Origin of the sequence: Pseudomonas putida, from assembly GCF_028682175.1 — a bacterium.
Classification (GTDB): domain Bacteria; phylum Pseudomonadota; class Gammaproteobacteria; order Pseudomonadales; family Pseudomonadaceae; genus Aquipseudomonas; species Aquipseudomonas putida_AD.
The window spans coordinates 1-44,570 of record NZ_JANHKS010000045.1 but is presented as its reverse complement, the minus strand read 5'-3'; the positions used below and the strand labels follow the sequence as shown (position 1 = coordinate 44,570).

The window sequence follows — 44,570 nt, the reverse complement described above, 5'->3', positions numbered from 1 at the left end:
CACCAAAGGCCAACTGCAGGCGACCGACGTCGACGCAGGCGATGTACTGACCTACAGCGTCGCCGATGCCAGCAAACCAGCCGGCTTCAGCGTCAACGCCGCTGGCCAGTGGACTCTGGACGCCGGCAACGCGGCGTACCAGCACCTGGCCGCAGGCCAGACCACCACCCTGTCCGTGCCGTTCACCGTCACCGACAAGGCCGGTGCGAGCAGCACTTCGGTACTGACCATCACCGTTACCGGCACCAACGATGCGCCTGTGGCCAAGCTCAGTTCCGGTACCGGCGTGGAAGACACCACCACCACAGGCCAGCTGCAAGCCACCGATGTCGACGACAACGATGTACTGCACTACTCGGTCGCCAACGCCAACAAGCCAGCCGGCTTCAGCGTCAACGACGCAGGCGTGTGGACACTGGATGCCAGCAACCAGGCGTATCAACACCTGGCCGCCGGTGAAAAACTGACACTGACCGTGCCGTTCACCGTTACCGACAAGGCCGGCCTGAGCAGCAGTTCGGTTCTGACCATCGTCGTCACCGGCACCAACGACGCGCCTGTGGCCAACGCCACCAGCGCAACGGGCCTGGAAGATGCCGGTCAAACCACGCCTGCAATCGCCATCACCCTGAGCGGCAACGATGTCGACGGCACCGTGAGCAAGTTCAGCCTGTCCGACCTGGACGACCTGAGCAGTCACGGCAAGTTCTACAGCGATGCCAATGCCACGATCGAGCTGACCAACCTCAGCAACATCGCAGCCACGAACAATTCGGCGACGATCTACTTCAAGCCGACTGCAGACTGGAGCGGCAGCACCAGCTTCAACTACACCGCTGTGGATAACCTGGGCCTGGCAAGCAGCAAGGCGACTGGCACCATCAACGTCACTCCGGTCGTCGATCAGCCGTACGTGACCGTCGGCAGCGACGTGATCACCAGCACCGGTCTGGTCAAGGACGTCTGGGTCAAGACCCTGCAAAACATGGGTAACAACGGCAACGGTGCAAGCGAAGACACCATCAAGGCGGGCTTCGCCAGCGCGCCGGCCCCGACCAGCGAGACCACCGCAACCAACGCCAGCGAGAGCAACGTTGTCGAGGGGACCGGCACCAAGCTGTCCGGCCTGATCTACCTGGAAGCCGGCAAGACCTACACCTTCGGTGGCTCGGCGGACGACAGCCTGCTGATCACCATCGGCGGCAAGACCGTTGCCAACGCGGCGTGGGGCACTGCCGGCGGCGCGATCAGCGCGACGGGTTACACGCCCACCGCGACTGGCTATTACACCCTGGACATCTACCACTACAACCAGGCGGGTGCGGGCAACTACAACATCAACCTGACCACCACCGTCGGCAACACCAGCCAGACTGTGGCGCTGACCAGTGCCAACGTGCCGCTGTACGCTTCGTTGACCGACCTGACCAATTCGGGCCTGACCGTTTCGGACCTCAATGAAGTCAGCGGCGTCAAAGGCGAGGGTTACTACGCCGGTTACGAGCTCAACCACGGTCTGGAAAATGGCGTGGTCAAGCTGGCTCCGGTTGCCGCAACCTTCACCGACAGCCAAGACGGCTCCGAGACGCATACTCTGGTCCTGAAGCTCACCAGCTCCACCGGCGACGCCAAGGCCCTGGCCAACGGCATCATTACCGATGGTGAAGGACACAGCGCAACCCTGGCCGATGCGGCCAAAGGGCTGGATGTCAGCACCTGGAATCTGGCAAGCCTCACCGTCAAGACGGCCTACTACAGCGGCCAGTTCACCCTGAACGTCACTGCGACCGCCACGGAGAAAGCGCTGGTGGGCGTGCCTGGCGCCACGGCGACCGCGACCGACAGCAAGAACATCGTCGTCACTGTCGATGCAGGCACCTACAAGGCCACCGAAGGCACGGCCGGCGACAGCACTGTCACAGGTACCGCGACCAACGACATCGTCGTGGCGGACGTCAGCGCGATGAAGCTGGTCAAGGGTCAGAACTACGACATCGCGTTCATGGTCGACACCTCGAGCAGCATGTCCGGCAACCTGAAAACCATGGTTGATCAGATGAAGCAGGTGTTCTCGACTCTGGCTGCTGCGGCAACCAGCGAGCAGGCCGGCACCGTCAAGATCTACCTGACCAACTTCGCCAGCAGTGCGGCCAACGGCATCACGGTCGATCTGTCGAAAGCCGGCGCCCTGACCACGCTGAACAACTACCTGGACGGCCTGAAAGCCAGCGGCAACACCAACTATGAGGCGGTTTTCAACAAGACCACTTCCTGGTTCGGCAGCAGCGATGCGGTGAACGCCGGTGCGCAGAAGTTGACCTTCTTCATCACCGACGGTCAGCCGAACGTGTTCGACTCCAGCATCAAAGGCGTCGGCAGCACGCTCGATTCGCACACCACTGCCGCCTACAACAAACTGGCAGCAGCAAGTAACGGTATCGAAGCGATTGGCCTGAACACCAGCGCGCTGGACAAGTACGACACCAACAACCACTCGCAGAATGTCATTGACGTTTCCAAGCTCAAGGACGCGATCCTGAGCAACGAAACCCTGATCGGTCCTGGCAAGGACACCGTCACCGGCGGCGACGGCAACGACATCCTGTTCGGTGACGCCATCCACTACGGCACGCTGGAAGGGACTGCGGCGCTCAAGGCATTCGCGGCCGATGCGTTGAAAGTCAACGTATCGACCATCGATGACAAGGCACTGCATCAATTCATCTCCAGCCACGTGGACGATGTCTCGAAACTGGCCAACGGGTCCAATACCTACGACACCAGCAAGTTCCCGCTGCTGGCAGACGGCAACGACACCCTGCTGGGCGGCAACGGCGATGACATCCTGTTCGGCCAGGGCGGCACCAACACCCTGATCGGCGGCAAGGGCAACGACATCCTGGTCGGTGGCAGCGGCAAGGACACCTTTGTCTGGCAGGCTGGCGACACCAACAGCGGTGGCTTCGACGTGATCAAGGGCTTCAGCGAGAAGGTCGACAAGATCGATCTGCATGACCTGTTGCAAGGCGAGGACAGCAACGACCTCAACAACCTGAGCAAGTACCTGCAGATCACCAACGATGGCAAGGACACCACCATCGAAGTCAGCAGTGCAGGCAAGTTCACCACCGCGACCACGGCGGCGAACGCTGGCAGCACGGCCGATGTGCATATCAAGGTCGAAGGCGTGACCTGGAACAACGACATGCTCAAATCTCTGGTTCAAGGTACTGATCCGACCATCAAGGTCGATCATCACTGATAGATCAGTCGCGTGAGCTGATGTACTGTGCTGGCAGCCGTTACCGACGGCTGCCAGCCGTTGCATTCAATGAGGAATGAGCCATGTTTTACGTTCAGCGCGATGCAGAGGGTGTGCTTGTTCGTGTGGAGGCGGCAGCCTTTGCCGAGGCGACAGACCAGCTACCGGCCGACGATCACGAGATCCAGGCGTGGTACGCCAACGAGATCGTTGAAAAGAGCCTGAACAAGTTGAAGTTGAGCGACACGGACATGATCCGGGTACTCGACGACTTGATTCAGGTATTGACCAGCAAAGGAATCCTCAACATCACCGACCTGCCCCCGGCAGCCCAGGCGAAGTTGATGGACCGTACCCAGGCCCGTGAAACCCTGGGCGGCCTGAGCGATTTGATCAATGATGATGAAACGCGGTTGATTTGAAGAAGCAAGAATCCGAAACGTAGCAGCACGGCTTGCCGGCGGGGGCGCCCTCAGGAACGCCCGCGGGCAAGCCCGGCTGCTATGAATGGGCTTTGTACGCAAATGTTGTGAACATCGCTGATCCTGTGGGAGCGGGCTTGCCCGCGAAGGTGTCGGATCAGACGCATCGAAGCTGACTGATCTATCGCCTTCGCGGGCAAGCCCGCTCCCACAGAACTGCGTTTACCGGTCTTGTCTATTACCCCGCCATCACTTCCACGGCGCAGGGTCACCGACCAACTGGCCCTGCACCCCTTCCATGCCCATCTCGACGATCACCTTGCGCTCGCCCTCGGTCTCGACCCGTTCGGCGATCAATGGCAAATCGATGCTATGCGCAGCACGCTGAACCGCTTCGATGAACAGCCGCTTGTGGCTTTCTTCGTCGATGGCGCGAATGTAACTGCCGTCGATCTTCAGGTACGCCAGGCCAAGATGCGCCAGGTTGCCGATCATGCTGAAGCGCCCGCCAAAACGCTGCAGGGCCAGGGAGAACCCGGCCGACTTCAACCGACGCGCCAACTTCTCCAGCACCGCCTGTTCCGGCAACTGTTCCTCGCCGATCTCGAACGTCAGGCGCGAGCCCACCTTCGGATGCTGACGCAGCAATTCGAACACCTGATCCAGCGCATCGGCGTCAGCCAGCGTCGGCGCCGAGAGGTTCAGCGCCAGGCTTTGATCGTGGGTTTCAAGATGCGCCAGCACCTGCTTGAGCATCATCAGGTCCAGCCGGCTCGACCAGCCAAAGCGCTCGATCCACGGCAGGAACCGTCCTGCCGCGATGGCGTAGCCCTGCTCGTTGATCAGCCGCGACAGCACTTTGTAATGCAGCACCCGGTCAGGGCTGGCCGACTCGACCACAGGCTGGAAAAACAGCTCGAAGCGGCCATGGGTCAGCGCATGATCCAGCGTGCGATACCAGGTGTGCTGATCGTCACCCACGCTCGCCACAAGGCCATTCTCGGCGTAGCTCCAGGTCTGCTCGCCCTGGGTTTCGGCTACCGACAGCGCCTGGTCGGCCAGCCCCAGCAAGGTCAACGGCGCCTCACCCGGCGTATAAGCGGCCAGGCCCATGTGCGCGACCGGTGACAGGTCGGAAGCACCGGTAGCACCCAGTACCTGCAGCGCCTGCTCAAGGTCCTTGACCAGCTCCAGCGCCTCATCGCGTTCCATGCCCGGCGCCAGAACGGCAAACTCACCACCGCGGGAGCGGCTGATAAGGTTGCGGATCTTCGGATATTTTTCGCAGTGATTGCTCAGCACCTGCGCCACCGCGATCAACAATGCGTCAGTACGCTTGCCGCCCAGCCGCTGGTTCAGGCCCGTCAGATCCTGTACTCGCAGCAGCAACAGATGGCCTGCGCGGTGCTCCTCCTGACTGCTGACATGAGCCTTGAGCTGCATGTCGAAATAGCGCCGGTTCGACAGCCCCGTCAGGCTGTCCTGATAAGACTCCACCCGCAGTTTCTCGCTGCGCTCGGTGCTCTCCTTGAACAGCGCCTTTAGCTTCTCGACCATCTGGTTCATCGCCTGAACCACCCGCCGCAATTCCGGCGTGCGAGGCAACTCAGGCAAGGTCAGAAACTCGCGACGGCCGATAGCCTGGGACTGCTCGACCATGTAATCGAGCGGCTTCAACTGCCGACGCAGCAGCATCGCACCGAGAATCGCGCTGACGATGCCACACACTACCAGCCAGCCCAGGCTACCCAGCGCGCTCTGCCACAACTTGGCCAGGGCGAACATCGGATGGCTGACCACCTCGACCCGCGCCGCCTGCTCCCAACCCCGGCTGACGATGGCCTCGCCGCCCGCCGGCTCAAGGCCGATGGCATTGATGAACCACTGCGGCACACCCTGGTTGTCAGGGGTTGCACTGCGCTCGACGATTACCGCGTTGGTCGCCAGGTCCACCACACGAATGCTCGCGTAGTAGCCGCTGTCGAAGATCGAGGTGGTCATCAGTTCGACCATCGCCGGGTCGTCGATGTTGGCCGTCAGCGACAGCGCCAGCGACGTCGCCGCATCCTGGGCATGTGAGCGCAACTGGTTGACGTACTGGGCCCGCGAGCTTTCCAGGCTGACGACAAAGCTGCCCGCGAACGCGACCACCAGAAACAGACAGATAGCGATCAACAGCTGTTTGAACAGAGACATCAGAGCTCCTAATTCTCAGGCTCGGCCGGGAAGCCTTCGGCGGCCATTTTCTTCAAAACGTCCTGCCAACGGGACAGACGCTTGGTATCGCTGACTTTCTTGTTGCCCTGCGCGCCCGGCAGCCACAACCCCTCGGCATTGAAGGAGTAGACCGGCAGGAGATCCTGCCGCTGGTTGGCGGGTTTGATTTCGTCGATCAGACTGTCGAGCACCAGCGGCATTGCATTGGGGCTCGAATAGTAAGTCAGCACCATGTGCGCACGGTTCAGACGCAATGCCTTGACGTAGGTGATGAGCAGCTTCTCGCTGGGCACACCCAGGCGGCGCAGGCTGAAATACTTGGCGATGGCGTAGTCTTCACAGTCACCTGCGCCCTTGATCAAGGACTCCACAGGCGTTGCCCAGTAATCGACCTCATGCCACAGGTCGATGTCTTCTTCGTAGCGCATCTGCTTGTTGAAGAACTGGTTCACCACTTTGAGCTTGTCCATCTCGCCGATCTGCTTTTCGGTCGACAGCAGATTCTGCCAGGCATCGATGCGCTGCTTGCCGGCCCCCAGAGGCCCATACAGCGATTCGGCCCGACGGCTGATGAGGGAAAAGTCCCAATCGGCACTCAGATAGCTCGCACACGCCGTGCACGTCAGTGCAAGCGCCAGAAGCAACCAGAATCCGGGGCGCTTGTGGGCGGAACGTACTGCCAATTCGTCTAGTCCATCGGGCGAGCGGAGAACCGGAGCAGATGGTGAGGGCTTGGGCGGGAAAAGACAATGGCGTAGTGAGATCATCGCTCCCTGTTACCTCACGTCGATTCCATTCACAACACCCCAACTGTAGCAGCCCGGCTTGCCGGCGGGCAGCGGTGTATCAGTGAATCCTCTATTGACTGACACACCGCTGCCCGCGGGCAAGCCCGGCTGCTACGAACGTAACGCGGCGCGGCGCGGTTACGGCTTACGCTTGCGCGGTCCGGTATTGAACACCGGCACCTTGCGCACAGGCTTGGCCGCCGGCGCTTCCGGCGCAGCGTCGCCACTGTCGACCCACTTGCCCAGATTGCGCTTGCCGCCGCCGCTGACTTTCGGCTTCTTCGGCTTTTTCGGTTTCTTCAGAATCTGCCCCGAGGAGTCGGTCACCGGGACCCGGTGCTCGGGCTCGAAATCCGGCTCTTCCTTGCGTTGCAGGGTCTGGCGGGTCAGGACTTCGATGGCGCTGAGCAGGTCGACTTCGTCGGCGCAAACCAGGGAGATCGCCTCGCCTGTCTGCCCGGCACGGCCGGTACGACCGATGCGGTGCACGTAGTCTTCGGCAACGGTAGGCAGGTCGAGGTTGACCACGGTCGGCAGGTCGTCGATGTCCAGGCCGCGGGCCGCGACGTCGGTCGCAACGAGGATCTGCACTCCGTTGGTCTTGAAGCGGTCCAGCGCGCGCTGGCGGGTCGCTTGCGGCTTGTCGCCGTGAATGCCGTCGGCATTGATGCCCAGACCCTGCAGACGGTCAACCAGTTGATCGACGCCGACGCGGGTCTTGGCGAACACCAGCACCTGGCCCCAACGCTGCTTTTTCAGCAGATGGATGAACAGCTCGCTCTTGCGCTTCTTGTCGACGGTGACCACCCATTGCTTGACCGAGGACGCCGCGACGTTACGCGGGCTGACTTCGATGCTCAGCGGGTTATCGAGCATTTGCCCGGCCAGTGCGCGGATCGGGTCGGAGAAGGTGGCCGAGAACAGCAACGTCTGCCGGCGTTTGGGCAAGGCTGCGTAGATATCACGCAGTTCCTGGGAGAAGCCCAGGTCCAGCATGCGGTCGGCTTCGTCGAGCACCAGGGTCTGAACCTGGGAAAACTTCACCGCGTTCTGACGATGCAGGTCCAGCAGCCGGCCCGGGGTCGCCACCAGCACATCGACTCCGCGCCGCAGTTTCATCATCTGCGGGTTGATGCTGACACCGCCGTACACCGCGTACGTGGCCAACGGCAGGTGTTCGGCGTACTGACGGATCGCCTCATGCACCTGTTCGGCCAGCTCGCGAGTCGGCACCAGCACCAGCGCGCGCACCGAGTTGGCGGCGACTTTCGGGCCTTCCATGGTCAGGCGTTGCAGCAGCGGCAGGGCGAAACCTGCGGTCTTGCCGGTGCCGGTCTGGGCAGCGGCCATCAGGTCGCGGCCTTCGAGCACAGGCGCGATGGATTTGGCCTGAATGGGAGTGGGCGTCTGGTAGCCAAGTGCCTCAAGGGCACGCAGCAGGGGTTCGATCAGGCCAAGGGAGGCGAATGTCATGGGGGTACCGTGAAAAAGGGTCAGCACATAGGGGCTGTAGATTAGCCAATACGTAAGTTTACCCTGTCTGCACTGCACTCTGCTTGCGCCACTGCGGCAAGCCGATCAACACGACGGCGCTGATGATGACGCACATGGCCGCCGCTTCCGCCGCACCAATGTGTTCATCGGCGAACAGGACACCCAGCATCACCGCCACAGCGGGGTTCACGTAGGCGTAGCTGGTGGCGGCCGCAGGGCGCACGTTTTTCAGCAGGTACATGTAGGAACTGAACGCGACGATGGAGCCGAACACCACCAGGTACGCCATCACCAGCCAGCCGGAGGTGCCGGGGGATTGAACCATGCGCTCGCCGCTGACGTAGCTGCCGATCAGCATCATGGCGCCAGCGGTGAGCATTTCGCAGCCACTGGCCATGGCGCCTGGGGGCAGCGGCAAGTAGCGGCTCCAGACCGAACCGAACGACCAGGTCGCGGCGGCGAAGATCACCAGCGCCGCGCCCAGCGGGCTTGCCTGCAGGTTGGAACCCAGGTTGAGCAGGCCGATGCCGATCAGGCCCAGCACGATCCCCGCCCACTCAAGCGAGGTGTTGCGGTGCCCCCAGAGCAGGCCGAACAGCAGTGTGAACAGCGGCACCACGGCCACCGCCAATGCCGCCACGCCTGACGCCACGCCGTTGTGCTCGGCCAGGGTCACCGCGCCGTTGCCGCAAGCCAGCAACAGGAAGCCGATCATGGCCGAGGCTTTCCACTCTTTCCAGGTCGGCATCGGCGCGCCGCGAAAGCGCATGAAGGCAAACAGGATGGAACCGGCGATGGTGAAACGCACACCGGCCATCATCAATGGTGGCCAGGTTTCGATACCGATGCGGATGGCAAGGTAGGTGGAGCCCCAGATCACATAGAGCGCGAAAAAGGCCCCGATCAGCAGCAGGGGAAAACGGCGAGTGGCAGGCATGAGCGGCTCAACTTTTTATTCGGTGAGTACCTCATCAGGATTCACCGGAGTGTTTTTTGAGGTGCCATTTTAAGGAGACAGCGTTTACATAATCAGTAACAACTGCAGATTATTCGACCCGTACACTTTCACACGCCCCACGAAGACCTACTGCATGACGCACTGCATCTGTAGGAGCGCGCTTGCCCGCGACAGCGGTGTGTCTCTCAACCTGTTTGTCACAGGCAGATCGCCGTCGCGGGCAAGCGCGCTCCTACAGCGTTCAGTGAACTCAAGCCCCGCGGTGTTTGCTGATGGCGTCGATCATTTTCTTCGCCGGCACTTTCTGCAACTTGCAGAGTAACTGGTGGGAAACAGCGGCGATCCCGTGGGTATTGCGCAATTCAAGGCTCAGGTGCGCGGTGAGGTTGGCAGCCATTTCGGCGTCGGCCATCGCCCGGTGTGCCTTGCCGGTATTGGGCAGGCCCGCCCAGGAGGTCAGGGTCCCGAGCTTGTGGTTGGGTGCGCTGGGCATCAGGCGTCGGGCGAGCAGCATCGAACAGGCGAAGCTCTGCTCGCGGGTGCGCTTGATGCGCGACAGTTCGTAATCCCAGAACTTCTGGTCGAACGCGGCGTTGTGCGCCACCAGCGGTGTCAGGCCGACGAATTCGGCGACTTCGTTCATGACCCGATCGGCCGGCGGTGCCGTGCGCAGCATGCTGTTGCTGATGCCGGTCAGGGATTCGATGAAGCCCGGGATGCGCACGCCGGCGTTCATCAGGCTCTGGTAGCGCTCGACGATGACGCCCTGCTCCATGATCACCACGGCAATCTCGGTCGCCCGGCAACCGCTGCCTGGGGAAATGCCGGTGGTTTCGAAGTCGATGACGGCGATGCGTTCTTGCATGGGTAAACCTTGATTCTGTGATTCGACGCAACCCACCTGTAGGAGTGAGCTTGCTCGCGATGACGGCGGATGATTCAACATCGTATTGGCAGTCGGACCGCAATCGCGAGCAAGCTCACTCCTACAGGTCCGTGGAGCCTGCTAATTCTTGAGCAGCAACCCGCCCTCGATCGGCACGTAGCGGCTGGCGGCGCGGATCAGCGAATTCGCGGTCAGCCCTGGCACACCGTAGGCCACTGCCTCGACGCCGTGCTTGCTGATGATACGGTCGAGCAGCAGGTCGAAATCACCGTCGCCGGAGGCCAGCACCACTTCGTCGACATTCGGCGCTACGTCCATGATGTCGATGGTGATGCCCACATCCCAGTCGCCCTTGGCCGAGCCATCGCTGCGCTGGATATAGGGCTTGAGCTTGACGGTGAATCCCAGGTTACGAAGGATCTGCTGGAATTGCTGCTGTTTGCTGTCGCCACGGTCGATGGCGTAAGCGTAGGCCTCGACGATCTGCCCGCGCTTGCTGATGTCCGCCCAGAGTGCGGCATAGTTGAAGTGGCAACCATGGGCCTGACGCACCGTGTAATACAGGTTCTGTACGTCGGCAAACACCGCGATTCTTCTCACCGGAACTCCTCGATGCGCTGACAGGCGACAACGGTCCGAAAACCGGACCGGCGCTCAGTATGCCAGTTTGGGGAGGGGATTGAAGAGAAGCGTTTGCTTTAAGGCCTGCAACGACATACCCCGTAGCAGCACGGCTTGCCGGCGGGAGCGGCGTGTCAGCCAATGCAGGGTTGCCTGACACACCGCCCCCGCCGGCAAGCCGTGCTGCTACGGGGGATATGCGGTTCAGCGATCATACGTACGAATCGTCATCATCGCCGCCGAAAAAGCCGCCATCGTCGCTGCCGTAGTCGGTATCGGCAAAACCGCCGGAGTCATTGCCCCAGCCATCGTTGCTGGTGACACGCTGCTGATCGTCGCCCCAACCGCTGCCATTGCCCAAATCGTTGTTACTGGCTGGCTGCGCAGGCTGTTCTTCGATGATCTCGACGATTTCCTGCGGCTGGCTGTTGTGGTGGAACAGGCTGCTGATGCCTTCAGCCAGCATCACACCGCCTGCCACGCCCGCTGCGGTTTTCAGCGCACCACCCAAAAAGCCACTACCAAACGGCGCAGCCGGCGCCTGTTGTTGCGGCGGTGGAGCGTAGTTGCCCTGCTGTGGCGCGTTGTAGGGCGGTGGGCTGGACGGGCCATTGTCGCGCCAGCCACCCGAGGACGGAGGAGGACTGGACGGGCGCGAAAAAGAAGAAGCCGGCTGCTGCGGCTGTTGCGGCTCGCGCGAGCCACCACCGAAGATGCTCGACAAGAAGCCACCGCCGCCCTGCGCGGGCGCCTGGGCCTTGGCGCGCTGCAGCTCGGCCTGCAATTGCTGGATCTGTTCGTCGCGTTGGCGGCTCTGGGCCTCCAGCTGCTTGATCGCGACCTCCTGCACCAGGATCGCCTGCGCCATGTAGTAAGGCGCGGCAGGTTGCCGGGTCAGGTGCTCCTTGATCAGCGCCTCGGCCTGGGCGTCTCGTGGGGCCGAATCGGTTTCCGCTTGCTTGAGTTTGGTAAACAAGCCATCGATCAGGGTTTGCTCTTCGCTGTGCATGGCGACCTCGTTAGATTGCCGTAGGAATTCTGTGACTGACGCAAGTGTCAGACACAAACAGTAATGGGGTGTTTCAAGGGGCTTTCAATAGGATGTAGAAAAAGTTAAGAAGCCTGCGACCGCCCATCCGATTGGCCCGCTCACCGGCTCTACGTTAAAGTGTCGGCCTGCTTTTTCCTGTGATCCTTTCATGAATCCGCTGACCATCATTCAAGACTCGCTTTACTTCTTCCGGCGTCATTTCGTCAGCATCCTGTCGTTGTGCCTGCCGCTGGTGATACTCGAAGCCCTGACCAAGCAAGTGCTGGGCAGCTCGGCACCAGACGGCTCGGCAAGCTGGCAACTGCTCATCGGCCTTGCGTTCTACCCGTTGTACACCGGTGGTCTAATCCTGTTCCTGGACGCCAAAACCCGGGGCGAAACGCCCGCCAAGCGCGATCTGTTCGCCGCCACGCTACGCCTGTGGCCGACGTTCGCCGTGCTGACCGCCCTGAGCACCCTGCTGATCATGGCGGGCCTGTCGCTGTTCATCGTTCCCGGTGTCTGGGTGATGATCAAACTGGTGTTCTCCGAGTACCTGCTGGTGCTGCGCGGCCTGGGCCCGCTGGATGCCATGCGCGAAAGCTTCAAGATGACCCGCGGCCATGTGGTGCGCATTCTGGTCTGCGTGCTGTTCGTCTACATCCCGCTGTCGGTGCTCGAAGGCCTGAGCTTCTACGTACTGCCTGAACAGCAAAGCCCGATGCTGTCGTTGGCGGTGGACTCCATTTCCAGCTTCCTGCAGTTGTTCATCAGCGTGGTGATGTTCCGTCTGTTCATGCTGATCGACGAGCCTTCACGACCGTCCTGAGGAGCGTCGATGCCCCGCCTGCTGCGTTATGGCGTGTTTCTGGCCCTGTTGCTCGCGCTGATCGCGGGGCTGATCTACAACCTGACCTGGCATCCGGCCAGGCACGAACGCATGCCAGTTTCCTGCAACGCCAGAGGCGCGGCGCCTCCGGTCCTGGTACCCGGTCAGGCGCTCAAGGTCATGACCTGGAACATCCAGTACCTGGCCGGCAAACGCTACGTGTTCTGGTACGACATGGCCGACGGCAGCGGCCCGGACAAGCGCCCTACCATTCAGGACATCGCCTACAACCTCGACGAAGTCGCCCGGGTAATCCGCGACGAACAGCCGGACATCGTGCTGTTGCAGGAGGTGAACGACGGCGCCAAGAACACCGATTACACCAACCAACTGGCCCTGTTGAAGGAGCGCGTCACTGACCTGTACCCGTGCAGCACCGAAGCCTTCTACTGGAAATCGGATTTCGTCCCCGATCCGCACATCTTCGGCAGCGTCGGCATGAAGCTCGCGACCCTGAGCCGCTTTCGCATTGAAAAGGCCGAGCGCCTGCAACTGCCCTCCCCAGAGGGCAACCTGATCGGCCGCCAATTCGAGCCCCGCCGCGCATTGCTGGTCAGTTACCTGCCGTTGGCCGATGACGGGCACCTGGCCGTGGTGAATACCCATCTGGGCGATTTCCACGAAGGCGACGACACCTTGCAACGCCAGGTCGCGGCCACCACGCAGTTGCTCGACGGGTTCGAGCAAAACGGCATCCCGTGGATCAGTGGTGGCGACTTCAACCTGCTGCCCCAAGGCCAATACCAACGCCTGCCCGCCGAGCAACGCGCGCAATATTCGCCAGAAAGCCAATTGCATGCGCTGTGGGAGAAATACCCGATGATCCCCAGCAATGACGACACCAACGGCGAGGATCGGCGCAAGTGGTACACCCGCTTCCCGAACGACCCACGCATCAGCGGGCCGGACCGCACCCTCGACTACCTCTTCTACAGCCCGACCCTGAAGCGTGTTGACGCACAGGTCCGCCAGGCCGACACCCTGCAGATCTCCGACCACCTGCCGGTGATTGGACGCTTTCTGTTGCCTGCTGCGCAGTAAATCACCTCCCACGCCCTCCGGGCAGAAACAAAAGCGGATGTCAGACAGACCCGCGATCCGCTTCTGCCCGAAGGGCGTAGCAGCCGGGCTTGCCCGCGGTCTGGCGCGCAGCGGCAGTAAAACCATCAACCTCGGTCGTACCAGACACACCGCATGCACCGGATTTACTGCCGGTTCCCGGCAGATCGCAGGCAAGCCAGCTCCCACGCCCTCCGGGCAGAATCAAACGCGGACGTCAGGCGCACATCCGATTCAGAAACAAAAGCGGACATCATGCGCACCTACGATCCGCTTAACCATCAATTGGCCGTCGCGGCCTTCTCGATCAAACGCGCCACAGCTTCAGGATGGGAAACCATGACCACGTGGGAGGCGCCCTGGATGACTTCGGCTTCCCTGGCATTTATCCGCTTGGCCATGAACGCCATAGCTTGTGGCGGGATGTTCTTGTCCTTGTCGCCGTAGATGTACCAGGACGCAATGTGTCTCCACGCAGGGTTGCCCGCCTTCTCGTTCAACGCAGCTTCGGTGACCGGTCGCTGGGTCGCGGCCATCAGCGCGGCCTGGGGAGCAGGAACATCCGCGGCGAACTGGTCGTGAAACTTGTCCTGCTGGATGTACAGGTCCTTGCCACCATCGGCCAGGGGGACCGCCGGTGCCAGTGTCGGGCCGAGCGTGCTGCCGGGGAATTTTCCTGCCAGCCCGGCGACGGTCTCTCCGGCTTCCGGCGCGAAAGCACTGACATACACCAGCGCCTTGACGTTGGGCCGGTCGTTGGCGGCTTCGCTGATGACGTTGCCGCCATAGGAGTGGCCCACCAGCACCACCGGGTGCGCAATGCTGGCGATCAGGTTGGAGATCGAGGTGGCGTCACTCTTGACCCCACGCAGCGGGTTGGCCGCAGCCACCACCGGGTAACCGTCCTTTTCCAGAATCTGCACCACGCCGTTCCAGCTCGATGCATCGGCAAAGGCGCCGTGCACCAGCACGACCGTGGGTTTCTCGGGCTGGGCAGACGCATTGGCGCCCACTACCAGGCTGGCCGCAAACGTCAGTGCGACGAAGAGCTTGTTCATGGATAACTCCTTGATGGACGCCGTCACGGCGCGAATCGGGTGAAGACGTAATCGTGGTTTTGCACGCGAGCCTGGTGGCAGGCGAAGCAGGTTTGGTGTTGAGCTTCATCGGCAGGCTTGCCGTCGATGAAGCGGCCAAATCCCCAGCCGCCGGTGGAGGCGTATTTCTTCGAGTCCTTGACCATCACCTGAACCGTGGTGGCGGCGCCGGGGATCGATGCGGGCTCGAATTCGGGCGACTGGACGTGCTTCCAAGCCAGCTTGACCAGCACCGTGCCGTCGGGAAACGGCAGCACACCGCCTTCATAGGCGTTGATCGCCACCTCGTTGCCGACCACCGCACGCAGTTCATTCAAGGGCGCGGCCTCCTGTGCGGGGGCGATCAACACCCATTTTCTGTAGCCCTCGGGCACCTTGACCCCGTAGATCGGCGACACCTGGGCATCACTGGAATCGCCCAGGGCGACTCCAGCAGTGGCCAGCGCGACCGTTCCCGCAATGACGCCAATGGCCGTCAGTCGCTTGAGTTTCATCGCTGCGTTCCTCACAACCGGCTCAAAGATGATCGGCGTCGACAATCGCCTGGGCGAACGCCTGCGGCGCTTCCTGGGGCAGGTTGTGGCCGATGCCGCCGCTGATCAGGCGGTACTCGTACTTGCCGGTGAAGCGCTTGGCGTAGGCCTCAGCAGGTGGGTGCGGGGCGCCGTTGGCGTCGCCTTCCATGGTGATGGTCGGCACGCTGATGGACGGAAAGGCTGCGAGTTTCTTCTCGATGGCGTCGTAGCGCGCCTCGCCCTTGACCAGCCCCAGGCGCCAGCGGTAGTTGAAGATCGAGACCGCCACATGGTCGGGGTTCTGCAAGGCGGCTGCGCTGCGGTCATAGGTGGCGTCGTCGAAATCCCACTTGGGCGAGGCCAGTTTCCAGATCAGCTTGGCGAAGTCATGGGTGTTTTTCTCATAGCCCAGGCGACCGCGCTCGGTGGCGAAGTAGAACTGATACCACCACTGCAATTCGGCCGCCGGCGGCAACGGCGCCTTGCCCGCTTCCTGGCTGCCGATCAGGTAACCGCTCACCGCGACCAGCGCCTTGACCCGCTCAGGCCACAGGGCTGCAACGATGTCGGCGGTGCGCGCACCCCAGTCGTAACCGCCGATCACTGCCTGCTTGATCTTCAGGGCGTCCATGAAGTCGATCAGGTCCACCGCCAGCGCCGCAGGCTGGCCGTTGCGAACGGTCTTGGCCGACAGAAACCGCGTGTCGCCATAGCCGCGCTCGTAGGGAATCAACACCCGATAACCCTTGGCCGCCAGCGCAGGCGCCACATCCACGTAGCTGTGGATATCATACGGCCAGCCGTGCATCAGGATGACCGGCGGCCCATCCGCCGGGCCGACTTCGGCGTAGGCCACATCCAGCAGCCCGGCCTTCACATGCTTGAGCGGACCGAATGAAGTGTTGCTGCCAACGGTTATCGGGCCAATCGTGGTCGCGGCCACCTCAGCGGCGCTGGCCTGGGAGCATGCCCCGCCCAAGGCGCCCAGTTGCAGCAGCGCAACGGCCAGGATCGAGGGAGCCAGCAGGCGCCGACGCAGGGGCGCGGCGCTCGGGTTGATTGCAGTCAGTTTCATGATGAACCTCCTTTGCGAGCCGCCACAGGCGGCACAGATAGTGGTCACAGACCGGTTATTGCCCGGCCTTGGCGCTGTCGGACTTGACCGAGGCACGCAGTGGACGGAACGCGCTGCGCAGTTCTTCGCTGAACAACTGGGGTTGTTCCCACGCCGCGAAATGCCCGCCCTTGTTCACTTCGCTGTAGTAGGAAAGCGAAGGATAGGCGCGCTGTGCCCAGCTTTTTGGCGCGCGGTAGATTTCATGAGGGAATACCGTGATCGCCACCGGCACCGTGATCGTGTCGGTCTTCTGCGCGGCGGCGCTGAAATTATTGTTGTTGTTCTCCCAATAGAACCGGGAGGAGGACGCACCGGTGTTGGTCAGCCAGTAGAGGCTGATGTCGTCGAGCATTTCGTCACGGCTGAGCACGCGCTCGGGCTGGCCGTCGCTGTCGGTCCAGGCGGCAAATTTCTCGTACATCCACGCGGCGGTGCCGGCAGGCGAATCGGCCAGCAGATAGCCGATCGTCTGCGGACGGGTCACCATCATCGCGCCGTAGGCGGCGTTGCGGCCGAAGAAGGTTTTCAGCGAGTCATAGGCACGCAGCTCTGCACCGCCCAGGCCGGTAGGCGCCGACTCGCCGCTGTTGATCGGCTTGACCAGCTCCGGCGGCACGGTGGCCGGCATGTTCAGGTGAATGCCCAGCAAGCCCGGAGGCGCCAGGCGCCCCAGTGCATCGGAAATCACCGAGCCATGGTCGCCTCCCTGGGACACATAGTGGCTGTAGCCCAGGCGCTTCATCAGCACATCCCAGGCCTTGGCCACGCGATCAGGCCCCCAGCCCAGCTCCGTGGGCTTGCCGGAAAAACCGTGGCCGGGGATCGATGGAATCACCACGTCGAACGAATCCTCGACTTTCCCGCCGTACGCCACAGGATCGGTCAGCGGGCCGATGGTCTTGAGGAATTCGAACTGCGAGCCCGGCCAGCCGTGGGTCAGGATCAGCGGCATGGCGTGGGGATTGCGCGAGCGCACGTGAATGAACTGGATGTCCACGCCGTCGATGGTGGTGATGAACTCCGGCAACGCATTGAGCCGGGCCTCGGCCTTGCGCCAGTCATAGCCATTGCCCCAATACTTGACCAGCGCCTGGACCTGCGCGAGCTGCACGCCCTGAGAGGTATCGGCCACCGTTTCCTTGTCCGGCCAGCGGGTGTGGGCGATGCGCTGCTTGAGATCGACCAGCTCGGCTTCGTCGACATGAATCTTGTAAGGGCGGACGGCGGCACTCGCAGGGTCGGCTGCAAGAACAGCGGGCGTCGAACCGGCAAACAACGCCAGGCCAAAGGCGCCCGCCAGGGCCGAACCGGCCAGACGACGCTGCCAGGTCATCGGGGGGATGGCTGCATGCATGATCAATCTCCTTGGGAAGTGGCCGGCCCGGATGGGTAGGCTTAGCCACGCTCCGACTCACGTGAGACTGATGACACCACCGCCTCTTGCCCCAAGCGATTACACCAAGGTGTCGGTGCATACCTATGTATAGGGCTGCGCATAACGGCGGCTATCAGGAGCTAACCGCGTGCCACGACGACACCCACGTATGATGGTCCGGCGCAGCTCCCCTGGCGCATCCTCAACAATCGGCGACAGCGAGAACACCACCGGCATGCACAACGAAATCGAGCGACCTCGTGCAACCGAAGACAGCCTGCGCAGCCTGATCGACGCCGTGCCGGGATTTGTCTGGAGCGCTGCGCCCGATGGCTACGTCACCTTTCTCAATCAGCGCTGGGCCGACTACACCGGCGTGCAACTGTGCGATGCCCAGGGCTTTGGCTGGACCCAGTCCCTGCACCCCGACGATGCCCCGGAGCTGGCGGTCTACTGGGGGCAGCTGTTGCAGTCAGGCGAAGCGGGTGAGTACGAGGCCCGGCTGCGGCGCTTCGACGGCACCTATCGCTGGTTCCTGATCCGCGCCGTGCCGCAGCGTGACGAGTCCGGCGCGATCCTGTGCTGGTACGGCGAAAACACCGACATCGAAGACCGCAAGCGCGCCGAGATGCTGCTGGCCGGCGAGAAACGCCTGCTGAGCATGATCGCCGGCGGCTCGGCCCTGACGCCGATCCTGGAGGCGCTGTGCGAGCTGGTCGAGGCCTCGTTCAACGGTGGGTTGTGCAGCATCGTGCTGGTCGATCTGAAACACCCCTACCCCGCATCCGAACCCGTGCCGCGCATCCAGCCCGGCGCCGCGCCTCATGTGCCAGTCGATCTGGTGCCGGGTGCCGACGGTCGGCCTGCCGATGCAGTGCTCTGCCCCGTCGCCATGGCCGCAGTCACCAACGAACAGGTGATCGTGGGCGACCTGAACCACGAAACCCGCTGGAACGGCTGGCGCACCCGTGCGCTGTCCCATGGCTTGCAGGCCAACTGGTCAACGCCTGTCACTTCGACCAACGGCACGGTGAGCGGGATCCTGTCGATCCTCCATCGCGAGCCACAAACCCCGTCCACGGCGCAGCGCAATCTCATCGCCCAGTGCACCCATCTGGCGAGCATCGCCATCGACCGCGCACGCAACGAGGCTGCATTGGGCAAGATACGTTCCGAGCTGACGCACCTGGCGAGGGTAGCAAGCCTGGGCGCTCTGACAGCGTCCATCGCCCACGAGGTCAACCAGCCGCTGGCGGGCATCATCACCAACGCCAGCACCTGCCTGCGCATGCTCGGCGCTGATCCGCCCAATGTCGCCGGAGCCTTGGAAACCGCGCGTCGCACCATTCGCGACGGCAACCGCGCCTCGGACGTCATCAACCGGCTGCGGGCCTTGTTTTCCAAGAAAAGCATCACCCTCGAAAGCGTAGACATCAACGAAGCCGCGCGGGAAGTCATCGCCATGCTGCTGGGCGAACTGCAACGCAACGGCGTGATGCTACACCCCGAATTTGCCGACAACCTGCCTCAGGTGATGGGTGACCGCGTGCAATTGCAGCAGGTCATTCTCAACCTGATCCTCAATGCCACAGAGGCGATGAACACTATCAGCAGCCGCTCGCGACACCTGCAGGTCAGCACCCACGCTGACGACAACGACCGCGTCTGCCTGACGGTGCGCGACAACGGCAACGGCTTCGACCCGCAAGATGTGCAACGGCTGTTCACGGCCTTCTACACCACCAAGAGTTCGGGCATGGGCATCGGCCTTTCGGTCAGCCGTTCGATCATCGAACGCCACGAAGGCTCGCTGTGGGCGACCGTGAACGAGGACGGCCCCGGCGCCAGTTTCCGCTTCGCGCTGCCGCGCATCACCCAGAGCGACAACGCGGGCGAGAGCGTCACGACCCAGGAGACCCCCTGATGGATACCCCATTGCTGATTACCGTGGTCGATGACGACGAATCCGTGCGCGAATCGTTGCCGGATCTGCTGCGCGAATTCGGGTTCCGGGTTCAGGCCTTTTCGTGCGCTATGGATTTCCTTGCGTCCGAGTACCTGGCACAGACCCGCTGCCTGATCCTGGACATCGCCATGCCAGGCATGTCCGGCCTTGAGCTGCAAAAGGAACTGAAGTTACGTCGCTACGACATCCCGATCATTTTCATCACCGCTCACGGAGATCCCGCCGAGCGCCCGCGCCTGATGAGCCAGGGCGCCGTGGAGTGCCTGATGAAACCCTTCAGTGAAGCTGCGTTGCTCAAAGCCCTGAGCGCCGCGCTGCCGGTGAGCTGAGTGCAGGATCGAGCCCTTGAGGAGGTGGCTTATGAGAACTGACGACGCGCTTGCGCAAGGACGCAAGGCCGTGACGAACGACCCCACCCCGGTGGTGTTCGTGGTCGATGACGATGTTTCAGTGCGCGAGTCGCTGGAGTTGCTGATCGACTTCGCCAAGTGGCGACCAAGACTGTTCGAGTCCGCCCGGGCGTTCCTCGACCAACCCCAGGCACCGGTGCCCAGTTGCCTGGTGCTGGACATCAACCTGCCTGACCTGAACGGCCTGGACCTGCAAAACATGATCGCCACCGAGCGCCCGGACCTGCCGATCATTTTCCTCACCGGGTATGGCGACGTCCCCCTCACCGTGCGCGCCATGAAGGCCGGGGCCATGGAGTTTCTGACCAAGCCGTTCGATGACGAAGTGCTGCTGCGCGCCATCGCCGATGCGCTCGACCACAGCCGCGCAGCGCTGGTCCGTGAAGACGGCCTTCGTTCACTGCGCAGCGCCCACGCCACCCTGACCCCGCGCGAGCATGAGGTGCTGGGCATGGTGGTGGCCGGTCGGTTGAACAAAGTGATCGCGTCGGACCTTGGCATCAGCGAGATCACCGTCAAGGCCCATCGCGGCAAGGTGATGCGCAAGATGAAGGCGCGCTCGGTGGCCGATCTGGTCAGGATGTCCGCGCTGCTGGGGCTGCGCTGAGCTGCCGGACTAAAGCTGTTCCCAGAGCGCCTGCAATTGCCGCAAGTCCAGGGTGTCAAAGCCTTCGGTGAACTGCTCCCGGCACAGACCGATCAGCGCTTTCGCCTCGCTGCGCCGCCCGCGATCCAGCCAGAGCGCCGCCAGATCCATCGAGGTTCTCAGCGCCCACGCCCGCGCCCCTTGTTTGCGGGCCAGATCCAGCGATTCGGTCAGCGTGATCTCGACCCTTGTGTAGTCGGTAGGCGAGAGCGTCTTGAGAATGCCCGCCTTGATCCGCAGCAACTCAGGCAATGCAAAGGCATCCGCGCTGATGCGGCAGTGCGCGATGGTGCGATCGACCTGAGCCAGCGCCTGCTCATGACGCCCGGCAAGGATCAGTCCTTCGACCAGCGAGATTTCGAACGAGGTGGTCAACAGCTCGTAACGCATGCCTTGCAGCCGGGCCAGACTCTCATCCAGCATCGCCACGGCGTCACCCGGCTCGCCGGCGCGAATCGCAATGGCGGCACGAATGCCCATGGCCGCCGCGATGTAGGGACCGAAAGCGTTGGCGTGGGCGATGCCGGCGAAGGTGTCGATGCGCTCGGCTGCCTTGTCCAGATCGCCGGTCCAGACGTAGATGCACAGCGTCCAGATCAGGGCGATGCAATAGGTGATCGAGTGATCCAGCGCCGCCGCCTCGGCCTCGACCTGCTCGGCCCACTCGCGCGCCTGATCGGCATAGCCCATCAGCCAGAGCGTGCGGGCCAGGCCCAGGCCGGTCCGGTTGCGGTGATCGAAACCGTAGTGAATGGTGCTGCTGCGCTCGGACGGCAGACTGTTGCGCAGGGACAGTTCAAGCTCCTCGCGCGCCAGGGTCTGGTTGCCCAGCAGGTGGTGGGAAATGCCCGCCAGGGACGCCGCCACGGCGATGGCCTCCGGCTTGCCGATGTCATGCCCGACCTCCACCGCTTGCTCGGCCCAGGCCAGCGAAGACGGGAAATCGCCGATGCGTTCGTAGAAGATCTGCAACCGGCCAAGCACGCGCAAACGCGACCATTGATCCCCCAGCGCCACGGCAATATCCAGCGCCCTGAGCAGGGCCTTTTCGGCCAACTCGCTGTTGCCCTGGGTGAACATGAAGGCCAGCCCCAGCGCTGCTTGCAGCTCCATTTCGGTCGGTGTGCCGAAGTAGCCAAGCTCCAGCAACTCGATGGCCCGGGCGCACCAGGTGCGGCATTCGACCATCAATGAGAAATGCAGGAACAACTGTGAGCTGGCCGCCGCCAAGGGCAGCGCCAGGCCCGGATCACCATGGGGGCCGAAGCTCCATTCCAGCGCGCTTCGCACATTCCCCAACTGGCTGGCCAGGCACGCCGAGCGCTGGTAGATCTCCCCCGGCGAGACGCCAAGATGACCCAGCAGGTCCATGTAAAACGCCGCGTGGCGAAACGCCAGGAGATGCACCTGGGCATCGCCCTGGGCCACCAGTTTTTCCCGGGCATAGGCGCGGGTCATTTCCAGTAAACGGTAAGCGCCCACCGGATCGGTGAGGTCCACCGCCACCAGGCCTTTGGCAGCCAGTTCGTCGAGCATCGCCGCTGCTGTCACCGAATCGATCTGCCCATCGGCGACCACCTGGGAGGCAGCCTCCAGTGAAAACGGGCCGACGAAAATCGCCAGGCGGGCGAACACCAGGCACTCGTCCGCCGACAGCAAGTTGTAGCTCCAGTCGAGCATGGCGCGCAGGGTCTGGTGCCTTGGCTGCGCGGTGCGCCGGCCGGACCAGCCCAAGGAAAACCGCTCGCCGAGCAGGGCGTGGGTGGCACGCACACCGTAGGCACCGACGCGCACGGCCGCCAGCTCGATCGGCAGCGCCATGCCTTCGAGGCGGCGGCACATGTCGACGATCATCTGCGCGTCTTCGGCGTCCAGCACCAGGGTCGCGTTGCCCGACGATGCGCGCTCGACGAACAGCTCAATGGCGGGAAATGCGAGCATTTCATCGACCGACAATTCCTGGGTTTCGCCCGGGAAATCCAGCGGGTTGAGCCAATGCACATGCTCGCCTCGGGCACGCAGCGGCTCGCGGCTGGTGGCCAGCAGGCTCACTCGCGGGGCTGCCTCGCGGATCTGCTCGGCGATGACAGAAACGGCATCGATCAGGTGCTCGCAATTGTCGATGACCAGTAACAGTTCCTGGGCCTGCAGATGCGCCAGCAGCACCACCATCGGGTCATCGACCTGTACCGGAATATCCAGCGAACCGGCCAGCGCAGAAGGCACCAGCAAGGGATCCTCGACCTGGGCCAGGTCCACGAAACGCACGCCGCCGGGACGCGCCGCATGAATCCTGTGCCCGACTTCAATCGCCAGGCTGGTCTTGCCGACCCCGCCTGCGCCGACGATGGTGAACAGCTTGGGCGTCTGCAAACGCTCGACGACCATCTGCACGTCGGTTTCGCGCCCGATCAATCGAGTGCGCGAAGGCAGGCTGCCCACCGTGCTGGAAAAGCGGCGCACAGGCACGGCTGCCACTGGCTGCTCCACCAGCGGCTGCTCGCCCTCGAATCGCTCGATAGGCGCGACGAAGGCGTAACCGACGCCCACCTGCGTGCTGATGTAGCGGGCACCCTCCTCGCCATCGCCGAGAATTCGCCGCAGGCCGGTCATGTGGAAGCGCAGGCTGCCCTCTTCCACGACCACATCCGGCCAGACCCTGTCGATCAGTTCGCGCTTGGACAACACCCGGCCCGGACGCTCGAGCAGCGCAATCAGCAGGTCCAGCGCCCGTCCACCGATCTCGACGGCAGCACCGTCGCGGGTCAGCAACCGCTTGCCCGGCGTTACGCAGAACGGGCCGAAGGCAAAGCGCAAGGCGAGGGATTCGTGCAGGTCGTCCAGGGCTGACTCCACGGGATCGTTGTCCGAAAATTGAGGGTAATGCCACCCGATGTTGAACGATGGGCGCACGCTTGAGCATGATAGGTGTTTTGGTACACCGATCAAGCGATCACGCCCGGCCTGTGCGCCGCGAAGCCAATCACACCAGGGTGACGGCCAGATCCAGCCCGTCGCGCATGGCCTTGGAATACGGACAGTTCTGCCGGGCAGCCTCGATAAGTTCGCTTGCCACCTCGCCCTCAAGTCCGGGCAATGACACCGCCAACCGTGCGCGCAGGAAAAAACCCTGCTCGCCATGCACCAGATCGACCTGGGCATCGACCGCCGTTTCGGCTGGAAAACCGATCCTGCGGGCATTGCACCCATGGCGCAGCGCACCGATGAAACTGGCCGACCAGCCGATGGCGAATAACTGTTCGGGGTTGGTTCCGGTGCCTGGAGCCCCCGGTGGCGAGAGTTTCAGATCGAGCCGGCCATCATGACTGCGGCCTTCACCATCACGGCCACCGGTGGTGTAGGTGTGGCCGGTGTAGAGAATCTTTTCAATACTGATCATTGGAGGGTCCGACAGGAACAGGCAGTTCAGACTGCGCGCAGGATCTTGCGCGGGGCACAGGTGGCAAGGACGAGCGAAGCATCCACAGGATGGGCATCGTTGCGGTGCAGATAATCTCGCAAGGTGCTGCGGGCGACCTCGATCAGCCAGGCACGGAACGGGTGCGCGGCGTCGTAGCTCTGACGATGCCTGCAAAGCGCCGCAAACGCTTGGTGCACTAGCGCTTCGAGGTCCTCCCGCCGCGCCCGGCCGGCCTGGACCTGCCCCTCATAAAACGCCGTGAGCAACGGCGCGACCGCGATGAACAACCGCTGCGTATCGCCCTGACCGCCCATGACGATCAACGCGCTCAACTCATCATTGCTAGGCCTTGCGCCCCCGCACACGCAGCTCTGGCGAATTTCTTCGGACATGATCGGCACTCTCATGGTTGGCAACTCGCCATGGCACGTACAGCACCGCTGGGTGCGTTTACGTTGTGGGTGGCGAGGCTACAGAGTGAGGGGCGGGGTTGAATGCTGCCAGTTATCCGGTGTTAGCCCGTGTTAGGCGCGGGGCCGTGGTGCACAGGGGCAGCAACGAGTCATTTAGACACATCGCGTGTGTCTGTTTACTGCCGCTTTGCGGCAGATCGCGGGCAAGCGCGCTCCTACGCCTTCGGCAGAATCAAAAGCGGATCGGGCAGGCTCGCGCGGATCGCCACTGCCCGAAGGGCGTAGGAGCGCGCTTGCCCGCGATCTGGCGCGCAGCGGCAGTAAGACCGGACACCCCGGCTGATCCAGACACCCCGCATGCATCACAACCCCAACTACGTCCCCCTTGGCTTCGCCCGCGCAGTCGGCTGCGCCACCAACGGATCATCCGGCCAGTAATGCTTGGGATACCGCCCCTTCAAATCCTTCTTCACCTCCTGATAGGTGTTCTTCCAGAAGCTCGCCAGATCCTGGGTCACCTGCACCGGCCTGCGCGCCGGGGACAGCAAATGCAGTTTGACGATCTGCCGGCCACCGGCGATGCGCGGGGTGTCGGCCAGGCCGAAGAGCTCCTGCAGGCGCACCGCCAGGATCGGTGGATGTTCGCTGTAGTCCAGGCGCACGGAAGAGCCGGACGGCACGCTCAAGTGGTGCGGAGCCTGTTCTTCCAGACGCTGCGGCAGCGGCCAGGCCAGCAGGTTATGCAGGATCGAGGACAGGTCGAGATTGGCGAAATGACTCAGCCGAGTGACCTTGCCCAGATAAGGCAGCAGCCAGTGCTCCAGTTGATCGAGCAGCGCCGCATTGCCCACATCAGGCCAATCGCTGGCGCCGCTCTTTTCCAGGTCCAGCCCGCGCAGCAGTGCTACCCGTGCCTGCCACTGACGCAACTCCGGCGTCCACGGCAAAAGCTCCAGCCCCTTGCGCCGCACCAGCGCCAGCAATGCCTGCACACGGGCCGAATCGTCCAGACCGGTCAGCGGCTCGCGGCTGACGATCAACTCGCCCACCTTGCGCTGGCGTTCGGCACGAAACACCCCTTCGCGCTCGTCCCAGTCCAGTTGATCGACCTGAATGACCTGCTCGGCCAGCACCGAATCGAACAGCGCCGGATCAAAATCCGCCGCCAGATAAATACGCTCTTCACGCTGGCCCTGACGGCTACCCAGATCGGCGATCACCAGCCACGGCTCTCTCATCAGCGCATCGGGTTCGGCGAACAACGCCGCCCGACCGTTGGCCAGACGATACTCCGCGCCGCCCGCCCGACGTTGCTGGGCGACACGGTCCGGATAAGCCAGCGCCAGCAGCGCCCCCAGCCAACGGGGATGATCGGGATCGGCCACGGCCTGCTTCGGCCCGCCTCGCAAATAACCGCGGTACTGACGGGACAGTTGCCGGGCGCGCTGAACCCCACCCTGGGCGCCACGGCCCGCACGCTCGGTGCCGGCCAGCAGCGTCAGGCGGCTGTGCAAGTCAGCGCCCGCGCCTCGCAGAATGTCACGCTCGCCCAGCAAGGCGGCGACGTCGCAGGCCAGCGGACCTAACCCCAGTTCCTGGCCTCGCAGCAACAGATGGGCGATGCGAGGATGCGCAGGCAGCTCAGACATGGCTTGGCCGTGGCGGGTCAATTTTTCGCCTTCCAGCGCACCCAGACGCCCAAGTAAGTCGCGCGCCTGTGCGTAAGCGGCAACCGGCGGCATATCAAGCCAGACTAATTGCTCAGGCGACATTCCCCAACGGCTCAGTTGGAGTGCCAGGCCGGCAAGGTCAGCCTGGGTAATCTCCGCAGTGCTGAAGGCACTGAGTTGTTCGTGTTGCTCCTGCGACCACAATCGATAACAGGCCCCTGCCTCCAATCGCCCAGCCCGCCCCGCCCGCTGTGTAGCGCTCGCCCGGGAAATACGCTGAGTATCGAGACGGGTCATTCCACTGCGCGGATCGAAGCGGGGTACGCGCTCAAGACCAGCGTCTACGACTACTCTCACACCTTCGATGGTCAGACTGGTTTCGGCGATGTTGGTGGCCAGTACCAACTTGCGTCTGCCTTCAGGCGCGGGATCAATCGCAGCACGCTGTGCACTGAGGTCGAGTTCGCCGTGCAATGGACATAGGAGTATGTCTTTTCGCTCGCCGAGGATATCTGCCAGTTGCTGACTGACTCTTTGAATTTCGGCTTGCCCTGGTAGAAAAACGAGGATGCTACCGCTCTGCTCTTCGAGCGCATCCAGGCATGCCTGGACCACCCTCGGCTCGATGTGCTCACCAGGCTGGTAAGGGCGCCCCCAGAGAGTCGACACGGGGTACATCCTGCCTTCACTCGTGATAATCGGTGCATCTTCCAGCAACTGTGAAAGCCGCTCACCTTCCAGCGTTGCTGACATCACGAGAATCTTCAGGGGCTGCTCATCACGTAGCAATTCACGACCATTGAGAGTGAGTGCCAAAGCAAGATCCGCATCCAGATTTCGCGAGTGGAACTCATCAAAAATAACCAGCCCAACGCCTTCAAGAGCCGGATCATCCTGAAGGCGACGCGCCAAAATTCCTTCAGTGACTACTTCAATCCGAGTTTTCGGACCAATGCGGCTTTCTAGACGAATACGATACCCAACGGTTTCACCGACCTTCTCCCCCAGCTCACTGGCCAGTCTTTCTGCGGCGGCACGGGCAGCTAATCGGCGAGGCTCAAGCATCAGGATGGATTGCTCACCAAGCCACTCTTCACCAAGGACGGCCAATGGAACGCGAGTAGTCTTGCCGGCGCCGGGGGGTGCTTGGAGTACAACCTCGTTACGGGCATTTAACGCTTGGAGAAGTGCCGGCATGACGGCGTCGATTGGCAAAGAACTCATAGTGACTCCTGGACAGGATGAGCAGTATAACGGGCGAATGAGTACGACCGATTCAGGAAGTACTGACCGCCAAACCGGCACTGACATACGTCTCGGTGTCTGATCGATGAAGTTGCCTTAATCGTAGAAACGTTTTCCGCTGCGGGCTACGCAAAGAAAAGTTTGGGGCACTGTCGAAAGTGAAAGGCACACTTCACTTTTTTAAAGTTCGCCGCACTGCCACACACTTGATTTCCACCAACAGACCCGGATGCGCCAGCTCACTGACGCCGATACAGGTCCAGGCGCAAAGGCCTCTGGGGAATATCCGATTCTTCACTTCGCGAAACACCGCCATATGCTTCGACATATCCACATGATAAGTGGTCATGTCGACCACGTCCTCGAAGCTGCAGCCGCCAGCGGCCAGCACGCACGCCAGGTTTTCCCAGGCGCTGATGAACTGCTGCTCGGGGTCCCGAATTACTTCCAGATCAGCAGTCCTGCCTACCTGGCCAGCACAGTACAGGGTGTCGCCGATCTTGACAGCGGGGGCGTAACCCGCGCGTTCGACCACAGACTTCATGGCATCTGGAATGATGATTTCACGGTCAGACATTATGGGTCTCCTGAATAGGTGATTGGCGGTGCCTGGCAAGCACAGCGGATTCAACACGGCGGGGCAACATCCGTTGACGAATTACATAAAGCCCGAATTGGCGACGAAGTGACCAGGCCCTACCTCCAGATAGCTGACGTCAGGTGCCTGATAGTCAATGTCATAAATCCTGCTCGGCACGACTTCTTCCATCAGGCTGAACGGTTTCCTGGGGGCGTCCAGATCAGCAGAAGGTACTGCGCTCAATAATTTCTGGGTGTAGGCATGATGCGGATGTTCAAACACTGAGCGACGCGGGCCAATTTCGACGATACGACCGTGGTACATCACCCCCACCCGATGACTGACCCGCTCAACCACCGCAAGGTCATGGGAGATGAACAGAAATGAAATTCCCAGATCACGCTGCAAATCCTGCATGAGATTGATCACTTGTGCCTGTATGGACACGTCCAGAGCCGACACCGCTTCATCGGCAATGATCAGCTTGGGGGATAGCGTCAGCGCGCGAGCGATGCAAATCCGCTGCCGCTGCCCTCCGGAAAACTCGTGTGGGTAACGTTGCGCCTGTTCAGCAGACAGCCCAACTCGCTCCAACAGGTTTCGAACTTGCTTGCGCGCTTCGGCGCCACGGGCAATGTCATGTACATACAGCGGCTCTAGAAGACTGTCCTCGATCGTCAGGCGCGGGTTGAGGGATGCATAAGGGTCTTGAAAGACCATTTGAATGTCGCGACGCAGCGTCTTCAAACCACTCTTGTTCAATGACGCAAGGTTTTTACCGCCGAAGACAATATCCCCTCCCTGTATCGGCATCAGACCGGCAATTGCGCGAGCGCTGGTAGATTTGCCACATCCGGATTCGCCCACCAGAGCCAGTGTTTCACCAGAGTAAATATCAAAGTCGATGGCTTCGACGGCATGGACCCGGCGTCTGACCTTTCCGAGAAGACCGCCCTTGAGGTCATATCGAATGGATAACGACTTTACGCTGAGAATGGGTGCCTGGTCGTAGGCAGGAGCAACGTTACTGGCGGTGGCTGATCCCGGTGAGGACTCAGCGGTTTTATCATCGATCAGCGGAAATTTTGCGGGCAAACACGTACCGTGCATAGAGCCAATTCTAGGAACCGCAGCCAGCAATGAACGGGTATAGGGTTGCCGGGGGGACTGCAGAATAGCCTTGGCTGGACCCTGCTCGACGGTCTCGCCTTTTTTCATCACCATCACCTGGTCTGCGACCTCTGCCACAACGCCCATATCGTGCGTGATAAAAATCACGCCCATCGCCAGGCTGCTTTGCAGTTCCTTGATGATGCGCAGAATCTGCGCCTGGACTGTTACGTCCAGAGCGGTTGTCGGCTCATCGGCGATCAGCAATGCGGGTTCACAAACCAGCGACATGGCAATCATGACGCGCTGGCGCATCCCGCCAGAAAGCTCATGGGGAAACCTGTTCATGATCTGCTTCGCATCAGGAATGCGCACCAGATCGAGCATGCGTAACGCCTGGGCTTGCGCTTCTGCACGACTGCAGTGCTTATGCAGAATAATGGCCTCAGTGAGTTGAGAGCTGATCTTGAAGACCGGGTTCAGCGAGGTCATTGGTTCCTGAAAGATCATCGACATCGACGAACCTCTGAGATGACGCATCACAGACTCGGGAGCCGAGACCAGGTCGATCATTTTGTCGTCCTTGGTTTGCAGCTCCATCGACCCCGAGAGAACCCGCCCCCCGGCACGCTTGATCAGGCCCATCATTGCCATCGAAGTCACGGATTTTCCGGAGCCCGACTCGCCTACGATAGCGAGCGTCTGACCACGCATCACCTCGAATGAAACGTCACGTACAACCGGCGATTCGCTCCCCGTGGCGCCGAACCCAATGCTCAGGTTCTTAACACGGGCTACCAAATTCTGGTTCATGGGAGGCTCCTTCAATCGACAATTTTCGAAATGGCGGCGTCGAGGTCAGCCCGAGACTGGGCGAGCTTGCGCCGATGCAGGGCAACCCACTCGCAATCTTGCTGAAGCTCTTTTCGCGCAATCGACAACAACCTCTTGATTTCGCCGGGGCCTACTCCACCCGCAGAGATTCGAGTTTCGACAAACCGACGCGGACTCAACGAATCGCGGACCTGCGCATCCGAGTAATGGAGCGCTGAACCAATAGTTTCCATAGCCGCTTGATCCAGCGCCGCCCCCGTCACCATCCCGGGCGATACACCGGCGAGCAAGCTGTTACGAACCAGGCGCGCCACCACGTGGTGAACCTGACGGAACGAGATACCTTTATCTCGAACGATAACGTCGGCCAGATTGCTCGCAGTACACCAACTCCCCGACAAGAGAGCCGACATCCGGTCCTCATGCACGATCAGCGTTTCGATGATTCCAGTGAACAGGTCGAGCATTCCTTCTGTAGTCGCAAGGGCATCGTGTATCAACGGCAAGTCGCGCATTGCCTGATCGCCGGTCCCTTCGGATCTGAAAGTCGCCAACGCCGTGCCAAGCCAGGTAACGGACCCGCCGGCTGCTTTCTTGATCGTTTCCAGACCGCTGGGATTTTTCTTCTGCGGAAAGATGCTGCTGGTACCGCAGTAACCGTCGTGGCTCTCTACCGTCCCGAATTCGACACTCGACCAGATGTGCAAATCGGTAGCAAGATCATTCAAATCAGCCATGACAAATGACAGAGCGCCGATCGTCTCTGCCGCGTACCACGCTTCCCTGCCCAGCTTGGAGTTTTCCACAAGACTATCGAAACCCAGCAAATGCGTCGTACGCGCACGATCCAAAGGCCAAGAAGTACCGGCCAGCCCCACGGCTCCCAGAGGATTCCTGTTGACTCTGCTATAGGCCTGCACCAGGCGGCTGAAGCTATCGTGCAACCTTGAAGTGAAACTCAGCAGATAGTGACCAAAAACCCATGGCTGAGCGTGCTGCATATGTGTATAGCCCGGCATGATGGTGCTCGAGTACTGCGCCGCCTTCTGGATCAGAGCCACCTGAAATTCATTGATACGGTCGAGCACGGCAAGAATGCGCTTGCGATCGTAAAGACGACGGACCGTCGCTCCTTGGTCGATACGACTGCGGCCTGTGTGCATTTGCCCTGCCGAATCTTCGCCAATTCTGGAGAACAGGTACGATTCAACCTGGAGTAGAAAGCTGCCTTTCTTCACATCGAACGGGAAGTCTGATGGAGACATTGTTCGTATATCCCGCAGCTCCGCCAGGATGGCTTGCCCTACGGATTCAGAAAGAATTTTCTGCTCGACGAGCATGACGGTATGAGCCAGGTCGACTTCAACGAATTCATTGAATTGTCGTTTCTCGGTTTCAAGAGCAGGAATGTCATGGTATTTGACCATGCGCTCGGCAGGAGGGGCACTCAGACGAGCATCGGTCAACAGGGCTTCGTTGGCATTTACATTCGACATTTAAATCACCGGTCAATGAGTTCTACATTCTTGAAATCGATGGTCCCTTCATAATCAATATCAAGACCATTCAAACCTTTGCGCACGCCAACAACTTGCTCCTGGTCAAAAAGAGGCAGATTGTCTGCATCCTGCTCCCAAAGGATCTGTTGTATCTGGCCGTAATAAGACATGCGCTTTTTTTCATCCAGCTCACGAGAGGCAAGCTGGAGATAGCTGTCTACATCGGGATTGCTATACCCAGTTAGATTCTGTGCATCTCCCGTGGACAACTTCCGACGCAAGCGGATGTCAGCATCAGAAATGCCTGTGCCAAGCAACCACATATTTGCGTCATTCGTCCCTTTACCTGTTCCTTTTCCGGGCTCGGGGCGGTACAGGTTTTTTTGGTATGTGGCCCATTCCCACACCTTGAATTCGGTCTTGAGCCCTACGGCATTGAGATAACCTTGAACAACTTCGGCGACTTGTCGATCCTTGGTATAACGGCCCGCCGGCGTCCACATGACAATGGTCCCTGGATAACCTCCGGGATAGACTTCATCAATGATTTTCCTCGCGGCTTCAGGATCGTACTTGACCGGAGCGAATGCTTGTCGTGCCTGGGTACCTTCAGGGAATGGACCTGTAGGCACCTTTCCATAGCCAAGCAGAACCTTGTTCACCAGTGCCTGACGATCGATTGCCATACTGACTGCACGACGGATACGCGGGTCATCGAATGGCGGTTTTGTCAGGTTCATCTCAAAGAAGATCTGAAATGTACTTGGCACTCGGATCAACGTGGATTTTTTGAGTAGTGTCAACTCAATCGCGGCTTCTGGCGACAAATTGGCCGCGACGTCAGCATTGTTTGTCCGAAGTTCAATGACTCGAGAAGAATCCTCTCTCACTGGGCGGAATACAATTTTTGAAGGTTTACCGGGTTGCCCATAAAAAGTGGCGTTCTTTTCAAGGACGGCCTGGTCATTGGGTATCCAGCTATCAAAAATGTAGGGCCCAGTACCCACAGGATGATGCCCATAGGTTCGACCGTATTTAGCGACCGCTGCGGGGCTGTTCATTGACGAGGATTCGCTTGCCAGCAATTCCAGCATGGTGGGGGAAGGGTTTTTTGTCGTAATCTGAACCTGATACGGCGACACGACTTCCACCGACAGGATATCCGCATAGAAAGAACGATGCGGAGATCCCAATTCAGGGTTACGAATTCTATCCAGATTGAATTTCACAGCCTCAGCATTGAAATCCGTACCGTCGTGAAATTTAATGCCTTGCTTCAACACGAACGTCCATCGCTTTCCATCTTCTGTTCTCGACCATGACGCTGCCAAATCAGGTACGAAATTTGAGCGATCTTTTCCACCCCAGGCGATCAGCCTGTTGAATACGTGATCAATTACATTATAAGAAGGTACGCTGCGCGAAACGGCAGGGTCCAGCGTATCGATGTCAGAGCCTTGGACAAACGTTATCTGCCCCGCCTCTTTAGCATATACAACAGTCGGCAAACTGGCCGACAGCCCCAGGATGCCTAGAACAGTAAAACTGCGTATGAGTACTGCCCGAAAGTTTAAGCGTCCCATCACATCGTCTCGCTCTATTATTTTGTGGAACTCATCGGCGGTTACCGTCTTGATTTGAATCAAGCGTTTCGCGATTTCGGGTCGATATAATCCCGTAGCGCATCGCCAACAATGTTGAAGCTCAATATGGTCAGGACCAGGGCGCAACCAGGCGCGAGCAAGACATACGGATGGGTAGTCAGTAACGGCCGGGACTCGGCAATCATCGAACCCCACTCCGGCGTTGGCGGCGGTGGGCCAAGCCCCAGGAAGCTCAGCCCGGAACCAATCAGGATGGCTTCAGCCAGCGATACGGTTGCCTGAATAATGACCAGCGAGCCAATGTTGGGCAGAATGTGCACCAGTAACAATCGCAGATCGCCGACACCGATCGATTTCGAGGCGAGTACAAACTCGCGGTTTCTCAGGGCGATCACCGGCCCTGCAAAAAATCGGACATAGATAGGAATGGTCGAGATGGCAATGGCGAGTGTCAGGCTCAGGATGCTGTTTCCCGCGACGGTAATAATCAGAATCGCTACCAACGTCCTGGGGAACGCGATCATGGAATCCATGATCCGCATGACCAGACTGGCAAGGGTGCCGTTGTAATACCCGCAAGCTGCGCCTACTGAAACGCCGACCAGCAACGCGATAGCGACACTGGATACTGCCACAGTGAGTGTGATGCGAGCGCCCCACAGGACTCTTCCTAACAAGTCCCGGCCCATTTGATCCGTACCAAGTAAAGAGTCAGTGCCCGGACCGATCAGTGACCTGGAGAGGTTGATTTTTGTCACCGAATCCCAATCAAACAGAAAAGGTGCACATAACGCAGCTGCGATCATTGCCAGGATGACAATGAATGCACCAAGCGCAAACCAACGTTTATTGGATATGAGAAAACCCACAAAGCCCGGCCCGCGCTTTTTCGGCAGATGCATATCAGCCTCAGTTGTAGGTGATGCGAGGATCGAGGATGCCATATACGAGGTCCACCATTAAATTTATGATTACTACCAAGGCTGCAAACACAAGGACAGTGCCTTGTACGACATAAATGTCTCGAGCCATGATTGCATCGATCAGAAAACGCCCCATCCCTGGCCAGGCAAATACGGTCTCGACAATAACGGCCCCTCCCAGGAGTCGGCCAAAATCCATCCCAAATACGGTAACCAGTGGAATGGACGCGTTAGAAAGTGCGTGCTTGATAACGACTTTGTAGCCAGGCACACCTTTCGCGTAGGCGGTACGAATGTAATCTTCTTTCAGTACATCCATCATCGTGGATCGAGCGAGCCTCGAAAAAGTTGCAACATACGGCAACCCCAGAGTCACCGCCGGCAATATCAAGTGCTGCCACCCGCCCCTTCCGGTCGGTGGTAGCCAGCCTAAGCTGGCCGAAAAGATCGACATAAATATAAGGCCAAGAAAAAATCCGGGAACTGATATGCCTAGAACCGCGAAAGTGGTGAGCGAACCATCTAAAAACCCTCGAGGCTTTAGTGCTGCGACAATACCTAATGGAACACCAATCACGACGGCGAGCAGCATCCCGGCAGCGGTCAATTCAATAGTCGCCGGGAGCGTTCTTGCAATGCCTTCAAGCACCGGAGTGAATGTCTGGAACGACTCACCGAAATCGCCGCTGACAATTTTTCTTACATAGATAATGTATTGAGTAACGAGTGGTTGATCCAGCCCATAGTTTTGCCGTATCTGCGCAACGTCTTCGGCTGTCGCATCAGGTCCCGCAGCCAGTTGAGCCGGATCGCCAGGAATAAAATGCATCACCAGGAATACCACGATTGATACTCCGAATAACATTGGTAGCAGGAGTAGTAACCTGCGCAAGGTATAGTTCAGCACGAGTTGTCCTCTTTTTATTTTGCGTCAGCACCGCTTGGCACTATTGCGAAGTCAGGCTGTTCAATAAAACAACGCAAATAGATCATCGCTCTGTCACATGCCTACCGCAAACCGGTAACATGTTGGACGCGCATAACAAAATGTTATACGTTTAACCAAAGCCTTCTCCCATACCGCTCGAGCGCCACGATGAAGCTGAATCCTCGCCAACTGGAAGCCTTTCGGGCAGTCATGCTCACTGGCAGCATGACCATCGCCGCCGAAGCCCTACAGATAACCCAACCCGCTGTCAGCAGGCTCATACGCGATCTCGAAATCGTACTGTCGCTTCGACTGTTCCGCCGTGAAGGCAATCGCCTTATTCCGGGCGCGGAAGCTCAGCTCCTATACGCCGAAGTCGACAAGTTTTATCAGGGTATCGAACGCATCGAGCGCGTTGCGGAAGACCTGGTGACGCTACGCACAGGCACACTGAGAATCGGCTCAATGAGCACGCTCGGTTTAAGTGTCGTGGCTGAGGGCGTATGTCGTTTCGCCCGAAAACATCCCGATGTCAGAACGTCTCTGGACGTTCGCAACTCGTTGGGCATCATGGAGCTGACGTCGGCGAATCAGATCGATATCGGTTTTGTCCAGGTGCCGTCAGGCGAGTATCCGGGGATTCAGTCGATACCCCTGCCCCCGATCAATGCCGTCTGTGTCATGCCTTGTGACGATGTATTGGCGAGCAAAGAGGTGGTGACACTTGAAGATTTGAATGATCGCCGTTTGATCTCACTGAACACCAATAATCCGTTACAGCGCCGCATCACTACAGCGATGGAAGCGCGCGGTGTCGTCAGCCAGTCCTGCGTCGAAACCACCGCCGCTCACTCCGCCTGCGGCCTGGTTTCCGGTGGTCTCGGGCTCACCGTCTGCGATCCCTTTACGGCCTCCTACTCGAAATACCCAGGGATTACCTTCAGAAAACTGGATGAAAATATTCCCTTCGAAATTTCTATCGTATTCCCCAGCCACCAGCAACGTTCCAAGCTGGCTTCGGATTTCATGCAGATTATGGAAAACATCTTCAAATCCGAGTTTATGTCCATGATTCCCCGTTCGGCGTATTAAGCGGGTTGCCCGGCCGCACGCAGGACGGCATCAATGGGCAGGGAATTCATGAGGGCTCCAGAAACGGACCGCCGATCATGCGGGCGCACCACGCAGCTTTGTTTGCCGCGACACAGAACCGTCCTACAACTTGGATAGTCTTAATGATTAGGCGTTTGCCTTGTATAGTTGCGACTTCCTCTGAGGAGATTTCCATGCGCATTCCTTCGCGTTTGATTGGCACCGTTCTGATCGGCAGCCTGCTGGCTCAACTGACTGCCTGCGGCAGTATTTTCTACCCTGAACGTCGCGGCCAGATTCAAGGCAGCGGCAGGATGGACCCGGCCATCGTGGTGCTCGACGCCATTGGCCTTCTGTTCTACATCATCCCTGGCGTGATCGCGTTCGCGGTGGACTTCGCCACTGGCGCGATCTACCTGCCCGGCGGCAAGCACGCGCAGATCGATCCGCAGAAACTGCAGCCTGCCGTGCGCACTGACGGCACGGTGGACAACGCCAAGCTGCAGGCGATCATCCAGACCGAACTGGGCCGCAGCCTGCCGCTGGACGATCCGCGCCTGATCCAGCACAAGGGCAGCACGCAGCAACTGGCCTCGCTGGGCCTTGTGCCGTCGGCCTGATATTTCGCAGTTGTCACTCAAGGAAGTGCCATGAGCAGCAGCCCTGAACACGCCCGGTTATTGCGTCTGGCGACGCGGGCATCGCTGGCGGTGGCCAGTGTCCTTATCATCGCCAAGGCGGTGGCCTGGTGGATGAGCGGCTCGGTCAGCCTGCTGGCGGGTCTGACCGATTCGCTGCTCGATGGCGCGGCGTCGTTTCTGAATCTTCTGGCCGTGCACTATGCGCTGCGCCCCGCCGATGACGACCACCGCTACGGCCACGGCAAGGCCGAGGCGTTGTCGGGCATGGCCCAGGCGCTGTTCATTGCGGTCAGTGCCTTTCTGATCGGCTTTCAGGCCATCGAGCGCATCCAGCATCCGCAGGCCTTGAGCGCTCCGGGGCTTGGCATGCTGGTGATGGTGCTGTCGATAGCTCTGACCGTTGGCCTGCTGATGTTGCAGCACAAGGTGGTGAAGGAAACCGGCTCGGCGGCCATTCGCGCCGATTCGCTGCACTACCGTTCGGACTTGCTGCTCAACGTCAGCATCATGATTGCGCTGGGCCTGGCCTATTTCGGTTACGACCAGTTGGACGCATATTTCGGTTTGGCGATTGCGTTCTACATCCTGTGGAGTGCGATCTCGATTGCCCGGGAAACGGTGTCGGTGCTGATGGATGCCGAGCTTGAACCGGGCGTCAGCGCTCGCATGCAGGAACTGGCGCAGGCGGTGCCCGGTGTACTAGGCGCCCACGACCTGCGCACCCGGGTGTCGGGCAACCACTGGTTCGTGCAACTGCATCTGGAATTGCCGGGGACGCTGACGCTGTTGGTGGCCCACGATCTGTGCGAGCAGGCGGAACGGGCAATCATGGCCGAATTCCCGAAGGCCGAAGTGCTGGTGCACGCCGATCCTCAGGAAGTGGTGAAGCGGGCCAATAGCCCGGTGCTGAACTGACCCCTGACCGTAGCAGCACGGCTTGCCGGCGGGGGCGGCGTATCAGACACCTCAATGGTGACTCACATACCGCTCCCGCCGGCAAGCCGTGCTGCTACGGGGGAATGCGTTAGTTCTACTGCTGGACGCTGTATCCCCGGCTTGCATAACAGCTGGCCATCGCCTGGCGGTAGATCCCCAGCACTTCCGGCGCCGGCTGGTAGGTCGCTGCAGCCGGGTCGAAATTGCTCTGCTGCACCGCATAGCGATAACAGTCGTAGCGATCCTGCTCGACTTGCTGCTGGGTCTGCCCGTTGGCCGGGTAGGCGATCACGTCGTAGGGGTTGTCAGGTTGCTGCGCCGGCTGTGGCAGCGACTCGGGGGTGTAAATCGGTTCCACCCCCTGGGGCGGTTCAGCCACGATGTATTCCTGAGTGCTCTGCTCGTAGGTGTAGTAGGTGCCCGCCGCCACGAAGAACAGCGCGCTGCCCAGCCAGACCTGCTGCGCATAATCGGGCAGGTAGCGCACACGAACGCCACGGGGCGGCGCGACCACGACATAGCGCGGGCCCTGCGGGCGATACCAGTAACCCCCCGAATAGAAGTAGTCATTGCCGCGATACGGAACGCGCGAATAGCCGCCCGGCATGCGATCTATCTGGTAGCCGGGGCGGTAGCGCGGACCTGAGCCCCAGCCGTCGCCATGAACGCCCGGTGGATGGCCGCCCTGCCAATTGCCGTTGCCTGGGCGATTGTCGCCACCGCGCCACGGGTTGTTGTGATCGTTGGGGTTGTCACGGTAGAAGCCCTGGCGCGGCTGCTGGGTCTGCACCACGGTGTCCGGGCGGCTCTGGATCGGCAGGTTGTTCTGACGGTCCTGCAACTGGCGCTGCTGCAACTGCTGTTGCTGCTGACGTTGCTGTTGCTCAAGCTGCTGCTGGCGCTGGTCCTGCTGGGCCTGATTCATGCGCTGCTGGTTACGCTCGCGTTCCTGCTGCTGGCGCTGTTGATCGAAGCGCTGCTGCTGGTTCTGCTGGATCTGCCGTTGCTGCTGCAACTGCTCTTGCTGGCGTTGTTGCTGGTACTGCTGCTGTTGCTGCTGGCGTTGTTGTTGCTGCTGTTGTTGCTGCTGTTGTTGCTGCTGCTCGCGCTGCTGATTCTGCTGTCTATCCTCATTGAAGCTGCGTTGCTGGTTCTGTTGCTGCTGACGCTGCATGTCGAAACCGTGCTGACGCTGTTCATTGCGCTGTTGTTGCTGCTGATTGTTATCGTCGGCCAACACCTGAGCGCTGACACTCAAGGCCAAGAGACTGACACCTGCCAAACGCCAGATGCGCGTGTTCATGCTTTCCTCACTGCGGCGCGGATACCTGTTAATAGGACTGCATTCTGGGTGCGCCGTTCGCCGCACTCTATCAGCGAGAGCCGCAAAACTGTAGGAGTGAGCTTGCTCGCGATAGCGTACTCGCAGTGATGAATATGGAACTGACCCAAAGCTATCGCGAGCAAGCTCACTCCTACAGGTCGTGCGAGGCAAGAGATTCATTTCGTGCAGGGGAAGAAATCGTGGGCACAAAAAAAGAGGGCTCGATGGCCCTCTCTTGAATGCTTCGTCCTGGCACGACGCTTTTGACGCCGGCTCACCTCGCATCGTCTTCTGGACAGTGCGTAGCCCGGTGGCCTGGTCAACCCTGTTGGGCTGGAGGCCGCGGCTGGCCTGATTCGGCGGGCCGCGCTGGACGCTAAAGTCCGGGCAGTGATTCTGGGTAAAAGAATAGGCTTTGGCGCACAGCACAGGATTGCGAATGTTGCTGATGAAAACATCACTTGCGCAATTTTTCACTTAGGATGAATAATTCAGCGCAATAGATACATTAAAGGGACCTAAGATGAGCAAGCTCGACAGATACGACCTGAGCATTCTGGCCGAATTGCAACGTGACGCGCGCATCTCTAATCAGGAGCTGGCCGAACGCATCGGCCTGTCGCCCTCGCCCTGCTCGCGGCGGGTGAAGCAGCTTGAGGATGACGGCTACATCGTGCGCCAGGTGGCCTTGCTTGATCGCAAGAAGCTGGGGCTGAGCCTGACCGCCTATGTGCTGATCGGCATGGACCGGCACACCCCGGACCGCTTCGAGAACTTCGAGCAGCACATCCGCAACCTGCCGCAGGTGCTGGAGTGCAGCCTGGTGACCGGGATCGACGCTGATTATCAGCTAAAAGTCGTGGTCCCGGACATGGACCATTATCAGAAATTCCTGCTGGGCCATTTGACCCGTATCGACGGCGTGACCAGTGTGCGTTCGAGCTTCGTGCTCAACCAGGTGCTGGCCAGCACCGAACTCCCGCTGGTACACCTGCGCAGCTGATCGTCGCTGCACGCCCTATACTCGCAAGCCCCCGTTTGCAGGAGAAGCCCCATGGAACCCGAGATGTTCGAAGAGTGGATGATGACCATCCTGGTCACCGTGCTGATCGCGTTCATGGGTTTCATCGTCTGGGACCTGGCGAAGAAGTCCAAGGCCGGCCGCTTCGGCACCATGATCCTGTTCGGCGTGCTGGGCCTGGGGGTGCTGGCGTTTGTGATCAAGAGCGTGGTGATTGCGTACATTGAGCAGCACAAATAGCAGGGCCAAGCGCGGTTTCTGTAGGAGTGAGCTTGCTCGCGATGACTTTCCGTCAGACACAGAGATGGGTCTGATCTACCACATCGCGAGCAAGCTCACTCCTACAGGGACGACGTTCAGCCAATCCGATAGCGCGAGGGGCAAAATCACCCTTTACAACTTCGCCGGCACTTCCCGCCACTGCCCCTGATCCAGTCCTTCGATGCTCCAGTCGCCAATCCTCACGCGCACCAGCCGCAGCGTCGGCAACCCCACCGCCGCGGTCATGCGCCGCACCTGGCGGTTGCGCCCTTCCTTGATGATCAGCTCCAGCCAGCTGGTCGGCACGCTCTTGCGAAACCGCACGGGCGGGTTGCGCGGCCACAGGTCAGGCTCGTCGAGCTGACGGGCCTGGGCAGGCAGCGTCGGCCCGTCATTCAACTCGACGCCATCGCGCAGTTTTTGCAGCTGTTCCTCACTCGGCTCGCCCTCGACCTGCACCCAGTAGGTTTTCGCCAGTTTGTGCCTGGGGTCGGCGATGCGCGCCTGCAACTGGCCGTCGTTGGTCAGCAGCAACAACCCTTCGCTGTCGCGGTCCAGGCGCCCGGCCGGGTAGATGCCGGGGATCTCGATGAAATCCTTGAGGGTCGCCCGCCCCTCGCCGTCGCTGAACTGGGTCAGCACATCGAACGGTTTGTTGAACAGGATCAGCCGAGGTTCGGCAGGCGGGGCCTTGGCCACACGACGGGATGCGCCTGTGTTGTTCGGCGCGGGTCGACGGGAAACGGGACGTTGATTGCGGGGCATATCGGCTCGAAGCGTGAAAACAGAAAGGGCCACTTTAGTGGCCCTTGCGTCAAACGCCTAGCGGAATGGCGGTTCGTCGAAGCTGCGCAGTTTGCGCGAGTGCAGGGAATTGAGCTGCGTGCGCATCAGGTCAACTGCCGCGATACCGATCTTCAGATGCTGGGTGACCGCGCGCTCATAGAAGGCGTTGGCCGAACCCGGCAGCTTGATTTCGCTGTGCAGCGGCTTGTCGGATACGCACAGCAAGGTCCCGTAAGGCACTCGCAGGCGGTAGCCTTGAGCGGCGATGGTGCCGCTTTCCATGTCCACGGCCACGGCGCGGGACAGATTGATGAGCGGTCGCTCCTGAGCCCAGCGCAACTCCCAGTTACGGTCGTCGTAGGTCAGCACGGTGCCGGTGCGCAGGCGTTTTTTCAGATCGTCGCCGCGCTCGCCGGTGACTTGCGCCGCCGACTCCTGCAACGCGAGCTGCACTTCGGCCAGCGCCGGGATCGGGATGTTTGGCGGCAATACGCGGTCAAGAATGCCGTCGCGGCGCATGTAGGCGTGGGCCAGCACGTAGTCGCCGATGGTCTGGGACTGACGCAACCCGCCGCAGTGGCCGATCATCAGCCAGCAATGCGGGCGCAGCACGGCCAGGTGGTCGGTGATGTTCTTGGCGTTGGACGGGCCGACGCCGATGTTGACCAGCGTTACACCGTGGCCATCTTCGGCGATCAGGTGATAGGCCGGCATCTGGTAGCGGTGCCAGACCACGCTGGAGACGATGGCCTGCGCCTCGCCGTGATCCATGCTCTTGTCGACGACGACGTTGCCCGGCAGCACCATCTTCACGAAGCGCGGGTCGTCGCGCAGTTTTTCCAGGCCGTGGACGATGAACTGGTCCACATAGCGATGGTAGTTGGTCAGCAGAATCCAGGGCTGCACATGGCGCCAGTCGCTGCCGGTGTAGTGCACCAGGCGGCGCAGGGAGAAATCGACACGGGCGGCGTCGAACAGCGCCAGCGGCAACGGGTCGGTATTGGCCCAGTCGTAGAGGCCGTCGGCGATGCCATCGGTGGCGGCGGACAGGTCGGTGCTGGGGAATACGCGGGCCAGGGTCGCGGCGGTCACGCCGGTGCCCGCCAGTTCATCACCCTGCTCGACCACGTACGGATACGGGATGTTCTGCTCGCTGACGCCCACTTCTACCGTCACGGTGAAGTCGTTCATCAGGGGCACGAGCTGTTCGATCAGGTATTTGCGAAACGCCGCCGGGTGGGTGACGGTGACGCTGTAAGTGCCCGGCAGCTGAACCTTGGCGTAGGCGCGAGTGGTCAGCGGCACTTCGCCCTGGCAGTGATAGGTCAGGCGTAATTCGGGGTAGCGGAACAGCAGACGCTCGGCGGCGTCGGGCTCAACGCGGTCTTTCAGATAACGCTTGAGCGCCTGGCTCAAGGCAGTGGTTGCACGTGCGTGCAGCTCGGCAAGGCGATCGACGGCCTGCTCGGCGGTTTCTACAACAACAAAGGCTTCATTCACGATGTGCATCCTTCTGATCTTGCAAGGTTCCATCTTGCCTGCAACGGCGGGGGAAGGCACGAAATGAGTAATGAGGCGCACAATACATCATGCACTACGCAATCCCTGTAGGAGTGAGCTTGCTCGCGATAGCGCCAGACCAGGCAACATTGTGCTGATTGACCCACCGCTATCGCGAGCAAGCTCACTCCTACAGGGCTGGAGTCACTCATCAGATCTGTGGAGACGAACGCGCCACCAGCGCCTCGACATCCACCCCGCGCGGCAGCGCGCCGTACACCCGGCCGGGGTGTTCCAGGCGGCCTGCGATGAAGCCGTCGCTGACCGCCGCATTCCCCGCCTCCAGCAATAGCCTGGCCTGAAGACCGACCGCAATGTCCTCGGTCAGTTGCCGGGCGCGGTACCGGATGTCGCTGGTGTCCTTGAATGCGGCCTTCAACCGGTCGATGTGCGCCGCCAGACGCCTGTCGCCATGGCCATCTCCCAACTCATCGAACAGGGCATCGAGCACACCGGGCTCCTTGGACAGGGCGCGCAACACGTCCAGGCACTGCACGTTGCCCGAGCCCTCCCACGTCGAGTTGACCGGCGCTTCGCGATAGAGGCGCGGCAGAATCGTGTCCTCGACGTAACCCGCGCCGCCCATGCACTCAGCGGCCTCGTTGATCATTGCCGGCGCGCGCTTGCAGATCCAGTACTTGCCCACCGCCGTGACCAGCCGCGCAAACCGCGCTTCATGGGAATCGTCCAGCCGCTCCAACGATCGCCCCATGCGCAGACTCAACGCCAGCGCTGCTTCACTTTCAAGTGCCAGGTCAGCCAACACGTTTTGCATCAAAGGCTGCTGGCTGAGCACACGTCCGCCCACACTTCGATGGGCACAATGATGGGCTGCCTGGGTCAGGGCCTGGCGCATCAGGGCGCTGGATCCGGTCATGCAGTCAAAGCGGGTCATTGCCACCATTTCGATGATGGTCGGCACGCCGCGCCCTTCCTCGCCCACCATCCACGCCAGCGCGCCACGGAACTCCACCTCGCTCGAGGCGTTGCTCCAGTTGCCCAGTTTGTTCTTCAGGCGCTGTATGTAGAACTCGTTGCGGGTGTCGTCCGGGCGATGGCGAGGCAGCAGGAAACAGGTCAGACCCTTGTCGGTCTGGGCCAGGGTCAGGAAGGCATCGCACATCGGCGCCGAGCAGAACCACTTGTGGCCAACCAGTTCATAGGCCTGGCCCGGACCGGGCTGGCCGACCGGATAAGCGCGGGTGGTATTGGCCCGCACATCGGTGCCGCCCTGTTTTTCGGTCATGGCCATGCCGATGGTGACCCCAGCCTTGTGGGCGATGCCGACGTTGCGCGGGTCGTATTCGGTGGCGAGGATTTTCGGCAGCCAGGTCTGCGCCAGGTCCGGCTGCAACCTGAGGGCCGGCACGCTGGCGAAGGTCATGGTCAGCGGGCAACCGCTGCCCGCCTCGGCCTGGCTGTGCAGGTAGCTCATGGCGGCGCGAGCGACGTGGGCGCCTTCGCGGGGGTCGGTCCAGGGCAGCGACGGAATGCCGTGCTCGACGGCCGTCTGCATCAGTTGGTGATAGGCGGGATGAAACTCCACCAGGTCGATGCGATGACCGTAGCGATCATGGCTGGCGAACACCGGTTTGTTCTGGTTGGCGAGAAAGCCGGCTTCCATCAGCGGGCCACCGGCCAACGCGCCATAGGCGTCGATCCGCGCCTGCGCCCACCCGGCACCGAAGCGCTGCGACCACTCCTGCAACGGTAGGTCGATGCGGTAGAGATTGGCGCCATCCAGCGACGGCGGCTGGTTGGTGACTTCGTGGGTCTCGGCGAACTGATGCAGGTTCATGAGGCGGCTCCGGTCGGCAGTCAAGCACCAGTGAAGCACGCACCCTGCGCCTGACAAAGTGCCGTAGGCGACTAAATGACGGCGGATTTGCCCTCTTTTGCTAATGCCCCGCGTACCCTGGGCGAAGCTACGACCCGTAGCAGCACGGCTTGCCGGCGGGGGCGTCCTCAAG

Annotated in this window: 38 protein-coding genes; 13 read left to right on the top strand and 25 right to left on the bottom strand. The window is 60.8% G+C overall.

Annotated features, from left to right (window positions below):
- Together NPS29_RS23360 and NPS29_RS23355 are read left to right on the top strand one after the other, a co-directional pair.
- On the top strand, nt 1–3,262 hold a 3,262-nt coding region (locus NPS29_RS23360), incomplete at its 5' end, for a VCBS domain-containing protein (protein ID WP_274135448.1).
- An 83-nt stretch (nt 3,263–3,345) separates the two neighbouring features.
- Nucleotides 3,346–3,684: a tryptophan synthase subunit beta gene (locus NPS29_RS23355; protein ID WP_274135447.1), complete on the top strand. Its 339-nt coding sequence runs from the start codon at nt 3,346–3,348 to the stop codon at nt 3,682–3,684.
- Between the two features lie 249 nt (nt 3,685–3,933).
- Here the strand turns inward: NPS29_RS23355 and lapD are convergent, their stop codons facing one another.
- The 7 genes from lapD to NPS29_RS23320 all read right to left on the bottom strand — a co-directional run bounded on the left by lapD (nt 3,934) and on the right by NPS29_RS23320 (nt 11,657).
- Nucleotides 3,934–5,880: a cyclic di-GMP receptor LapD gene (gene lapD, locus NPS29_RS23350; protein WP_274135446.1), complete on the bottom strand. Its 1,947-nt coding sequence runs from the start codon at nt 5,878–5,880 to the stop codon at nt 3,934–3,936.
- A gap of 8 nt (nt 5,881–5,888) precedes the next feature.
- Nucleotides 5,889–6,584 (bottom strand): cysteine protease LapG, encoded by a 696-nt coding sequence (lapG, locus tag NPS29_RS23345; RefSeq protein ID WP_400609148.1) that lies wholly within the window; start codon nt 6,582–6,584, stop codon nt 5,889–5,891.
- A 243-nt stretch (nt 6,585–6,827) separates the two neighbouring features.
- Complete coding sequence (locus NPS29_RS23340; protein ID WP_274135445.1) at nt 6,828–8,162, bottom strand: DEAD/DEAH box helicase; 1,335 nt, start codon at nt 8,160–8,162, stop codon at nt 6,828–6,830.
- 58 nt (nt 8,163–8,220) lie between these two features.
- On the bottom strand, nt 8,221–9,120 hold the full coding sequence (gene yedA, locus NPS29_RS23335) for a drug/metabolite exporter YedA (RefSeq protein ID WP_274135444.1): 900 nt from the start codon (nt 9,118–9,120) through the stop codon (nt 8,221–8,223).
- A 271-nt stretch (nt 9,121–9,391) separates the two neighbouring features.
- Nucleotides 9,392–10,006, bottom strand: a complete 615-nt coding sequence (locus NPS29_RS23330; protein ID WP_274135443.1) for a 3'-5' exonuclease — start codon at nt 10,004–10,006, stop codon at nt 9,392–9,394.
- A gap of 141 nt (nt 10,007–10,147) precedes the next feature.
- Entirely contained in the window at nt 10,148–10,627 is a 480-nt protein-coding gene (locus tag NPS29_RS23325) for an NYN domain-containing protein (protein WP_274135442.1), read from the bottom strand.
- 232 nt (nt 10,628–10,859) lie between these two features.
- On the bottom strand, nt 10,860–11,657 hold the full coding sequence (locus tag NPS29_RS23320; protein ID WP_274135441.1) for a DUF2076 domain-containing protein: 798 nt from the start codon (nt 11,655–11,657) through the stop codon (nt 10,860–10,862).
- 190 nt (nt 11,658–11,847) lie between these two features.
- On the opposite strand from NPS29_RS23320, the gene NPS29_RS23315 reads away from it, so the two are divergent.
- Both NPS29_RS23315 and NPS29_RS23310 read left to right on the top strand, forming a co-directional pair.
- Nucleotides 11,848–12,507 carry a YciC family protein gene (locus NPS29_RS23315; protein ID WP_274135440.1) on the top strand — a complete coding sequence of 220 codons (660 nt, stop codon included), beginning with the start codon at nt 11,848–11,850 and terminating at the stop codon, nt 12,505–12,507.
- A gap of 9 nt (nt 12,508–12,516) precedes the next feature.
- Nucleotides 12,517–13,608, top strand: coding sequence for an endonuclease/exonuclease/phosphatase family protein (locus NPS29_RS23310; RefSeq protein ID WP_274135439.1), 1,092 nt, complete (start codon nt 12,517–12,519; stop codon nt 13,606–13,608).
- Nucleotides 13,609–13,907: 299 nt separating this feature from the next.
- Here the strand turns inward: NPS29_RS23310 and NPS29_RS23305 are convergent, their stop codons facing one another.
- Genes NPS29_RS23305 through NPS29_RS23290 form a run of 4 tightly spaced genes read right to left on the bottom strand, consistent with a single transcriptional unit; the run spans nt 13,908 to nt 17,709 of the window.
- On the bottom strand, nt 13,908–14,684 hold the full coding sequence (locus tag NPS29_RS23305; protein ID WP_274135438.1) for an alpha/beta fold hydrolase: 777 nt from the start codon (nt 14,682–14,684) through the stop codon (nt 13,908–13,910).
- A gap of 23 nt (nt 14,685–14,707) precedes the next feature.
- Nucleotides 14,708–15,217, bottom strand: coding sequence for a cytochrome P460 family protein (locus tag NPS29_RS23300; RefSeq protein ID WP_274135437.1), 510 nt, complete (start codon nt 15,215–15,217; stop codon nt 14,708–14,710).
- A 22-nt stretch (nt 15,218–15,239) separates the two neighbouring features.
- Entirely contained in the window at nt 15,240–16,313 is a 1,074-nt protein-coding gene (locus NPS29_RS23295; RefSeq protein ID WP_274135436.1) for an alpha/beta fold hydrolase, read from the bottom strand.
- Nucleotides 16,314–16,368: 55 nt separating this feature from the next.
- A complete protein-coding gene (locus NPS29_RS23290; protein WP_274135435.1) occupies nt 16,369–17,709 on the bottom strand; it encodes an epoxide hydrolase family protein in 1,341 nt (446 codons plus the stop codon).
- Between the two features lie 169 nt (nt 17,710–17,878).
- Here NPS29_RS23290 and NPS29_RS23285 point away from each other — a divergent pair, with 169 nt between their 5' ends.
- Genes NPS29_RS23285 through NPS29_RS23275 form a run of 3 tightly spaced genes read left to right on the top strand, consistent with a single transcriptional unit; the run spans nt 17,879 to nt 20,713 of the window.
- Nucleotides 17,879–19,654 carry a PAS domain-containing sensor histidine kinase gene (locus tag NPS29_RS23285; RefSeq protein WP_274135434.1) on the top strand — a complete coding sequence of 592 codons (1,776 nt, stop codon included), beginning with the start codon at nt 17,879–17,881 and terminating at the stop codon, nt 19,652–19,654.
- Nucleotides 19,654–20,025: a response regulator gene (locus NPS29_RS23280; RefSeq protein WP_274135433.1), complete on the top strand. Its 372-nt coding sequence runs from the start codon at nt 19,654–19,656 to the stop codon at nt 20,023–20,025. The genes NPS29_RS23285 and NPS29_RS23280 overlap by 1 nt, the downstream gene beginning before the upstream one ends.
- Before the next feature lie 31 nt (nt 20,026–20,056).
- Nucleotides 20,057–20,713: a response regulator transcription factor gene (locus NPS29_RS23275; RefSeq protein WP_274135432.1), complete on the top strand. Its 657-nt coding sequence runs from the start codon at nt 20,057–20,059 to the stop codon at nt 20,711–20,713.
- A gap of 9 nt (nt 20,714–20,722) precedes the next feature.
- On the opposite strand, the gene NPS29_RS23270 is transcribed toward NPS29_RS23275, so the two are convergent.
- The 10 genes from NPS29_RS23270 to NPS29_RS23225 form a co-directional block, all read right to left on the bottom strand.
- Nucleotides 20,723–23,608, bottom strand: coding sequence for an ATP-binding protein (locus tag NPS29_RS23270; RefSeq protein WP_274135431.1), 2,886 nt, complete (start codon nt 23,606–23,608; stop codon nt 20,723–20,725).
- 127 nt (nt 23,609–23,735) lie between these two features.
- Nucleotides 23,736–24,152: an Ohr family peroxiredoxin gene (locus NPS29_RS23265; protein WP_274135430.1), complete on the bottom strand. Its 417-nt coding sequence runs from the start codon at nt 24,150–24,152 to the stop codon at nt 23,736–23,738.
- A gap of 26 nt (nt 24,153–24,178) precedes the next feature.
- On the bottom strand, nt 24,179–24,565 hold the full coding sequence (locus NPS29_RS23260) for a sigma factor (RefSeq protein ID WP_274135429.1): 387 nt from the start codon (nt 24,563–24,565) through the stop codon (nt 24,179–24,181).
- Between the two features lie 395 nt (nt 24,566–24,960).
- Nucleotides 24,961–27,480, bottom strand: a complete 2,520-nt coding sequence (gene hrpB / locus NPS29_RS23255) for an ATP-dependent helicase HrpB (RefSeq protein ID WP_274135428.1) — start codon at nt 27,478–27,480, stop codon at nt 24,961–24,963.
- Nucleotides 27,481–27,673: 193 nt separating this feature from the next.
- A complete protein-coding gene (locus NPS29_RS23250) occupies nt 27,674–28,078 on the bottom strand; it encodes a RidA family protein (RefSeq protein ID WP_274135427.1) in 405 nt (134 codons plus the stop codon).
- Nucleotides 28,079–28,159: 81 nt separating this feature from the next.
- A complete protein-coding gene (locus tag NPS29_RS23245; RefSeq protein ID WP_274135426.1) occupies nt 28,160–30,004 on the bottom strand; it encodes a dipeptide ABC transporter ATP-binding protein in 1,845 nt (614 codons plus the stop codon).
- An 11-nt stretch (nt 30,005–30,015) separates the two neighbouring features.
- On the bottom strand, nt 30,016–31,521 hold the full coding sequence (gene argH, locus NPS29_RS23240; RefSeq protein WP_274135425.1) for an argininosuccinate lyase: 1,506 nt from the start codon (nt 31,519–31,521) through the stop codon (nt 30,016–30,018).
- A gap of 5 nt (nt 31,522–31,526) precedes the next feature.
- On the bottom strand, nt 31,527–33,170 hold the full coding sequence (locus NPS29_RS23235) for an ABC transporter substrate-binding protein (protein WP_274135424.1): 1,644 nt from the start codon (nt 33,168–33,170) through the stop codon (nt 31,527–31,529).
- Nucleotides 33,167–34,030 carry an ABC transporter permease gene (locus NPS29_RS23230; protein WP_274135423.1) on the bottom strand — a complete coding sequence of 288 codons (864 nt, stop codon included), beginning with the start codon at nt 34,028–34,030 and terminating at the stop codon, nt 33,167–33,169. The genes NPS29_RS23235 and NPS29_RS23230 overlap by 4 nt, the downstream gene beginning before the upstream one ends.
- A 7-nt stretch (nt 34,031–34,037) precedes the next feature.
- Nucleotides 34,038–34,958, bottom strand: a complete 921-nt coding sequence (locus NPS29_RS23225) for an ABC transporter permease (protein WP_274135422.1) — start codon at nt 34,956–34,958, stop codon at nt 34,038–34,040.
- Nucleotides 34,959–35,147: 189 nt separating this feature from the next.
- Between NPS29_RS23225 and NPS29_RS23220 the strand changes: the two genes are divergently transcribed.
- The 3 genes from NPS29_RS23220 to NPS29_RS23210 all read left to right on the top strand — a co-directional run bounded on the left by NPS29_RS23220 (nt 35,148) and on the right by NPS29_RS23210 (nt 37,627).
- Nucleotides 35,148–36,071, top strand: a complete 924-nt coding sequence (locus tag NPS29_RS23220; RefSeq protein ID WP_274135421.1) for a LysR substrate-binding domain-containing protein — start codon at nt 35,148–35,150, stop codon at nt 36,069–36,071.
- A 194-nt stretch (nt 36,072–36,265) separates the two neighbouring features.
- Nucleotides 36,266–36,691: a polyribonucleotide nucleotidyltransferase gene (locus NPS29_RS23215; protein WP_274135420.1), complete on the top strand. Its 426-nt coding sequence runs from the start codon at nt 36,266–36,268 to the stop codon at nt 36,689–36,691.
- A 30-nt stretch (nt 36,692–36,721) separates the two neighbouring features.
- Nucleotides 36,722–37,627 (top strand): cation diffusion facilitator family transporter, encoded by a 906-nt coding sequence (locus tag NPS29_RS23210; protein WP_274135419.1) that lies wholly within the window; start codon nt 36,722–36,724, stop codon nt 37,625–37,627.
- 115 nt (nt 37,628–37,742) lie between these two features.
- Here the strand turns inward: NPS29_RS23210 and NPS29_RS23205 are convergent, their stop codons facing one another.
- Nucleotides 37,743–38,573: a DUF6515 family protein gene (locus tag NPS29_RS23205; RefSeq protein ID WP_337993904.1), complete on the bottom strand. Its 831-nt coding sequence runs from the start codon at nt 38,571–38,573 to the stop codon at nt 37,743–37,745.
- On the opposite strand from NPS29_RS23205, the gene NPS29_RS28755 reads away from it, so the two are divergent.
- From NPS29_RS28755 to NPS29_RS23195, 3 genes are all read left to right on the top strand, one after another.
- Nucleotides 38,511–39,080 (top strand): hypothetical protein, encoded by a 570-nt coding sequence (locus NPS29_RS28755; protein ID WP_425312549.1) that lies wholly within the window; start codon nt 38,511–38,513, stop codon nt 39,078–39,080. The genes NPS29_RS23205 and NPS29_RS28755 overlap by 63 nt on opposite strands.
- A gap of 415 nt (nt 39,081–39,495) precedes the next feature.
- On the top strand, nt 39,496–39,975 hold the full coding sequence (locus NPS29_RS23200; RefSeq protein WP_274135417.1) for an Lrp/AsnC family transcriptional regulator: 480 nt from the start codon (nt 39,496–39,498) through the stop codon (nt 39,973–39,975).
- Nucleotides 39,976–40,026: 51 nt separating this feature from the next.
- The gene (locus NPS29_RS23195) at nt 40,027–40,233 is read left to right on the top strand and encodes a DUF2788 domain-containing protein (RefSeq protein ID WP_274135416.1); all 207 of its coding nucleotides are present in this window, start codon (nt 40,027–40,029) and stop codon (nt 40,231–40,233) included.
- A 153-nt stretch (nt 40,234–40,386) separates the two neighbouring features.
- On the opposite strand, the gene NPS29_RS23190 is transcribed toward NPS29_RS23195, so the two are convergent.
- From NPS29_RS23190 to NPS29_RS23180, 3 genes are all read right to left on the bottom strand, one after another.
- Complete coding sequence (locus NPS29_RS23190; RefSeq protein ID WP_274135449.1) at nt 40,387–40,953, bottom strand: pseudouridine synthase; 567 nt, start codon at nt 40,951–40,953, stop codon at nt 40,387–40,389.
- 123 nt (nt 40,954–41,076) lie between these two features.
- Nucleotides 41,077–42,573, bottom strand: coding sequence for an AMP nucleosidase (gene amn, locus NPS29_RS23185; RefSeq protein ID WP_400609226.1), 1,497 nt, complete (start codon nt 42,571–42,573; stop codon nt 41,077–41,079).
- A 178-nt stretch (nt 42,574–42,751) separates the two neighbouring features.
- Entirely contained in the window at nt 42,752–44,398 is a 1,647-nt protein-coding gene (locus NPS29_RS23180) for an acyl-CoA dehydrogenase family protein (protein WP_274135414.1), read from the bottom strand.
- Nucleotides 44,399–44,570 lie beyond the last annotated feature (172 nt).

What these genes read in the sequence shown, in the direction of transcription:
- NPS29_RS23355 (WP_274135447.1), top strand. Translation starts at nt 3,346, where the DNA reads ATGTTTTACGTTCAGCGCGATGCAGAGGGTGTGCTTGTTCGTGTGGAG.
- lapD (WP_274135446.1), bottom strand. Translation starts at nt 5,880, where the DNA reads ATGTCTCTGTTCAAACAGCTGTTGATCGCTATCTGTCTGTTTCTGGTG.
- NPS29_RS23340 (WP_274135445.1), bottom strand. Translation starts at nt 8,162, where the DNA reads ATGACATTCGCCTCCCTTGGCCTGATCGAACCCCTGCTGCGTGCCCTT.
- yedA (WP_274135444.1), bottom strand. Translation starts at nt 9,120, where the DNA reads ATGCCTGCCACTCGCCGTTTTCCCCTGCTGCTGATCGGGGCCTTTTTC.
- NPS29_RS23330 (WP_274135443.1), bottom strand. Translation starts at nt 10,006, where the DNA reads ATGCAAGAACGCATCGCCGTCATCGACTTCGAAACCACCGGCATTTCC.
- NPS29_RS23320 (WP_274135441.1), bottom strand. Translation starts at nt 11,657, where the DNA reads ATGCACAGCGAAGAGCAAACCCTGATCGATGGCTTGTTTACCAAACTC.
- NPS29_RS23315 (WP_274135440.1), top strand. Translation starts at nt 11,848, where the DNA reads ATGAATCCGCTGACCATCATTCAAGACTCGCTTTACTTCTTCCGGCGT.
- NPS29_RS23310 (WP_274135439.1), top strand. Translation starts at nt 12,517, where the DNA reads ATGCCCCGCCTGCTGCGTTATGGCGTGTTTCTGGCCCTGTTGCTCGCG.
- NPS29_RS23305 (WP_274135438.1), bottom strand. Translation starts at nt 14,684, where the DNA reads ATGAACAAGCTCTTCGTCGCACTGACGTTTGCGGCCAGCCTGGTAGTG.
- NPS29_RS23300 (WP_274135437.1), bottom strand. Translation starts at nt 15,217, where the DNA reads ATGAAACTCAAGCGACTGACGGCCATTGGCGTCATTGCGGGAACGGTC.
- NPS29_RS23295 (WP_274135436.1), bottom strand. Translation starts at nt 16,313, where the DNA reads ATGAAACTGACTGCAATCAACCCGAGCGCCGCGCCCCTGCGTCGGCGC.
- NPS29_RS23290 (WP_274135435.1), bottom strand. Translation starts at nt 17,709, where the DNA reads ATGCATGCAGCCATCCCCCCGATGACCTGGCAGCGTCGTCTGGCCGGT.
- NPS29_RS23280 (WP_274135433.1), top strand. Translation starts at nt 19,654, where the DNA reads ATGGATACCCCATTGCTGATTACCGTGGTCGATGACGACGAATCCGTG.
- NPS29_RS23275 (WP_274135432.1), top strand. Translation starts at nt 20,057, where the DNA reads ATGAGAACTGACGACGCGCTTGCGCAAGGACGCAAGGCCGTGACGAAC.
- NPS29_RS23265 (WP_274135430.1), bottom strand. Translation starts at nt 24,152, where the DNA reads ATGATCAGTATTGAAAAGATTCTCTACACCGGCCACACCTACACCACC.
- NPS29_RS23260 (WP_274135429.1), bottom strand. Translation starts at nt 24,565, where the DNA reads ATGTCCGAAGAAATTCGCCAGAGCTGCGTGTGCGGGGGCGCAAGGCCT.
- hrpB (WP_274135428.1), bottom strand. Translation starts at nt 27,480, where the DNA reads ATGAGTTCTTTGCCAATCGACGCCGTCATGCCGGCACTTCTCCAAGCG.
- NPS29_RS23250 (WP_274135427.1), bottom strand. Translation starts at nt 28,078, where the DNA reads ATGTCTGACCGTGAAATCATCATTCCAGATGCCATGAAGTCTGTGGTC.
- NPS29_RS23245 (WP_274135426.1), bottom strand. Translation starts at nt 30,004, where the DNA reads ATGAACCAGAATTTGGTAGCCCGTGTTAAGAACCTGAGCATTGGGTTC.
- argH (WP_274135425.1), bottom strand. Translation starts at nt 31,521, where the DNA reads ATGTCGAATGTAAATGCCAACGAAGCCCTGTTGACCGATGCTCGTCTG.
- NPS29_RS23230 (WP_274135423.1), bottom strand. Translation starts at nt 34,030, where the DNA reads ATGCATCTGCCGAAAAAGCGCGGGCCGGGCTTTGTGGGTTTTCTCATA.
- NPS29_RS23220 (WP_274135421.1), top strand. Translation starts at nt 35,148, where the DNA reads ATGAAGCTGAATCCTCGCCAACTGGAAGCCTTTCGGGCAGTCATGCTC.
- NPS29_RS23215 (WP_274135420.1), top strand. Translation starts at nt 36,266, where the DNA reads ATGCGCATTCCTTCGCGTTTGATTGGCACCGTTCTGATCGGCAGCCTG.
- NPS29_RS23210 (WP_274135419.1), top strand. Translation starts at nt 36,722, where the DNA reads ATGAGCAGCAGCCCTGAACACGCCCGGTTATTGCGTCTGGCGACGCGG.
- NPS29_RS23205 (WP_337993904.1), bottom strand. Translation starts at nt 38,573, where the DNA reads ATGAATCAGGCCCAGCAGGACCAGCGCCAGCAGCAGCTTGAGCAACAG.
- NPS29_RS23200 (WP_274135417.1), top strand. Translation starts at nt 39,496, where the DNA reads ATGAGCAAGCTCGACAGATACGACCTGAGCATTCTGGCCGAATTGCAA.
- NPS29_RS23195 (WP_274135416.1), top strand. Translation starts at nt 40,027, where the DNA reads ATGGAACCCGAGATGTTCGAAGAGTGGATGATGACCATCCTGGTCACC.
- amn (WP_400609226.1), bottom strand. Translation starts at nt 42,573, where the DNA reads ATGGAACCTTGCAAGATCAGAAGGATGCACATCGTGAATGAAGCCTTT.
- NPS29_RS23180 (WP_274135414.1), bottom strand. Translation starts at nt 44,398, where the DNA reads ATGAACCTGCATCAGTTCGCCGAGACCCACGAAGTCACCAACCAGCCG.